Source organism: Anaerophaga thermohalophila DSM 12881 (genome assembly GCF_000191885.1).
GTDB lineage: Bacteria > Bacteroidota > Bacteroidia > Bacteroidales > Marinilabiliaceae > Anaerophaga > Anaerophaga thermohalophila.
Genome location: NZ_AEWI01000022.1, coordinates 57672 through 115342 on the forward strand (window position 1 = coordinate 57672; position 57671 = coordinate 115342).

Annotated in this window: 45 protein-coding genes and 1 tRNA gene (2 of these 46 cut by a window edge); 34 read left to right on the forward strand and 12 right to left on the reverse strand. The window is 40.9% G+C overall.

The window, feature by feature from the left end; translation table 11 throughout:
- The 19 genes from ATH1_RS0108085 to ATH1_RS0108185 form a co-directional block, all read left to right on the forward strand.
- Positions 1-464: the 3' portion of a hypothetical protein gene (locus ATH1_RS0108085; RefSeq protein ID WP_010420005.1), read on the forward strand. Its footprint begins 361 nt before the window's first position; only the last 464 of its 825 coding nucleotides appear in the window; the start codon falls outside the window, past its left edge; its stop codon occupies positions 462-464.
- Positions 465-594: 130 nt separating this feature from the next.
- Positions 595-1266, forward strand: a complete 672-nt coding sequence (locus ATH1_RS0108090) for a DUF4369 domain-containing protein (protein WP_010420008.1) — start codon at positions 595-597, stop codon at positions 1264-1266.
- A 21-nt stretch (positions 1267-1287) separates the two neighbouring features.
- On the forward strand, positions 1288-3075 hold the full coding sequence (locus ATH1_RS0108095) for a DUF6057 family protein (protein ID WP_010420011.1): 1788 nt from the start codon (positions 1288-1290) through the stop codon (positions 3073-3075).
- Positions 3076-3307: 232 nt separating this feature from the next.
- Positions 3308-4795 (forward strand): TolB family protein, encoded by a 1488-nt coding sequence (locus ATH1_RS19230; protein WP_010420013.1) that lies wholly within the window; start codon positions 3308-3310, stop codon positions 4793-4795.
- Positions 4796-6610, forward strand: a complete 1815-nt coding sequence (locus tag ATH1_RS0108110; RefSeq protein ID WP_010420014.1) for a DUF6057 family protein — start codon at positions 4796-4798, stop codon at positions 6608-6610.
- The gene (locus ATH1_RS0108115; RefSeq protein ID WP_044108025.1) at positions 6594-8108 is read left to right on the forward strand and encodes a TolB family protein; all 1515 of its coding nucleotides are present in this window, start codon (positions 6594-6596) and stop codon (positions 8106-8108) included. The genes ATH1_RS0108110 and ATH1_RS0108115 overlap by 17 nt, the downstream gene beginning before the upstream one ends.
- 210 nt (positions 8109-8318) lie before the next feature.
- Positions 8319-10124: a DUF6057 family protein gene (locus ATH1_RS0108120; RefSeq protein WP_010420019.1), complete on the forward strand. Its 1806-nt coding sequence runs from the start codon at positions 8319-8321 to the stop codon at positions 10122-10124.
- A gap of 178 nt (positions 10125-10302) precedes the next feature.
- On the forward strand, positions 10303-11604 hold the full coding sequence (locus ATH1_RS0108125; RefSeq protein ID WP_245531747.1) for a TolB family protein: 1302 nt from the start codon (positions 10303-10305) through the stop codon (positions 11602-11604).
- A 96-nt stretch (positions 11605-11700) separates the two neighbouring features.
- Positions 11701-12864, forward strand: coding sequence for a chorismate transformation FkbO/Hyg5 family protein (locus tag ATH1_RS0108130; RefSeq protein ID WP_010420025.1), 1164 nt, complete (start codon positions 11701-11703; stop codon positions 12862-12864).
- A gap of 685 nt (positions 12865-13549) precedes the next feature.
- Entirely contained in the window at positions 13550-16786 is a 3237-nt protein-coding gene (locus tag ATH1_RS0108135) for a SusC/RagA family TonB-linked outer membrane protein (protein WP_029164030.1), read from the forward strand.
- A 104-nt stretch (positions 16787-16890) separates the two neighbouring features.
- On the forward strand, positions 16891-18591 hold the full coding sequence (locus ATH1_RS0108140) for a RagB/SusD family nutrient uptake outer membrane protein (protein WP_026055363.1): 1701 nt from the start codon (positions 16891-16893) through the stop codon (positions 18589-18591).
- Positions 18592-18808: 217 nt separating this feature from the next.
- Positions 18809-20077 carry a glycan-binding surface protein gene (locus ATH1_RS0108145; RefSeq protein WP_010420032.1) on the forward strand — a complete coding sequence of 423 codons (1269 nt, stop codon included), beginning with the start codon at positions 18809-18811 and terminating at the stop codon, positions 20075-20077.
- A gap of 25 nt (positions 20078-20102) precedes the next feature.
- Positions 20103-22247: an IPT/TIG domain-containing protein gene (locus tag ATH1_RS0108150; protein WP_010420033.1), complete on the forward strand. Its 2145-nt coding sequence runs from the start codon at positions 20103-20105 to the stop codon at positions 22245-22247.
- A 205-nt stretch (positions 22248-22452) separates the two neighbouring features.
- The gene (locus tag ATH1_RS0108155) at positions 22453-23820 is read left to right on the forward strand and encodes a glycosyl hydrolase (RefSeq protein ID WP_010420035.1); all 1368 of its coding nucleotides are present in this window, start codon (positions 22453-22455) and stop codon (positions 23818-23820) included.
- A gap of 504 nt (positions 23821-24324) precedes the next feature.
- Entirely contained in the window at positions 24325-25542 is a 1218-nt protein-coding gene (locus tag ATH1_RS0108165) for a glycoside hydrolase family 27 protein (protein WP_010420039.1), read from the forward strand.
- A 143-nt stretch (positions 25543-25685) separates the two neighbouring features.
- On the forward strand, positions 25686-26018 hold the full coding sequence (locus tag ATH1_RS0108170; RefSeq protein WP_010420041.1) for a hypothetical protein: 333 nt from the start codon (positions 25686-25688) through the stop codon (positions 26016-26018).
- A gap of 119 nt (positions 26019-26137) precedes the next feature.
- Entirely contained in the window at positions 26138-27340 is a 1203-nt protein-coding gene (locus tag ATH1_RS0108175) for a glycoside hydrolase family 130 protein (protein WP_139035304.1), read from the forward strand.
- Positions 27337-28566, forward strand: a complete 1230-nt coding sequence (locus ATH1_RS19235) for an AGE family epimerase/isomerase (protein ID WP_010420044.1) — start codon at positions 27337-27339, stop codon at positions 28564-28566. The genes ATH1_RS0108175 and ATH1_RS19235 overlap by 4 nt, the downstream gene beginning before the upstream one ends.
- 96 nt (positions 28567-28662) lie before the next feature.
- Complete coding sequence (locus ATH1_RS0108185) at positions 28663-30066, forward strand: MFS transporter (RefSeq protein WP_010420046.1); 1404 nt, start codon at positions 28663-28665, stop codon at positions 30064-30066.
- Positions 30067-30147: 81 nt separating this feature from the next.
- Here ATH1_RS0108185 and ATH1_RS0108190 read toward each other — a convergent pair whose 3' ends face one another.
- Positions 30148-30483, reverse strand: a complete 336-nt coding sequence (locus ATH1_RS0108190) for a helix-turn-helix domain-containing protein (RefSeq protein ID WP_245531748.1) — start codon at positions 30481-30483, stop codon at positions 30148-30150.
- Between the two features lie 45 nt (positions 30484-30528).
- Here ATH1_RS0108190 and ATH1_RS0108195 point away from each other — a divergent pair, with 45 nt between their 5' ends.
- From ATH1_RS0108195 to ATH1_RS20125, 7 genes are all read left to right on the forward strand, one after another.
- Positions 30529-31086: a DUF4982 domain-containing protein gene (locus ATH1_RS0108195; RefSeq protein ID WP_010420050.1), complete on the forward strand. Its 558-nt coding sequence runs from the start codon at positions 30529-30531 to the stop codon at positions 31084-31086.
- Positions 31087-31234: 148 nt separating this feature from the next.
- On the forward strand, positions 31235-31651 hold the full coding sequence (locus ATH1_RS0108200) for a DoxX family protein (protein WP_010420052.1): 417 nt from the start codon (positions 31235-31237) through the stop codon (positions 31649-31651).
- Positions 31652-32259: 608 nt separating this feature from the next.
- Positions 32260-32334, forward strand: a tRNA-Val gene (locus ATH1_RS0108210).
- 300 nt (positions 32335-32634) lie between these two features.
- Positions 32635-32976, forward strand: coding sequence for a hypothetical protein (locus ATH1_RS0108215; RefSeq protein WP_010420058.1), 342 nt, complete (start codon positions 32635-32637; stop codon positions 32974-32976).
- 156 nt (positions 32977-33132) lie between these two features.
- Positions 33133-33966, forward strand: coding sequence for a peptidylprolyl isomerase (locus ATH1_RS0108220; RefSeq protein ID WP_010420060.1), 834 nt, complete (start codon positions 33133-33135; stop codon positions 33964-33966).
- A gap of 107 nt (positions 33967-34073) precedes the next feature.
- Complete coding sequence (locus ATH1_RS0108225) at positions 34074-34889, forward strand: peptidylprolyl isomerase (RefSeq protein ID WP_010420063.1); 816 nt, start codon at positions 34074-34076, stop codon at positions 34887-34889.
- Positions 34890-35218: 329 nt separating this feature from the next.
- On the forward strand, positions 35219-36541 hold the full coding sequence (locus ATH1_RS20125; protein ID WP_010420066.1) for a peptidylprolyl isomerase: 1323 nt from the start codon (positions 35219-35221) through the stop codon (positions 36539-36541).
- A gap of 28 nt (positions 36542-36569) precedes the next feature.
- On the opposite strand, the gene ATH1_RS0108235 is transcribed toward ATH1_RS20125, so the two are convergent.
- Positions 36570-37640, reverse strand: coding sequence for a class I fructose-bisphosphate aldolase (locus ATH1_RS0108235; protein ID WP_010420069.1), 1071 nt, complete (start codon positions 37638-37640; stop codon positions 36570-36572).
- Positions 37641-37719: 79 nt separating this feature from the next.
- Between ATH1_RS0108235 and ATH1_RS21415 the strand changes: the two genes are divergently transcribed.
- The 7 genes from ATH1_RS21415 (at position 37720) to ATH1_RS0108265 (ending at position 48438) form a co-directional block, all read left to right on the forward strand.
- Positions 37720-37887: a hypothetical protein gene (locus ATH1_RS21415; protein ID WP_156062757.1), complete on the forward strand. Its 168-nt coding sequence runs from the start codon at positions 37720-37722 to the stop codon at positions 37885-37887.
- A 525-nt stretch (positions 37888-38412) separates the two neighbouring features.
- Positions 38413-39432, forward strand: a complete 1020-nt coding sequence (pheS, locus tag ATH1_RS0108240) for a phenylalanine--tRNA ligase subunit alpha (protein WP_010420070.1) — start codon at positions 38413-38415, stop codon at positions 39430-39432.
- 675 nt (positions 39433-40107) lie between these two features.
- A complete protein-coding gene (locus tag ATH1_RS0108245) occupies positions 40108-43125 on the forward strand; it encodes a basic secretory protein-like protein (protein ID WP_010420071.1) in 3018 nt (1005 codons plus the stop codon).
- A 492-nt stretch (positions 43126-43617) separates the two neighbouring features.
- Positions 43618-45912, forward strand: coding sequence for a sodium-translocating pyrophosphatase (locus tag ATH1_RS0108250; protein WP_010420073.1), 2295 nt, complete (start codon positions 43618-43620; stop codon positions 45910-45912).
- Positions 45913-46230: 318 nt separating this feature from the next.
- On the forward strand, positions 46231-47184 hold the full coding sequence (locus tag ATH1_RS0108255) for a DNA-methyltransferase (RefSeq protein WP_010420074.1): 954 nt from the start codon (positions 46231-46233) through the stop codon (positions 47182-47184).
- A gap of 12 nt (positions 47185-47196) precedes the next feature.
- Positions 47197-47463, forward strand: coding sequence for a PDDEXK family nuclease (locus ATH1_RS0108260; protein WP_010420076.1), 267 nt, complete (start codon positions 47197-47199; stop codon positions 47461-47463).
- A 3-nt stretch (positions 47464-47466) separates the two neighbouring features.
- The gene (locus ATH1_RS0108265; RefSeq protein WP_029164034.1) at positions 47467-48438 is read left to right on the forward strand and encodes a threonine ammonia-lyase; all 972 of its coding nucleotides are present in this window, start codon (positions 47467-47469) and stop codon (positions 48436-48438) included.
- Here ATH1_RS0108265 and cls read toward each other — a convergent pair.
- Both cls and ribD read right to left on the reverse strand, forming a co-directional pair.
- Positions 48422-49891: a cardiolipin synthase gene (gene cls / locus ATH1_RS0108270; RefSeq protein ID WP_010420079.1), complete on the reverse strand. Its 1470-nt coding sequence runs from the start codon at positions 49889-49891 to the stop codon at positions 48422-48424. The genes ATH1_RS0108265 and cls overlap by 17 nt on opposite strands.
- A gap of 162 nt (positions 49892-50053) precedes the next feature.
- Positions 50054-51115, reverse strand: coding sequence for a bifunctional diaminohydroxyphosphoribosylaminopyrimidine deaminase/5-amino-6-(5-phosphoribosylamino)uracil reductase RibD (ribD, locus tag ATH1_RS0108275; protein ID WP_010420081.1), 1062 nt, complete (start codon positions 51113-51115; stop codon positions 50054-50056).
- A 160-nt stretch (positions 51116-51275) separates the two neighbouring features.
- Between ribD and prmC the strand changes: the two genes are divergently transcribed.
- Entirely contained in the window at positions 51276-52160 is an 885-nt protein-coding gene (gene prmC / locus ATH1_RS0108280) for a peptide chain release factor N(5)-glutamine methyltransferase (RefSeq protein ID WP_010420083.1), read from the forward strand.
- Here the strand turns inward: prmC and ATH1_RS0108285 are convergent.
- From ATH1_RS0108285 to ATH1_RS0108315, 8 genes are all read right to left on the reverse strand, one after another.
- On the reverse strand, positions 52095-52715 hold the full coding sequence (locus ATH1_RS0108285) for an acyl carrier protein phosphodiesterase (protein ID WP_010420086.1): 621 nt from the start codon (positions 52713-52715) through the stop codon (positions 52095-52097). The two genes, prmC and ATH1_RS0108285, sit on opposite strands and share 66 nt — an antisense overlap.
- A 46-nt stretch (positions 52716-52761) precedes the next feature.
- On the reverse strand, positions 52762-53742 hold the full coding sequence (gene pfkA / locus ATH1_RS0108290) for a 6-phosphofructokinase (protein WP_010420087.1): 981 nt from the start codon (positions 53740-53742) through the stop codon (positions 52762-52764).
- Between the two features lie 85 nt (positions 53743-53827).
- Positions 53828-54799 (reverse strand): 4-hydroxy-3-methylbut-2-enyl diphosphate reductase, encoded by a 972-nt coding sequence (locus tag ATH1_RS0108295; protein ID WP_010420090.1) that lies wholly within the window; start codon positions 54797-54799, stop codon positions 53828-53830.
- Entirely contained in the window at positions 54796-55506 is a 711-nt protein-coding gene (gene cmk, locus ATH1_RS0108300) for a (d)CMP kinase (protein ID WP_010420092.1), read from the reverse strand. Before cmk ends, ATH1_RS0108295 begins: the two co-directional genes overlap by 4 nt.
- 46 nt (positions 55507-55552) lie before the next feature.
- Complete coding sequence (porQ, locus tag ATH1_RS0108305) at positions 55553-56581, reverse strand: type IX secretion system protein PorQ (RefSeq protein ID WP_010420095.1); 1029 nt, start codon at positions 56579-56581, stop codon at positions 55553-55555.
- 340 nt (positions 56582-56921) lie between these two features.
- Positions 56922-57119 carry a hypothetical protein gene (locus ATH1_RS21110; RefSeq protein WP_139035306.1) on the reverse strand — a complete coding sequence of 66 codons (198 nt, stop codon included), beginning with the start codon at positions 57117-57119 and terminating at the stop codon, positions 56922-56924.
- A 163-nt stretch (positions 57120-57282) separates the two neighbouring features.
- Positions 57283-57432, reverse strand: a complete 150-nt coding sequence (locus tag ATH1_RS21420; protein ID WP_010420098.1) for a hypothetical protein — start codon at positions 57430-57432, stop codon at positions 57283-57285.
- Positions 57433-57528: 96 nt separating this feature from the next.
- Positions 57529-57671: the 3' portion of an IS4 family transposase gene (locus tag ATH1_RS0108315; protein WP_010420100.1), read on the reverse strand. The gene runs 1090 nt beyond the window's last position; only the last 143 of its 1233 coding nucleotides appear in the window; the start codon falls outside the window, past its right edge — the gene reads right to left on this strand; the stop codon is at positions 57529-57531.

The window sequence follows — 57671 nt, forward strand, 5'->3', positions numbered from 1 at the left end:
AGATGTTGACCAATATGGCTGAAGGTAAGTCCTGGGCCTGGGATTTGAGTTTACCTGGAGCTGCGGGGAATGGTGGATACGCCGGATGCTTTGCTCCTTGCTGGTGGGTGCTGGATGCAAGTGGCCTTGAAGAGCAGGGTGTACTTAATGATTACATGACTTTTGATCTTAACGGTGGTCGTAATTTGACGCGTGTTGCTGAAAGTTTGCCTGAACCAGGAGCTGTTGCCGGTTCTTTCGATCTGAATATGACTGAAAATGTGCCGGATTGGAGTGTTGGGACGCTCACTACAAAGAATGTTACAGTTCCTTTTGGATGGGATATTAACAACAATAATTCTCCCTTCTATACGTATCATATTTTGAAGATTACTGACACTGAATTACATCTGGCAGCAAGCCAGCCTGGTGTCGGTGCCTGGGGAGAAGCTTGGTTTTATATGTTTGCACCTAAAGAAGATTAGAGATGAATCTTTTCTTAGCTTTTTTTATTTAAGCCAAGTTTGAGGTGAGATAAATAAACAGCATTTCAATGAAAGAGGGTGTTATTTTGCATCCTCTTTCACTTTTTTGAGCCGATGCAAAATATACAGTATGTACAAATTGAAGATTACAATAAGGATTATTATTATTATTATGCTTGTTTTTGCATGTAATAGGGAAAAGCTCTTTGTAATAAAAGGGGAAGTACATAATGCAGCTTTTGAGGGAGAAAAGGTATATCTGGTTTCTTCTGATGCTCCGGTTACCAAAAATGTTGATTCAATAGAAGTAAAAGACGGCAGGTTTCAATTTATGATACCTTCCGATTCGCAAACTGCTAAGATTATCAGAATACCTCCGAAATATCCGGATATCGTTCAGGACTTAGTTGTAATACCCGAAGATGGTACAATTGAAGTTGAACTTGATCAAAGAAGCAGAGGAAAAGGGACGCCTTTAAATAATTGTATACAAGCATGGAAGCAGAAAAAAGAAATGTATGATTCTATTCAATGGTCATTATATCGACAAATAAAAACCGCGGGTTTATCTGACTCGGAGAAAGATAGTATTGAAAGTTATATTAATGAAACAAAGGACTTGTTTATTGATGAAGTAATGTGCACTATCGACAGTAATCTTCATAACGGCATCGGATTGTTTTTATTTAAAATTTATTTTCATTCTTTTCCGGCTGAATTTAAAAACAAAGTTCTTTCTGAAACCGGTGATTTATACTTTAAAAAAGACAAACAGTTGGAGAAAATAATAAGACCTAACTGAATTCAGTATAGAATGACGAAGATGGGTGTTTATTCTTATAAGGTTCAAGTATTTGTTGTGGCCGGTCTGTTTATTATTACAACCGGGCTATTATTTGCAATTTTTCATATTGAGCAACTTGTTTATCGAGAACAATTACAATTATTTCAGGATAACAATTTTTTAGAAAAGCTAATTGTCCCTGGAGGATTATCCATTTTTGCCGGGGAGTTTTTTCTTCAATTTTTTAAGCTTCACATAGGGGCACTCTTTGTTACGGTGCTTTTTGTTACGATAATTATTATCTTTTTGTTCAGAATCTTTTCATTTGTAACTAACAAAAATACAGCCATCTTCTTTTCCTTGCTCCCCGCTGCGGGCTATGCATTATTGTTATTAGATAGATTTTTTTATTTTTCCGGATTAGTTGCCTTTTTATTGAGTATAATAGGAATCGATATTTACATCAGAGAGAAAAGAGGTTGGAGAAAGTTTATACTTGGATTATTACTGGTTGTATTCACTTATTGGTTTGCGGGAGGTGCTGTTTTTACTTTTAGCTTTTCTGTATTTTTACTCGAAATAGTTTCAGCCGACAGCTGTTCATCATTCCGTGGAAAGCTGTTTTTTGGCGTCTCATACATAGTATTGTCTTTTTTGCTTCCTGCCTTGCTACGAAATATTTTGTTCTATGAAAATGTTTTGCAGAGTTTTGTTTCAGAAGCCTTTTACAGAATCCCTGTTTTTCTTCCCGTTGAATTAATCCTTGCACTGCTGTCTGTTCCTCTTCTTATTTTCATTGCAGCTTTTTTTGAGTCGGCTAATATATCTTTTCCCCAAAGGATGGTTTATTTTTTAAGCTTGTTTATGATTATTCTGTTTGGGGGAACTTTCTATTGTCTTAATAATACCAACGAGGAGAGAATACGCAAGTTAGATAATCTTGTTTTTAATAAAAAATGGAATGAAATTGCCATACATGCCAGGAAGCAAGGTGTTCCAGATAGCAAAGAAGCCTCTGTGGCTGTAAATCTTTCTCTTGCAAAAGAGGGACGATTAACAACAGATTTTTTTAAGATTCAAGGTCTCCAGCCGGTTTTTGTAATTCCTTATGAAAGGAAAGGGATGACACCATTCATGGCAAGTGAACCATACTATTACCTTGGATTAAACAATTTTGCCAGGATGATGGCTATGGAAACACTTGAATCTACTGTTGATGCAAAGTTGCCGGTAAGAGCTGTGAAACGAATCTCTGAGACGTTTCTGATTTCCGGAAATGATAAATTAGCCCAAAAGTATCTCGGATTGTTAAGTGAAACCATGTTTTATTCAACCTGGGCAAAAAGACATTTATCACAAATTAGAGGAAACGAAAGTAAAACAGAATTTTTATCTCAGGAATTAAATGAAATACGTTCTCGTTTACCGGACGAAGACTTCTACTATAATGAAAAGCACTTCGAAGTGGCACTTTTGTATTTATTGCGCGCAAACAAAGACAACAGAATGGCATATGAGTATTTAATGATGCATTATTTGTTAAATAAGAATTTTGACAGCTTTATTAATTTTTTGTCAATTTATTCCTTGTTTAAATATGAAGAAACCCCGCTTATTTTTCAGGAGGCAAAAGCTTATATTCAGACTTTAACTTCTGATGATGTTCCTTTACTGGATGTTGTAAATATCAGCAAAAATGTAGAGGAAAAGTTTAATATGTATATTAGTGAATTTAGAAAAGGTGGGAACAAAAGACCCGAAAGAATGAAAGATTTGTTTGGAGATACATATTGGTACTATCTTCATTTTGGCAGAAATGACAGCTGAGATGAAACAGGGGCCACAAAAGAGTGTATTAATGACGGTTATGGTGAATTTATGTTGGATTAATTAGTGTCTGTCCAGAAAGTACCATTTGCTGCATTACGCTCGTCGCCAAAATACTCATTTACTAAGGTAAACTCTGTTTTTGGCGGCTTCGCAAGCCTTGCAACCGGCACTTTCTGAACAGACACACATATTGTAAAAATTTATGCGAGTTTATAGACACGCACTAGTCATGAAGAGAGTTAATGGAACCATCGCTTTAAGTTTGGTTATTGCCATATCTTTTTTTGGCTGTAAAGAAGGAAAGCCTGATTTATCAAATGCTTTTGAAACTGGGATTCTTCCTAAAGTATTTCCTGAATATGATGGTGTCACGGTACCCTGGAATATTGCTCCGCTAAATTTTAAATATTTGGATAGCTGCCGATACTTGTATGTAAATGTTTCTTCTTCCTACAGCGAAATGGATTATTTTTTCGATAGTAATAAGGTAAAGTTTTCAGAAAAAGATTGGACTAATTTTTTGAGTAACAGCAGAGAAGATTCTGTTTTCATTACTGTTTATTCTCGAAATGGCAGCAAGTGGACAAAGCATAATCCAATTCGTTTTTATGTGTCTGAACACAGGATTGATAAATTGTTGGTATATCGACGGATTATGCCGGGCTATCAGACATGGAACACAATGGGGGTTTACCAGCGGGAGTTGAGCAGTTTTAAGGAAAAATTGATTTTGGATAGTGAGGTAATGCCGGGAACATGCATGAATTGCCATAATTTCAGGGACAATAAGGCCGATTCATGGATGTTGCATTTAAGAGAAAATTATGGTGGCACCATCATCTTTTCAGATGGAGATTTGAAAAAAATCCAAACTAAAACGGATCATACTTTTGGCAGTGCCGGATTTCCGGCCTGGCATCCATCCGGAAATTATATCGCATTTTCAGTCAATCAGGTAACCCAGATCTTTCATGCTATAGGAGATGTACGAGCACATGCATTAGACATGAAATCAGATATGGTAATATATAATGTGGACAGAAATGAGTTTTTTACTTCTTCTGTTTTGAGTTCTCCAAATGCGTATGAAGCTTTTCCTTGTTTTTCACCAGATGGTGAGAGGCTGTATTTTGTAAGTTCTCCTTCTGGAAAACTACCTGAAGACCAAGAGGAAATGAAATATAGTCTTTGTTCTGTTTCTTTCGATGAGTACAAAGGGATAATTGGAAACGACGTTGATACCATTATTTCAGCAAGAACTTTGGGTAAAAGTGTGTCTTTGCCTCGGGTATCACCTGATGGCAAGTACATAATGCTTACTACTTTGGACTATGGAAATTTCCCTGCATACAATCCTGAAGCTGATTTATATATCTATGATTTAACGAAGCGTGAATTAGTTGAACTGAAGGCTTTTAATAGTGATAATGTTGAAAGTTGGCACTCGTGGTCTTCTAACGGACATTGGGTTGTTTTTAGCAGCAGAAGACGTGATGGTCTTTTTATGGATGCCTGGATTGGATATGTTGATGAGAAGGGAGCTCCACAAAAGCCCTTTTTGTTACCACAGAAAGATCCGGATTTTTACGATTCTTTTTTGTTTTCATTTAATGTTCCGGAATTTCTAAATGAGCCTTTTGAAATATCTCCTTATCAGATAGCAAATGTTGCAACAAAATCTAAAGGACAACAAGCTGAATTTGAAAACAGTCATTAAATGAAGTTGAAGAAACACAGACAAGAGTTAAATGTTATTGATAAGATGTTTGAGAAAAACATCCCAGGGGTTATTGCGACATTAATCGTTTGGGCGTTCATTCATTTCTCATTTCAATATCATTTCTTTTTAAAAGAACAGATAGCTTTATTTGCCTTCGACTCTCATCATATAACAAGTTATTTCTGGAAACCGGCTTTTTTTGCACGATTTTTAGGAGATTTCTTCAGCCAGTTTTTTTATCTAAGGGGAATGGCAGCAATAATTGTGTCAGTAAGCTTTTTGCTGATTTTTTTACTGACAAAGAAGGTGATTCAAATATTCTCCGGGAAACCATTAAGTGGTTTTTATGCTGTTTTTCCCCCGGTTTTTGTTCTCCTCTTGATATTTAATGTAAATTCTGACCTTTCTTTTTTGATGTCTTATTTGTTGGCACTGCTTTTATTATGGGGATATTTTTTATTACCCTTAAAATGGTGGCGACCGGTATTGCCAATTATTCTTTATCCTGCATTGTATGTTACTTTGGGTGGAGTTGTTATTCTGATTGGTTTTTTGGTTTTACTTTATGAATGGAAGCCTTTATCGGAAGACAAAATTACTGGCTTCCAGCTTAATAAAGGAAGAAAGATTTTATCTTTTTTAGGGGTCATTTTTTCAGCAGTAGTTCCTCTGTTATTTCGGCAGTATTATACAATTTCTGTTTTTCAGGCATATTTCTTTCCTTTTCAGAACGAGCTTATTTCATTGTTTTGGATTATTATACCTTTCATTTCTTTGATTCTTTCTATCTTATTATTTGCGTTAAATAAAACATTTAAAAATAGGGCTGTACAACTGTTCATTGCCTCTGTGTTTATTGCAATTATTTCTTTTGGTTTTCATTCCAATGTGAATCTTAGGATTGAGAAGCTTCTTGCTCTTGACTCTGAATGGTATTTTGGGAATATTGACAAGATGTACGAGTTTGCAGAATATTATGATTACAAAAGTAGTGTAGGGGCTTATTATTGTAATTTGGCGCATTCAGCGAGGGGCGAACTTGCTGAAAAGTTCTTTAGCATCAATCAGACAGGTCCTAAAGGGTTGATTCTTCCTGTGAGTAATAAGGGCAGTTACTTGCCCATTATTTTTAGTAATGAGGTGTATTTTCATATCGGTGATGTCAATGCTTCTCAACATTCAGCACTACAGGGAATGATCTTTGCCCCAAATAATTATAGTTCAAGATTGTTAAGAAGATTAGTGCAAATCAATATAATTAACGGGGAATATAAAGTTGCAGAAAAATATTTAAGAATTCTTGAAACCACATTATTTCACAAGAAATGGGCAAAAAGATTGCTTGAAGTGCTCGATGACGAAAGCAGGATTTCTCGAATATCTTGGGTGAAAAAGAAAAGGCCGTTGATCCCCTCAAATGAAAATCTTCGTCGACCCAATGAACATATTAAGGCTTTAAAACTACTACTTGAGGAAAACCCAAAGAATCAGAAGGCATTACATTACAAATTGTGCTATCATCTCCTGAGTAAGGAGGTGAAAGAATTTGCTAATACCTTTTTCGAAAACAGGGATGTATTACTTCGAAGAAGAATACCGGAGGTTTATCAGGAAGCATTAGTAATCTATCATATTAATAATCCTGATCTTGAAGTATGGTCAGAAATTCCTGTTGAGCCTGAAACTATTAGTAAATTTGCCGATTATAATAAACAATTTGAACGATATGAGGGTGAAGGGTTAAAACTGAAAGCGAAATTTGAGGAAACTTATTGGTTTTATTATCATTATGCAGATGCAGAAGAAGATTAATGTGCATATTATTTCTATTTTGTTGAGTGGAATTGGACTGATTTTGAGCTTTGGTTGTTCAGAACCGGATTTATCCGATGTTTCATATGTCGATCAAAAGCCTTTGATATACCCCGATTATACAGATATTGTAATTCCTCCAAATATAGCTCCGCTTAATTTTATGGTTCCAGATAGTATCGATAGGGTTGTTGTGACAATGAGGGGTACTGAAGACAAAATGAAAATTGAAGGAAAGCATAAAATTTTTTTCAGGATCGACCGATTTAATAAATTTTTAGAGGCACATAAAGGAGACACTCTGTGGATTGAGGTATCTACTTTGAACAGGAAGAAGTGGTCTAAATATTTGCCATTTTTTTGGTATGTTGCCAACGAACCGATTGATCAGTGGCTTAGCTACCGGCTTATTGAGCCAGGGTATGAGGTATGGAACAAGATCAATTTAAGTTTAAGGAATGTCAGTAACTTTGAAGAAAAAGTGTTAGCAGACAATAATCAGCTGGATGGAGCATGCATGAATTGTCATATCGGTAATCAAAAATTACCCGGTAAATCATTCTTTCATTTGCGGCATCCGGAGAGAGGGGGCACTATTATCAACGAAAATGGGGATTTACGGAAGATAGACACTTCCACAGAGGGAACAATTTCCTCGGGAGTGTATGGAAATTGGCACCCTGGTGGACGCTTTATCGCTTTTTCAACAAACATTATAATCCCTGAATTCTATTCTACTAATGATATGAGAATGGAAGTTTATGATACTACCTCTGATTTAGTCGTGCTGGATATACGAAAAAATGAAATCTTTTCGGGCAATTCTATTAGCAAACCGGGTCAATTCGAGACTTTCCCTGAATTTTCTGCAGATGGAGAAAGATTGTTCTTTTGTGTTGCCGATTCTGTAGTGTTACCTGAAGGTTATAAGTCTTTGAAATACAGTCTTTGTTCTGTTGACTTTTTTGAGGAGACTCGTTCATTTGGCGATTGTGTTGACACACTTTTTTCGGCAAAAAAACATGATAAAACAGTAAGTGAACCTCGGGTTTCTCCGGATGGACAATATTTATTGTTTACAGTTTTTGATTATGGAACATTTCCAATATGGCATCCGGAAGCCAGATTAAATTTAATTGATTTGAAGAATGGAGAAATTAATGAACTTCCGGAAATTAATAATAATAAAAAGTATTCAAACTCTTATCATTGTTGGGCATCTAACAGTCGCTGGATCGTTTTTGCAAGTAAACGGGATGACGGTCTTTACGGGAAACCCTATTTTGCATATATAGATAAAGAAGGGCAGGGACATAAACCTTTTGTTCTTCCCCAAAAAGATCCGGAATTTTATGACTATTTTTATAAATCTTTTAATATCCCTGAGCTTTTTTCGATACAACCAGGTTTCGAAGCTGAAGATATTGAAGATATTTTTTCAATGTCATCGGAGAAGGTAACTCCTGTCGGCATTGAATACAATGGGTCTGTTCAATGATTTTTCAGTCTTATTAGTGACTGTCTATAAAGTGGGAAAAGTTTCCTACTTATCATGTGTCTGTTCAGAAAGTGTCATTTACTAGGCTTGCGAAGTCCGAAAATACGGAGTTTACTAATCGTAAATGAGTAATTTTCGGACGAGCGTAACACAGTAAATGGCACTTTATGGACAGACACTTATTAGGGAGGATATTAAAACTATTATGATATGACGGTTCGTTTAAAAATGTGGATTTCTTTTTTTAAAACATATCACCGACAATGGTTTCTTTTGTTTTTTAGTTTATTAGTGATTGTTTTTTGGCAATTTGGTTATCCTTATTCTCTTTTTTTTCAGGAGCCGCTTCAGTTGTTTCTTTTTAGCCGGGATTATTTTTTTAATTCTATATCTACGGCTGGTGGATTGTCGGGATATTTAGGAGAGTTTTTCACACAATTTTACATTATTCCTTTTGGAGGACCTGTTATTATACTATTCTGGCTTTTGAGTTTGCAGCAACTTTTTTGGAAAATCTTAAAAAGATCGGTTCCCGGAGCAAGTCATTTTTACATACTAAGCTTTTTGCCCTCTATATGGTATTGTACAATATTAAGTGAAGAGTTTTATCTTTTGAGCGGACTTATTTCCGTTGTAATTGCTTTGACCGGAGTTTTGCTGTATACGGCTATCAGGGATTTCAGGATACGCTCAATTGTGGGACTGCTGATTGTTCTTTTAGTTTATTTTACTGCCGGGGGTAGTTATATTCTATTTGTGTTATTTACATTGTCGTTTGAATTTGTTAAAAGGGGAAGTAGTATAGGAATAAAGGGATGGTTATGGAGTTGCTTAGTCCTGGAAATTTTGCTTGCTGTATTTTTACCGGTCATTTATAGGTTACATTACGATCCGGTGCCTGTGCTTCAGGCATATATAACAGAACATTTTCATAAAATATCCACGGTTTTCCCATTTCCTGTTGTCTTGATTTGGATTTTGATAGCAATTTCATTGCCAATAGTTCTTTATTTTGACAAAAAAATTATAAACAGGGGAAGAAGAAATACTCTTTATATTATTCAGGTTGCTTTTTTATTGTTGGTTTTTTTAGGCGGGCATAGTTTGTTCGCTAATCCCAAAGCAGAATATATTAAAAAACTTGATTATCATGTTCGCCATAATAATTGGGAAGAAATAATAAGTCTATGTGAAAATCGCCTCCCCAGGAACGCGTTTGCGGTGAATTATTTAAATTTGGCCCTTGCAAAAACCAACCAATTAGGCGAGCGGTTATTTCATTTTGAGCAAATTGGGCCGGTCGGACTATTTCTTCCATATGAGAGGGAACAATTAAGCGCGATGATCGGGAATGAAACTTATTATCATATTGGATTAGTCAACGTCTCGCAGCAATATATTTTTGAGGCAACCGAGGCGATGCCGGACTTGAGAAAGTCCACCAGGTCATTGCAAAGATTGACGGATGTTGCAATTATCAATGGTGATTATGAATTGGCTAACAAATACATTCAGTTGCTCAAGAAAACATTTTTCTATAAAGACTGGGCTGAGCAAGCCGAAGACTATCTCTACAACGAAAGCAAAATTAATAATCATCCCGACTGGGGTGAAAAAAGAAGACTAAGGCCTATACAGGACTATTTTTTCTCAGTGGAGAATATGGATCAGATATTACTTGCTCTTTTGCGAGATCATCCGGATCACAAGATGGCTTTTGAGTATCTTATGTCTTATTATCTTGTAAGAAAAGATATCGAATCGTTTATGAAATATGTACATCTTGGGCATGAGATGAATTACAAGTATCTTCCGGTAGCTTTTCAGGAAGCAGTTTTGTATGTATTGGGACTTAAATCACAAGAGGCTGTGGAACAAAGTAATTTTCCTATTGAAGAGAGGACAAAGAACCGATTGTACGAATATGTGGATATTTATACCCGTTATCCCAATGCTCAGAAATTATTAGAAAAGGAGTTTTCTGATTCATTTTGGTATTACTATCATTATCGATGATAATTGAAATCATGACAACAAGGAGGGAGTAATTATGAGACGATTTTTTATAACAGCAGGATTTATACTGTTGATAGTGGCCTGTAGCCAAAAGCCTGAAAATGCTTTTCAAACTTCTGAATATCCTTCAATATTCCCGGACTATGTTAATGTAACTATTCCTGTTAATATAGCTCCGTTGAATTTTAAACTTACTGATCATTTCTCTGAGATATATGTCGAGGTTAGAGGAAAAAATAAAGTATTGGTTTCAGAAAGTAATAAATATGCTGATTTCGATAAAATCGAATGGGAAACATTGTTAGAGAGTAATGTTGGTCGTGCGATTGGGGTTAACGTTTTTGCGAAGAGCGACAGTGGATGGATTGCATTCAACCCCTTTTCTGTCTTTGTTAAAAAAGAACCAATTGACCCATATCTTGTCTACCGATTGATTGCTCCCGGGTATCAGGTGTGGAGCAGTATGGGAATTTATCAACGTTCACTTGAGGATTTCAGGCAAACAGAGGTGGTTACTAACAGACTTTTTCCTGGTGCTTGCATGAATTGTCATTCCTTCCGTGAACGAGATCATGAACAAATGATGTTTCATCTGCGTGGAAAGAACGGAGGAACTTTTATTACCAATGATTCCGGGGTGATTAAAATTAACTCAAAACCAGACCAGTTATATTCCGGGTTTCAATATCCTTATTGGCATCCGGGAGGTCGATATATCGCATTCTCTATTAACAAAACAGCTCAGGCTTTTCATGCAACTAAAGAAAAGAGAATTGAAGTTTTTGATTCAAAGTCTGATGTTGTTATTTATGATACTCGGGACAATAAGGTTATTACAGATAAAAAATTGATATCGAAGGACTGGTTTGAGACCTTTCCAACCTTTTCTCCTGATGGGAAGTATTTGTATTTTTGCTCATCAAAAGCAACAAAAATGCCTGCTGACTATCAGGATGTAAAATATAATCTTTGCAGAATTGAATTTGATCCAGCAACAGGGGAGTTAGGAACAAAAGTTGACACCCTGGTTCGTGTTTCCGACACTGACCAGAGTGTTACATTTCCAAGGATATCACCTAATGGGAAATTTTTAATGTTCACTCTTGCAGACTACGGCAATTTTTCAATTTGGCATAAAGAAGCCGACCTTTATCTTCTCAATCTTGAGACAGGGAGGTATAGACCACTTGAGCAAGTTAATAGCAATGATACCGAGAGTTATCACTCATGGTCTTCTAATTCAAATTGGGCGGTGTTTAGCAGCCGTAGAGTAAATGGGCTATATACAATGCCTTATTTTGCCTGGATAGGAAATGATGGAAAAGCGGGCAAACCATTCTTGCTTCCTCAAAAAGATCCGAATTTTTATTTGAATTCATTTTATTCTTTTAATATTCCCGAATTTGTTGATGATAATATCTCTTTGTCAGTAAAAGAAATTGAAGAAGCCTACAACATGGAAGGAATAAAAGTTCAATGATTGAGATTTGTTGAATGTAGTGTCCACAAAAGGGAAAAGGAAAGGGGAAAATTTTTGTTATTTAGAAGTAAACTTATTAGAAAGAGATTTTTAAGAATGAATCGAACCTATCAAATAATTACCCCTGCAGAAGAGCAGGATATAGAAGGAGAATGGCAAAGCTGCCTCGCCCAGCTCAGGGAAATGGGCAGAAGCAATAAATTATTCAAACTGGTGGTTTTTATTGATGCCGAAGAGGAAGAAAAGTATCTGCGCTATCGGACTATCATTATCAATGACATTATTGAGCAATTTAAAGATGAAGTCCCGGCACATACAGTTTTGGCCCAAAAACCGGAAAATGGATTTCATGTCACCATAGAAGCGGGAACAATGTCCTCTGGTGAGGTTGAAATAACTTTTAAGGAAGTGAATGATTTGTTCTATACTGTTGTCAGAGATTCATTCCATAAAGAGATTTGGGCATGTGGTATGGGAAGTAAAAATTTTTCTTCAGGGGATGTCAAAGAGGATTCTTCCGGAGCTTTTACCGATATGCTTCAAGTTCTCGAGAATGAGGGCATGAACATGGACAACGTTGTCCGTCAATGGAATTATATCGGACACATACTTCATATAGAGCGCAGGGGAGGAAAAGCAATACAAAACTACCAGGTATTTAATGAGGTAAGAAGTCAGTATTATAAGAAGTACAGGAATGGGAAAGATTTTCCTGCTGCCACTGGTATTGGAACATCGGCTCAAGGAGTATCTATCGATTTTTATGCAGTTGAAGAATATAAAGAAGTTATAAATGTCCCTGTTGATAATGAGCATCAACAGAATCCTTACGCTTATGGACAGGATGTTCTTGTAGGAGTAGCCTTGTCAAATCGTAACAAAAAAGAACCTCCGCAGTTTGAACGGGCCCGTCTGCTTGCCTTCCCCGGTAATACAACATTGTTTGTCTCAGGTACGGCATCTATTGTCGGCGAGAAAACTGTAGGAGTTAATGATTTGAAGAGACAAATTGATACAACCGTTAGGCATATCAAAACCCTTACAGATTCAAACAATATAAAAAAGCATGTTCCCGATTTTGTAACTACTTCAGCTAACTATCTGTTGCTCCGCATCTATGTTAAGTATGAAAAAGACTTCGCACCGGTGCGCAATATGTGTGAACAGATATATCCGGGAACGCCCATGGTCTTTGTCAAAGCCGATGTTTGTCGTGATGATCTGCTGGTGGAAATTGAAGGAGAAGTAATGTTTGATTAAAAAAATTAGGCAATTGATATATTTTTGTCAGTACATGTTGTTATTGCATTATCATCTGTGGCATTTTGACCAAAATGGATAATTTAAATGTTAAAAAGCGTAAATATATTAAAATTACTTTTTCAATGTTTTCTACCTTATTTCACTTTATTTGCAACGTACTATGTCTGATATGAATTTGTCTACTCCTTTGTAAGTTCGGTAATAGAGGTAACAACACATATTTTGCTTTTGATAATTATTTTTTTCTGAAATATATTTTTATTTCATTAATAATATAAAAATTTAACTGGTGCTAAAGACACAGTCTATCCAGTATAGTTTGATTATTATCCAGCCTATAGTGCGGTTGTAATCTGTATTTTACATTGATTCACTATTTTTAATGATAAAATAGTATGTATCATTAAACCGAAATTTGTGTTTGGCTTCGTCTTGCTTTAATTTTTTTCTTTACAGATTGTATTTCTTATTTTCCTCATTTTGTTTTAAATGTTGCAATAACAGTTTGTAGGTCTATTCTCTTTTATATTCACGCTTTTTCTTTTCAGGAATACAATTTATTAAATTTTGATAGAAAGTGATAAAATAATATTAGCAATTAAGTATTTGTTAACATACATTTGTATTTATATAAAAGTGTATTTTTCACACCTAAACTCAGTTGAATTTTAATTTTTTACTTATGAGAAAAAATCTGCGGTTTTTTTTAGTGATGTTTTTTCTTGCCTTTCATTTTTTAACTTTTGGGCAGGAAAGAACCGTAACGGGTAACGTTACCGATGAAACCGGGGCGCCACTACCCGGTGTTTCCGTCCTTATTCAGGGGACTACATCCGGTACCATTACTGATATTGACGGAAATTACAGTATTACTCTTGAGGAAGGACAGGATGTGTTAAGATTTTCCTTCATCGGGTTTAAAAACCAGTCCATTGAGGTTGGAACCCGTTCGGTTGTTGATGTTCAGATGGTACCTGAAACAAGGGCCATAGATGAAGTTGTGGTTGTTGGTTACGGTACAATGAAAAAAAGCGATGTTTCCACAGCCAGTGTTTCTGTGAGTGGGGATGACCTTGAAGAAACCATGTCGGCCAATCTTGATCAGGCCCTTCAGGGACGCGCTGCCGGCGTAACGGCTATTACTACTTCCGGCCAGCCAGGTGCATCTGTTTCTATCCGGATACGGGGGCAAAGCACTTTGAGCTCAGGTGCGGCAGAACCTCTCTATGTAGTAGATGGAGTACCTATCCAAAATGTTATTCAGGGTGGTCATGACGTTGGAATTGGCGACCGGCTTGGGAATGGTCCGGTTAGTACTTTTGGCGGCGGATTGTCAAGCATCAACCCCTCTGATATTGAATCCATGGAAATTTTAAAGGATGCTTCCGCAACCGCCATTTACGGTTCAAGAGGTGCCAATGGTGTAGTACTCATCACAACAAGGAGAGGGAAAACCGGTGAACCGAGGTTTAACTACAATTTTGAGTACGGGATTCAGGAACAAGCCAAACGGATCGACGTATTGAATTTGCGTGAATATGCAGAATACAGTAACAATATTGCTGCCGAAACTGACGGAAGGGAATCCCGTGAGGAATTGTTGGACCCCGGCTTGTTAGGTGAGGGCACAGATTGGCAGGAAGCTGTTTTTCAATCCGCTCCTATGCAGAAACATCAAATTAGTGCCAGTGGCGGAACAGAAAAGAGCCGGTATTTTATTTCCGGTAGTTATTTTGACCAGGAAGGGATAGTGGTTGGTAGTGGATACGATCGTTTCACCGGGCGTGTTAATCTTGATGTTGAATTGAAGGATTGGTGGGATGTCGGAACAAATTTAACTTTCGCACAGTCGGAGGATGACCTGGGGCTGAACAACAGTGACGAAGGAATCATTAATGTCGCTTTAAAGACTTCGCCCGATGTTCCTGTCTATAACGTAGATGGATCGTGGTCTGGTGATGAAAGAGAAGGATCGCCAGGCAAAATTAATCCAATCGCTAAAGCGCTTGATGAAGAAATAAGACTTGAAAGGACCAATTTTATCGGTAATATTTATAGTGATATTACTTTCATCGAAGGCCTTGACTTACGTACCGAGGCTTCTCTTAATATTGGCAACACGGATGCATATACGTTTCTTCCAACCTATCAGTACGGAAATGTCAGTAATACACAAAACAGTTCGCGCTGGCAATATAACAAAAACAGATACTGGGAGTTGAAGAACTATTTAACTTATAGCAGATCGTTCGGCAATCACAATCCAACAGTTATGGTTGGACAGGAAGTATCTGAATCTTCATGGGAATACCTGAGTGGAACAAGTAATGCCCTGCCTAGTAATGAAGTCCACTCGCCAAGTCTCGGCGAGAATAACACCATGACTGTTGGTTCAGGTTTTGGAAGCGGTTCAATGGCATCCTTTTTTACCCGCGCCAATTACAATTACAACAGAAAATACTATTTAACTTATACCTTCCGGTATGACGGCTCTTCAAATTTTGGTCCTGAAAACAGATGGGCGCCATTTCATGCAACATCTGCTATGTGGAGAGTTTCGGATGAGCCATTCTGGGATGGTATCAGCCCTATTGTAAACAGCTTTAAGATACGTGCAGGCTGGGGGCAGACAGGAAACGCGGATATCGGCGGTTACCAGTGGGGAGCATCGATTACAAAAATGCCTACCGGACTTGGAATGGGGTATCGGCAGAGTAATATTGCAAACCCCTATATCCAGTGGGAAGAGCAGGAACAGTACAATCTCGGAATCGATTTTGGCCTGTTTAGAAACCGTATCGATGTTGTTATAGATCTTTATCACAAAACATCGACAGACATGTTGATGTCCATGCAGTTACCTTCCTATATGGGTACAAGGGGTAATGCTTCGTCACGCCTGAATCCTCCAATGGGAAACTTTGGAGAAATACGTAACAAAGGGGTTGAGATTACTTTTAACGCCGTTCCTGTTGCCCGGCCATTGTTCATGTGGGAGAGCAATATAACCTTTACAATGAATGATAACACATTGTTGGGCTTAACAGATTCTCCATCAGCCCATATTGAAGGATATGGACAATGGAGTGACGTTGTAACCCTTACCGAGATAGGGCAATCTCTTTATGGTTTTTATGGCTATAAGGTAGATGGTATTTTTACGAGTAAAGAAGACATTATTAACAGTCCACGTCAGGAAGCTTTTCCATCAGTTAACGAAGATACAGGCGAACTTATATGGGATCGCGCCACCACTACGTGGGTTGGCGATCTGAAATTTAAAGATATTTCAGGTCCCAATGGTAAACCTGACGGTGTCATTGATCAATACGACCGAACGTTTTTGGGGTCACCCTGGCCAACCTTTTCTTATGGCTGGAATAACACTTTCCGGTACAGGAATTTGGAGTTGACAGTTTTTATAAACGGAAATTATGGCAATAAGGTACTGAACTATATCGGAAGAAGTCTTACAAGTATGGACAATTTGTGGGACAACCAACTTTCAGAAGTTACCGAACGAACCATTCTTGGACCAATTGAGGATGTTGAAGGATGGTACAACGATATCGATAATGTTCAGATTGTTCAGATGGGGAAAGATAATATGCCAAGAGCCATCGCCGGAGATCCTAATGATAACACAAGAATTTCTGATCGGTACATTGAAGATGGTTCCTACCTGAGATTTAGAAACGTGTCGCTTTCTTATTCTGTCCCTAAAAGAATTATTAACCGATATGGTGTAGACAATCTGAAAGTCACTGCCGGGGTTCAGAACTTGTATACTATTACAAATTATTCCGGGTTTGATCCCGAAATTGGCGCCAGCCAGACAAGTGCGAACGTTTACGGACTTGACAACGGCCGTTACCCGGCACCTCGCATTTTTATGTTTGGATTGGACGTTGCGTTTTAGAAGATTTCTGAATAGGATCCCGATATTTTAAAAGTTACCCAAAAAACTACGGGTTATTGTTGATGAAGGTTCCTGTTGGATTAAAACAACAAAAATTGATTCGTATGAAGAATGTATTAAAATATAAAACAATTGGAGTCCTGGCAGTTTTACTTCTTACTGCTACATCCTGTGAAGATTTTTTGCACCGACCTACAGAGGACTCCTACACAATTGATAATTTTTATCAAACGGAAGAACAGTGCTTTCAGGCGGCCAACGTTCTGTATAACTCGCCATGGTATGATTTTCAAAGAGGTTTTCTATGGATCGGAGATCAGTTGGCCGGAAATATTTATACCGGAACTGAAACCATTTATCAGAATTTTAACCTGAACTCAACCAATGAGGATTTGGTGAATGCATCCAATTCTTTATGGCTGGTTAACGGACACTGCAATGCTGTTATAGAAAATATTGCTTCCAAATCTGGTTCCGGTGTCAGTCCGGAAGTAAAAAATACGGTTACTGGAGAAGCGATGACTTTTAAAGCGTTAGCTTACTTTTACCTGGCAAGAATATGGGGTGCAGTTCCGATAATTCACAGTAATACTGAAATAATTGGTGCCGGAACAGCGACAGACCTTCGAAGAAACAATCTTGAAGATGTATATGAGTACATTGAACGAACCCTTTTGAGGGCCATTGAGTTGTTGCCTGCCGATAACCGGGAAGGACGAATTAATAAGTATTCTGCAATGGGCCTGCTGGCTAAAGTCTATCTGACCAGATCCGGGCTCGGAATGAACGGAAGCAGGGACCAGCAGTATCTTGACCTTGCTAAACAATATGCTAAAACTGTAATTGATGAATATCCCGGGACGCTTGAGCCTGTATACAGTAACCTTTTCCGTATTAGTACCGGTAATTATAACTCTGAAAATCTGATTTCGTGGCGGTGGACTATTTCTAATACATGGACCTCTCAAAACTCCATTCAATCCGATGTAGCGCTTAACAATTTTACCGGTATTGCCGGTGATACATGGGGCTCATGGCGAGGTGTTACAATTGATTTGCAAAACCTGTTTGGAGAAGATGCTCTTAGTCCAACGCGCCAAAATGATGATACAAGACGAAAAGCAACCATGATGATGTGGAACGATCATTATGATTATTTCTGGCGGCATGTTGGTGGATTCACTGCAACGATGGATAATGACAATAATGTTGCAGGTGCTACTTTTGGTGTCCCGACAGGTGCGTTCATGGTAAAGCACATTGTAGGACATTATGAGGGCGATCATGCTGCTGAAAACGGCAACCTCGGACAACGTATGGCAACCGACCTGGCAACGCATATATTGCGATTAGCGGATGTTTATCTCATTTATGCTGAAGCTATTTTGGGGAATAACGAGTCGACTACTGATACTGAAGCGTTGAAATATTTTAATGCTGTGAGGCAAAGAGCTATACCAGATGCCGATCCTGTTACGAGTCTTACATTTGAAACAATATTCAATGAAAGGAGAAAAGAATTTGCAATAGAGGGCGACAACTGGTACGACTATGTCAGACTCTCATACTATAAGCCTGAATTAGCGCGCCAATGGATTAATCAACAGGAAAGGGGAAGTTACGAAGGAGATATTTATGGATATTACAAAGGTGAAGTCGATGCTTCAGAAATTGCCGTAAACTCATTTAAGGTCAATATTACACGCGATGACTTTACTTTGCCGTTCCCTGATATTGATTTGTCTATGAACCCCAATTTGAGTAAGGAGCCGGTACCGTTCGATTTTAGTACCATTCCTTATTAGAAAAACTCACAGGCTATTAGACCAAAGACATAGGTTATTCATGAATTGAGCATGTCGCAATATGAATATGTATAAAACCTTGTATGGGAGTTCCATTAGACCTTAAAAATCAATTTTTATTCTGATATAATTATTAGTGAATCAAATTAATGATTGGATACAGTGTGAAATTGAGTTATAAAATAAATAAAGACAACAACTTAGATAATATTGTGTTATGAATAATATAAAAGAGCCTTTAAAAAGAAGTACTGCATTTAAGCTTTTACTCCTTTTAATAGCCGTAATGTTGACCGGGACTGTTTTTCAGTCCTGCGAAGACAATTCGGACAACGGAACCGGTGATATGCCGGAGATTAAATATGTCCGGGTTACAGACCCGCTGGCCTCAGATTCCTTGTTGGTCAGTGCATATTTGGGAAGTACGATCGCCCTGGTTGGCGAAGACCTTGGTAATGTGGTAGAGATATGGTTTAATGACCAGAAAGCTGTACTCAATGTCAATTATATAACCAATGATGCCATTATTGTAACTATTCCGAATACCATTCCGGAAGAGGTTACGGATCAAATCAAACTCGTAACACGGGGAGGGTTGGAATATACATACGATTTCCAGGTTCAGGTGCCGGAGCCTCTTCTTACTTCTATGAAGTGTGAATATGTGCCTGCAGGCGGCGTGGCTATTATCCGTGGCAACTATTTTCTGGGTAGCGAAGAGAAGCCGTTGCAGGTATTTTTCCCGGGAAATATTGAGGCAGAAGTAGAAAGTTATACGCTTAAGGAGATTCGTGTTATTGTCCCCGAAGGAGTTGGTTCGGGTCCTGTTACCGTTAAATCGATGTATGGCTCAACGCGTTCTTCGTTTTACTTCCGCGACGATAGAAACGTCTTTCTTGATTTCGACACAATGTTTGGTGCCGGGTGGCGTTCGGGAAACACGCAAGGTAGTAATCCCGAAGGTGTTTCAGGTGATTATCTGGCACTTTCAGGCACTCTTACAGACTGGGGCTGGGTGGAAGACAATCTGGCCATGAACCTTTGGGGAACCTGGATTAATAATCCGCTTCAGAAGAACCCCTTATTTGAACTGGGGGATAATAGTCTTTCCGATATGGCATTAAAGTTTGAAGTTAACGTGGTTAATCCCTGGGCAGTGGGTTATCTGCAATGTATTTTTACACCACAGGATGTTCCTGACGTTAACGGAGGTAACAGCTATTACAGTGATGCCGGTCTTGGACGTGCTTTGTGGCGACCATGGTTCGAACAGCAGGATAATTTTCAGACTGAGGGATGGATAACCGTTTCTATCCCAATGACTGAATTTAGGTTTTCTCATGATGCTTCTGTCAATGACCTCTCATTGACATATCCAGATGATTTTGGCGGCTTTACCTTCTTTGTATGGGGCCCTGCATTAGAAGCTGACCTGGAACAAGATTTGTTCTTTGCCATTGATAATGTAAGAGTAGTGCCAAAATAGTTCATAATTTATTAATCTGATCGTTATGCAAACAAAATTCAATAAATATATACGGTATTCATTCAGTGCACTGATGCTTATTGTACTGGGTGCCGGTATGCTTTTCATATCATGTGAAGACGATGATGATGAAGGCAATGATAAAGTTGAACTCTTCAGCTATGGGCCAATGCCTATAGCCAGAGGAGCAGAACTAAGGTTCATCGGTGACAATCTTGATAAAGTAACGGCTATAATTATTCCTGACGGCATTGAAATTGATGCCTCGGAATTTACAACCCGCACAACCGAGTTAATAACACTTACCGTGCCACAAAATGCCGAAGAGGGATTGGTTGTATTGAAAACACCCCAGGGTGATATAACAACTAAAACACCTATAGGCTATTCAGAACCCATCTCTATTGATGAATTCACTCCGGCAACCATTCGGCCTGGCGAAGTTCTCACCATAAATGGAGATTACCTTAATCTGGTGAAAGAGGTGATCTTCACCGACCGTGTAGTGGCCGATACGTCATTTTTCGAATCACAGAGCCGTAAAGAGCTGAAAGTAACGGTTCCTGAAGCCGCTCAAACCGGTATTATTGGTGTTTCTAACGGGGAAGAGGAGCCGGTAATTGTTTATTCCGAAAGTGAGTTGAACATTACTTTGCCTGTATTTGATGAGATTTCGCCTAATCCGGTTAAGGCTGGCAGTGAACTCACTATTTCCGGTTCCGATCTTGATCTTGTTGTATCTTTGAAGCTTGGAGGAGATATCGAGATCGGCTCTGATGATTTTGTTAGCCAGAGTGCTGACCAAATAGTTATTTCTGTTCCTTTAAATACCCGGGATGGAAATATTGTGTTACTTCCTCTCTCCGGCGTTGAAGTAATTTCCGGAACAGAACTTCAAATGCTTCTTCCGACCATCAATTCGATTGTGCCGCTAACATTAAAAAACGGTGAAGATATAACGGTTACCGGTGAAAATCTTGATCTTATTTCTTCTGTCGTATTTGAAGGAGGTTTTGAAGGAGTCATTGCTGAAGGAGGGACACCTGCCGAAATTACTGTTACTACTCCCGATGGGGCTCTTTCAGGTGCAGTTGTTTTCAATACTCTTGCACAGAAATCAGTAACAGGCGATGAGCTTAACTTTCTTGCCCCTTCTCTGACATCGTTTAGTCCTTCAGAAATAAAACCAAATAATTTGCTAACCATTACCGGCGAAAATCTGGATTTGGTAGATAAGGTGATTTTTTCGGGCGGTGTTGAAGGAGAAATTACCAGTCAAACAGAAACCGAAATAATCGTTACTGTGAAAGTAGGTTCTGAAACAGGTGTCATTACTCTTGTCGCTATTAACGGCGTTGAGGTTGAATCTTCCGGACCGGTTACAATCCTTTCCAATCTTCCGGACGTGACCGGTTACGAGGAAAGCAAGGCAACACCTGGTCAGATTCTGACTATTCTGGGCTCGAATCTTGATTTAATAAAGGAACTTGTTTTTCCGGGCGAAATTAAGGCAACTGCCTATGGTGAGAAAACCGACACCCGCGTCGAGGTTTATGTGCCCGAAGATGTCCCCACAGGGAACGGCCAGATTCGCGTTATTACTTATGAAGGGGAAGAAGGTCTTTTACCCGAAATTTTCTTTGGAGGTGTCGATCCGGTTCTTTATCCCGATCTTGTATTTAATGATTTTGACGAGGAAGGACATAGTCTGGATTGGGACAATTGGGGTGGTATCAGTGCATTGATGGATGATGGTAATGGCGTATCTGGTAAATACCTGAAAGGCAATGCACAGCTTGGTGAATGGGACTGGAAATGGGTATGGGGATGTAATCATCATGATGCCTTTCCAAAGCCCGAAGTGGATGCTGATAATCATGTTGTCAAGATTGATGTAAAGATCGAAGGGGCTATTAGTGATGATTCAAATAATTTCCAGTTAAAACTTGCTGGCAAGGATTCCCAATGGTTTAAACTCGGCATCCAAAATGATGACGGAACCTGGGGTACCGGAGACGGTTGGGTTACTGTAACCTATAATCTTAATGATATAGGAATCACTGGTGATATCACCAACAGCGGTGATTGGGGACTCATTACTCAACCTCCCGCCGGTTTGGATTTCACCAGGATTAGTCTGGATAATTTCAGATTTGAGCCGGTTCCGTAAAGAATGATTCTTGTGTATTTCAAGAAGGTTTCTAAAAAGACTAATTTTTACTCTGTGGGACTCTGTGCCAACTCCGTGTATCTCTGTGAAACAATGAATTGCACAGAGTATCACAAAGTACGCACAGAGTATCACAAAGTACGCACAGAGTATCACAGAGTTTTTACACAGTCGCTATTCTTTAACTAACTCAAATAATGGAAGTATGATAAAAAGAATATGCATACTTTTTTGGGCATTTCCTCTTTTTGTGTATTGTTCGAATGATTCGGAAGAAAAGAAACCTCCACCTGTTGTAGAGTCAACATCGCCTGTCGACGGGGCCGTGGATGTAAATGTTTCGGCAGAAGTTTCTGTTACTTTTGACGAGGTTGTGGAATTGGTCGAGAATCACGGTATTTCTGTAAATAGTAAACAGGTTGCGGCAGATGCTTCCTTCAAAAAAATATTGATAGATGCAGCTCTCGAATATGGAACTCAATACGAGGTGACAGTTCCGGCAGGGGCCGTCGTCAACACTTTTGGGGTGCCTTCAGAGCATGATGTAACATTCTCTTTTACTACCAGGCCTCCTGTCGAAATCACCTCCGACCTCACTGTTTCAAACCCATCTTCCGAAGTCCAAAATGTGTACAACTTCCTGAAAGAGAATTATGGTTCAAAAATTATTTCAGGAGCTATTGCCAATGTGAGCTGGAACATCAATGAAGCCGAATGGGTATATCAGCATACCGGGAAATATCCGGCCATGAATACATTTGATTATATTCATCTGAATGCTGCGCCTGCCAATTGGATCGATTATTCCGATACGCAGGTTGTTGAAGACTGGTGGGCCAATAATGGTCTTGTTAGTGCCTGCTGGCACTGGAATGTCCCGGTTTCAGAGGGATCGACTGAATATACCTATAAGCCCTCCGAAACGACTTTCAGCGCTGCTAACGCGACTGTTGAAGGAACCTGGGAAAACGATATAGTAAATGCCGACCTCGAAGAGATAGCAGGGTATCTGAATTTATTGAAGAACAAGAATATCCCTGTAATCTGGCGTCCGTTGCATGAAGCAGCCGGTAATATCTATGAATACGACGGAGGCAAAGCCTGGTTTTGGTGGGGTGCCGATGGTGCTCAGGCCTTTAAAAATTTATGGGCATATATGTTTGAGTATTTTCAACAGCAGGGATTGAACAATCTCATCTGGGTTTGGACTACACAGACAAAAGATGATGAATTTTATCCCGGTGATGAGTATGTCGACATTATCGGCAGAGATATTTATAATAATAATGATGCTGCTGATATTGCGTCACAATTTGATGCAATACAAGACGCTTACCCGACAAAAATGGTCACTTTAAGTGAAATGGGAAGCATTGCAAACATTACCGAGCAGTGGAACAGTGGTGCATTGTGGTCCTGGTTTATGCCATGGTACGACTACGAACGTACCAATGATCCCGGAGATGCGGATTTCAGTGAAACCAACCATACGCATGCCGACATAACCTGGTGGGAAGACGCGTTTTCTCATGATGCTGTGATTACCAGAGATGAAATGCCCGATTTGAAATAATGAGTGCGGTATAAAAGGCATATTTTTTTGAAAATCAATGAGCCTGGTATAAAAATCATCTTTGTTGCCAAACTCGTTGTTGTTTTGAATTTTTACATCCTCATTAACAACAAGCTAATTCTGGTACAAAAATTTAAAACGCCTGGATTTTGACAAAAATATGCTTTTTATACTACACTCATCAATGAATTTGGCTTAAGGCAGGGCCCGATAATGTTAAAGGTATAAAATAGTATAGATTGAATTAATAGCCCCGAACCGGATATTCTTTTGTTTGGTTTGGGGTTTTTATTGCTAAATCATAATGATATATAGCATCTTAGAACGCAAAATGCTTTTCCTGATAATGCTTCTTTAATTTGTGACAAGTTGTTCTGCAACGATTACAAATGGGCGAATTATACAAACAACTGAAAGGATTGTACTTGTAACAAAGCTTTAAAATCCGGTATTTTGTTGAAAATTAATTCGCAATAAGATTGTATTACTACAAATATCCGCGATATGATTATTAAAAAGGGTTTACTTGTTTTTTTTGTTCTTCTTTTCGGGTTTCGCATTCAAGCCCAAAAATTTGAAGAATTGGCACTTACTCCGCCATTGGGTTGGAACAGCTGGAATAAATTTGCCTGCAATATTAATGAAGAAATAATTCGTGATATAGCGGATGCCATGGTGGAAAGTGGTATGAAAGACGCGGGTTATGAATATATCGTCATTGACGACTGCTGGCATGGCGGACGTGACAGTCTCGGTTTTATCTATCCCGATTTCACACGTTTTCCCAACGGGATGAAAGCGCTCGCCGATTACGTTCATTCTAAGGGACTGAAGCTGGGCATTTATTCTGATGCCGGTACTAAAACCTGTGGAGGGTACCCGGGCAGCCGTGGCTACGAGTATCAGGATGCGCTTCAATATGCAAAATGGGGAATCGACTATTTGAAATATGACTGGTGCAATACTGAAAATATAAATCCTGTCGGGGCTTATACCACAATGCGTGATGCGTTGTATAAAGCAGGCCGTCCTGTTTTGTTCAGCATGTGCGAATGGGGCAACAATGAACCCTGGAAGTGGGCCGCAGACATTGCCCACATGTGGCGCACCACTGGCGACATCTTTATTTGCTGGGACTGTAAACACCAACATGAAGGGGGCTGGTACTCCTGGGGTGTAATGAAAATTCTGGATATGCAGGAGGGATTGCGCAAATATGCCGGTCCCGGACATTGGAACGACCCTGATATGCTGGAAGTGGGTAACGGATTGACTGTTAACGAAGATCGTGCACATTTTTCGATGTGGGCTATGCTCGCAGCTCCCCTTATTGCCGGAAATGATCTGAGAAATATGTCCGAAGAAACCATTGAAATTCTTACCAATGAAGAAGTCATTGCTATTGACCAGGATTCTTTGGGCGTTCAGGGCTTTAAATACAGCAGTAAAGACAGCCTGGAAACCTGGTTTAAGCCATTGAAAAACGGAGAGTGGGCAGTTTGTTTTCTTAACAGGCGTGCAGAACCGGCAGTGGTAGAATTTGACTGGAAAAATGAGAATGTGATGGATGAGATTTTTGGTTACGTGACCAAATTTGATGAGGTTACATATTCAATACGCAATCTCTGGAACAGGAAGAATATTGGTAAAACCAAAAAGGCTTTTATTGCAACTGTACCTTCACATGATGTTGTTATGTTGCGACTGAAACCATTAAAATAGCCGAAAAGGCAGTTATTTCCCCAATATCTCAGACTGATTTTATACAGATGAATCGAGCATGGCAAAGTTTCCCACAACAGAACATGTATAAGTTCTTGCATGCGAGTTCCATCAGACCAATAACTTAGATTAATTTTATACCGATGAAAAAATTGGTTTTCTTATTCCTTTTAGGGAATGTTTTGTCCTCATGTGTGACCAAGCCTTCTGAAAATTTATCGCATAATCCTGCCGATAAGCTTTTTGAACAGCTTAGCGGGATAAAAATAAAGGGATACTTTTCGGACACCAGGACGACCTGGCTTCTGGTGTTAATTGCCTATGTAATGCTTTGGAGGAATGCCGATACAACCCATTTTTTCAGTACTTACCCAGGACATTCCCCGGCTGCTGATTTTAAGAAATTCGTCAGCCGTGAAAAAGTCTGGTTACTGGAAGACTGGAACCGATTTAAGAAGGAGAATAAGCTTGAATAATTTACGGGGTTACAAAAAGAGTCACGAACTCACAACTTCCCGGTTCACGATGCTGTTGACTAATTGTATAGATATCGGATAATCTCTGAATCTTATGTGATCTAAGATTAAATATGGCTATGAAGAATGAATTATTTAAAGAACGTCTTGAAAGAGTGTCGAGGGAGCATGAAAAATTGCTGACAAGGCCGAATGAACCGTTGTTTAGCACAAATGGAATTTACAATCGTTACAGATATCCCATCCTGACACGCGAATATGTTCCCCTTCACTGGCGGTTTGATATGAATCCCGAAACCAATCCGCATTTTATGGAGCGCATTGGTTTTAATGCAACTTTTAATGCCGGAGCCATTAAGTGGAACGGGAAATATGTACTGGCAGTCAGGGTTGAAGGCAACGACCGGAAATCGTTTTTTGCAATTGCCGAAAGCTCAAACGGCGTTGATAATTTTCGTTTTTGGGACAGGCCCGTTACTTTGCCACAGAACGAATTACCCGATACAAATGTCTATGATATGCGGCTTACCAGGCATGATGACGGGTATGTTTACGGGGTGTTTTGCGCCGAACGTAAAGACCCTGATGCCCCTGATGGGGATACAAGTAGTGCCGTTGCTGCTGCCGGAATTGCCAGAACCAAAGACCTGATAAACTGGGAGCGCCTTCCCGATCTTGTTTCAACAACAGGTCAACAGCGTAACGTGGTTTTATTTCCACACAAAATTGATGGTAAATATGCCTTTTATACGCGTCCACAGGACGGGTTTATTGATACCGGGAAAGGCGGTGGCATCGGATTTGGCCTGGCTGACGATATTGAACATGCAACAATAAAAGAGGAAGTAATTGTTGATGCCAAACGGTATCATACTGTTTATGAAGTAAAAAACGGACTCGGTCCGGCACCGCTTCGTACCGGGAAGGGATGGTTACATCTGGCGCATGGTGTCAGAAATACAGCTGCCGGATTGCGGTATACGCTTTATATGTTTATGACCGACCTTGAAAAACCATGGATTGTCACTCACAAACCTGCCGGTCATTTTATGGGGCCGCTTGGAGAAGAACGCGTGGGTGATGTTTCCAACGTACTTTTTTCAAACGGCTGGATTGCCGATGACGATGGTACCGTATATATTTATTATGCTTCCTCAGACACCCGCCTGCATGTCGCTACTTCAACGATCGATCAACTGATTGATTATTGTATCAATACGCCTCAGGATAAGTTTTACAGTGCTCGCTCGGTAGAGACAATTAACAGTTTGATAGACAAAAACAAAACTTTCGAAGAAACTCAAAAGAAAAAATTAGAATGAACGGAAAAGACGAATTGCTGAACGATCTTCACAAAGAATTGGAAGACATACTTCATTTTTGGCGTTTTCATACCATCGATCATGAGCATGGAGGTTTTGCCGGAGAAGTAGATGCAGAAGGGAAAATGGTACCAGGGGCAGACAAAGGTGTTGTTTTGAATGCCAGAATTTTATGGACTTTTTCCGCAGCTTACAATTTTTTCAAAGATGAACAATACCTGAAGCTGGCTCACCGGGCTTTTGATTATTTGGTTAACCATTTTTGGGACAACCAATATGACGGTCTTTTTTGGGCCGTTGATTTCAAGGGTGATGTGATAAATCCAAGGAAACAAATATACGGGCAGGGATTTGGGATTTATGCCTTTTCCGAGTATTTTAAAGCATCGGGGAAACGCGAAAGTCTTGAACTTTCAGTAAAACTGTTTGACTTGATAGAAACACACAGCTTTGACCCTGTAAATGGAGGCTATCTGGAAGCATTGTCGCGGGAATGGAAGCAAATGGAAGATGTGCGATTGAGTCCCAGAGATGCCAATTCACCCAAGAGCATGAATACTCACCTTCATATTTTGGAGCCCTATTCCAATCTGTTTCGTATATGGCCTACAGATGAACTTCGGAATAAAATAAAAGGCCTGGTAAGAGTCTTTCTTGATAATATTTTGAATCAGGAATCCTGGCATTTTCATTTGTTTTTCGACATGGATTGGACGGTGCAATCTGACATTGTTTCCTTTGGGCACGATATCGAAGGGGCATGGCTCATTAATGAAGCGGTCAGATTGATCGGAGATGATCACCTCGAAAAAGAAACACGTCGTAAAACATTGCAAATGGTGAATGTAGTAATTAAAGACGGGTGGGCTCCCGACAATTCTCTCTATTATGAAAAAGATATTAAAAAAGAAGTGTTGCACAAAGACCGTCATTGGTGGGTGCAGGCTGAGGCTCTTGTGGGGTTAATGGATGCTTATGAGCATACCGGTGAACCGGTGTATTGCGAAATGTTCGGAAAAATCTGGAATTACATTAAAAATCATGTAATAGACCATGAAAAAGGCGAATGGTTCGGGATTGTTTACGATAACGGGCAGCCTGATCGCAACGGCCTGAAAGCCGGTTTTTGGAAATGTCCGTATCACAATACCAGGGCACTGATTGAAAGCATTCAACGTTTGCAATATGTTGCCGCACAAAACCATGTGACCTCAAAACTATCCTGAGGAATCTGCCGCTATCTACTTGTTGATGGCATTGAGGCACTAAGAATTTTCAAACCTGCGTCAGTTAATTGTTAATGAGGATTTAAATCTATTTTCATGAGTAATACTGCCATAAAATTAAAGGAAAAAATTGCTTATGGTTTCGGGGATGCCGCGTCATCGATGTATTGGAAGATTTTCACCGCTTACCTGGCTATTTTTTACACCGATGTATTTGGTATCCCGGCAGCCGCTGTAGGTACCATGTTTTTGGTCACACGCATTTGGGATACTGCAAATGACCCCATCATGGGAATTATAGGAGACCGCACTAACACCAGGTGGGGCAAGTTCCGTCCTTATCTGCTTTGGGTCGCGGTACCTTTTGCTATTATAGGGGTCCTTTTGTTTACTACACCCAACCTCAGCGTGAACGGGAAGATCGTTTATGCTTATGTCACCTACACGCTTATGATGATGGCCTATACTGCTATCAATGTGCCTTATGCCAGCTTGCTGGGTGTAATGACAGCCGATCCTAACGAGCGAACCAGCTTTGCTTCTTATCGTATGGTTTTTGCTTTTGCAGGTAGTTTGCTGGTGTTCGCCATTTTTCAGCCTACTGCCGATTTTTTTGAAAATGTTATCAATTTTAGCAAAGAGACTGCCTACCAGCTTACAATGACAATCATCGGGATAATTGCAGTCGGCTTTTTTCTGATGACTTTTTCATGGACACGCGAACGTATTCACCCCCCGAAAAATCAGCAAAGCAGCCTGAAAGAGGATTTTAAGAACCTTCTCGGCAATGTTCCGTGGTTTGTTATTCTGGGAGCAGGAGTCATGACATTAATTTTTAATTCTGTTCGTGATAGTGTGGCATTGTACTATTTTAAATACTACGTTATTGACGAAACCGCATTGGCCATTTCTTCTGCAACTTTTACATACAGCACCCTTTATTTATTCCTCGGGCAGGCTACCAATATGATTGGTGTTATGATGGCCAAGCCTGTTTCTGCCAGAATCGGGAAAAGACGGACTTTCATTTATGCCATGTTCATGGCGGCTGTTTTGAGTGGCATATTCTATTTCTGTAACCGCGAAAATTACTTTTTTATATACCTGCTTCAGGCATTGATTAGCTTTTGCGCGGGGATTATTTTCCCGTTGATGTGGTCGATGTATGCCGATGCTGCCGATTATTCTCAGTATAAAACAGGCCGCCGGGCAACAGGGTTGGTGTTTTCGGCTTCCAGTATGTCGCAAAAGCTCGGATGGACACTGGGCGGTTCCATCACCATGTGGCTTCTTGCCTTGTTTGGGTTTCAGGCTAATGTGGAACAAACACCGGATACCATCGAAGGGATCAAATACATGATGAGTTTCATCCCGGGTATTGCAGCCTTGATCTCCGGTGCTGTTATGATATTTTACAAGTTGAGTGATAGTAAAATGAATGAAATTATTGCCGAACTCGAAAGAAGAAGGGCAGCAGAAGAAAGTAATATAAAGGAATAAAGCCGGGAAGAGGTCATTAAGTATATCTTGTTCAGAGGGTTTTATTGATGGGTACGATATAAAAGCATATTTTTGTCAAACTCATTTATACCCCTTCGGCGACACACCGAACTTGGCCTTAAAACTTTTGGAGAAACTTGATAAACTGGTATAACCGACGGCATACATTATTTCGGTAATGTTTCCATCTTTGTTTTTGAGCATGTTGGCAGCCTTTTGCATGCGGTAGTTGTTGATGATATCGCGAGTGGATTGCCCGGTTATGGCTTTGAGTTTCCGGTAAAGGTGGGTACTGCTCATTCCCAGGGTCTCACTGATCATATCTACTGAGAAGTCGGGATTTTCAACATTTCTTTCAACAAGCGACATTACTTTTTTCAGGAAGAGGCACAGGCCCTCAATTATCAGGAAGCGCACAACAGCAATCTGCAGGGGCCGGCCTGCGGTGATGCCAACTGGCTCATGTTTGACTACAACCGGGGGTATGCTTCTGATATAGAGGCCTCGGGAATTATGGATATTTTCAGACTTCCGAAGTTTGCCTGTTATTTCTATAAAAGCCAGGCCGATATTAAGCCTGAAGTAAATGAAGAATTCTACAGCCCTTTTATTGAAATAGCCAACTTTTATAATGATCCCTCTTTTACTGATGTTAAAGTTTACAGCAACTGCGATGAGGTTGAATTGCTGGTTAACGGGAAATCTCTTGGCAGACAAAAGCCGGACAGCGATCGCATCAGTACACATCTGAAACATCCGCCGTTTACTTTTAAACTTCTGTCTTTTGAACCTGGCGAAATTACGGCCAAAGGCTATGTAAACAATGAGGTAGTTACATCTGCTGCGCGTAAAACGCCCGGGGAGGCAGACAAATTGAAAGTTTGGGTCGATGAAAGCGGGAAGCCCTTACAAAAGGGTGTCAACGATGTGGTATTCCTTTATGCGGCCATAACAGATCTCTTTCCCCTCCTTTTTGCCATTTTATGCAGATACAGACACTTCCCTTCATTTCAGCATTGATGCCATTGAATCTATTCAGGTTTCGTTACTGAACAGATCGTACAGAGAAGTGAACTTTCGATTGGATAAAGTATGGATTGAATAGTTTTTGAACAAATTCTCTTTTTTCAGGTTTTTAGAAAAACATTTCTAACAAAACAAGAATATTATGAGAACATTATTCAAAAACGAAAAAGACCTTGCGGCATTGATATTACGTCTTGGTTTTGGATTTTTTATTGTATTTGGTCATGGACTGGGCAAGTTACAAATGCTCCTGTCCGGAAACGTTCAATTCCCGGCTCTTTTCGGGATCAGCCCGGCAATTAACCTGACACTGGCAATGCTGGCCGAATTTATTGCCGGAATCATGATACTGATTGGACTGAGAACCAGATTGGCATCTATTCCTTTAATGATTACCATGGCAGTTGCAGTCTTAACCGTTCATTTGGCGGATCCGTTATTTGCAGCAAGCGGTGGAGCAAGTAAAGAGTTCGCCTTATTGTATTTTTTGGGTTTTGCCGGACTATTCTTTTTAGGATCGGGTAAGTACTCTGTTGATGCTTACTTCGGTCGCGGATGATATTATAAAAAGGATCATAATGCTCGCCCGTTAAATTTCAGGAATTTCTTTGCGCAACGGCATTTTTTTCGGATAATATTGATTCAGAATATTATTGCCCAAGTTCTTGCAGGCATGCGGCATAGCCGGACGGCCGCTTGCTTGAAAGAACTTGGTTTTTTTTAATGATTTATGAGTGCGGCATAAGAAGCATATTTTTGTCAAAATCAAGGCGTTTTAAATTTTTGTACACGAGTTATCGCCTTGTTAATGAGAATCCAAAAATTTAAAACCACAATGAGTTTGGCAACATAGATGCTTTTTAGACCGGGCTCATTTATCTGATACCTGAAATTTTACAGGTCGATATCATTTAAAACCGGTTGTTAAAGTTTATTAACAGCCCTTTTGTCCGGCCTTAAAGTTATTTTCCTGATAAAAAAGTACAAATATTTATCATTTTCTGTAAAAATATTTCCACTTAAAACTTGCGTCTGTTAAAAAATGTCTATATTTGCAACCAGAAAGTTCAGCCTTTCCCTTAAATCAGAAAATCCAAAAAAGAAGGTTCGGTTCCCATCGGGCCTTTTTTTGTTTTAAAATTTTATATTTTTGCAGAACCAAATCAGGGGTTGTTAGCTCAGTTGGTTTAGAGCATTACCTTGACAGGGTAGGGGTCACTGGTTCGAATCCAGTACAACCCACAAGGCCGGCAGAATTGATCTGACCGGCTTTTTTTCTGCGTGGTTCATCAGTATTCGTCTAAGTTATTGGTCTGATGGAACTCGCATGCAAGAACTTATACATGTTCTGTTGTGGGAAACTTTGCCATGCTCGTTTCCTTTACTTTTATTAATTTTGAATCCACTTCTAAAAGTCTTTTTTTGCTTCGATCTTTACAAAGATAGCTTTTTTAGGAGAAGACTCATTTTTGAAGTTTTACAACTGAAACGATCACGAATTTTGTGAGGCTTATTTCGCAAAATTCACAAAAGGGCCTGAAAATGACATACAATGAAGATAACTGGGACCTGCTGGTGCTTGAAGTAAGTAAGCGTTTTAAAGTGACCGCCGATTTTGATTTCATGCTGTTCCTGATTGGGGTTCAGGAACTGGGAGAAGGTATGCGCTCTTATTCAAGACAAGAAAAGATGGATTTGATTAATCTTGGGAAATGTACACTTCTCTGCGGCAGCGGGTATCTTGAACCTGATGGCACCGATGATGAAGGCTGGCCTAAATTCAGGGAAATAAAATCCTTAAAATCCCTGACGCCTTCATTCCTGAATTATACTTTGAAAAAATCGGCGTTTGAATACCTGAAAGAAAAACTGAGTGCAGTATAAAAAGCATATTTTTGTCAAAATCAAGGCGTTTTAAATTTTTGTACCGGAGTTAACTTGTTGTTAATGAGGATGCAAAAATTTAAAACAACAACGAGTTTGGCAACAAAGATGCTTTTTAGACCGGGCTCAAAACTTAATCTGTAAAATTATATAATCATGACTTCACTCTTAAATCACAGCAAGGCAGTTGTTTCGATATTAATTATCGCTTTAGGATTCGTTTTTGTAACATGTGAAGAGCCTGAAAAGAAAGTGCTCATCAAAACGCCTTACGGGAATATGAAAGTCAGGCTTTATGAAGATACACCTAAACATAGGGCTAACTTTTTGAAACTTGTAGAAGAGGGGTATTATGACCAACTTCTTTTCCATCGCGTCATTGATGGTTTCATGATTCAGGGAGGCGATCCGGAATCAAAAGAAGCAACGGAAAGAACACGGCTGGGAAGTGGCGGCCCTGGTTATACATTGCCGGCAGAAATCAATTACCCCAAACATTTTCATAAAAAGGGTGCTCTGGCCGCTGCACGGCAGGGTGATCAGGTCAATCCCGAACGCGAATCTTCCGGGTCACAGTTTTATATTGTTCAGGGCATGACATATACATCAGAGGAACTCGACAATATTGAAGAGGAACACTCGAGGCGCCGTATTCAGTCAAAGATGTTTGATATGCTCAATCCTTATCAGGACTCGCTGATGGCTATGCGCCAACGAGGTGACAGAGAAGGATTTGAATCCCTCATAGATGAGATTGAACAAAAGGCAAGAGAAGAACTCGGCGACTCCGCCAGCTTCTCTTTCCCTGAAAATATTCGTGTAGCATATTCTACCATAGGAGGAACTCCTCAACTTGACGGGGCTTATACTGTTTTTGGGGAAGTGGAGGAAGGACTTAACGTAATCGACTCTATAGCTGCAGTGGCTACCGACCAAAATGACCGGCCTCTTAAAGATATAAAAATGACCATGGCGATCATTGAGGAATAGTTTTTGTGAACTTTTCCTGTAACCCGATGAAGAGGGTCTGCTTTTGACGGCCTGACCTGTAACACCGGCAACGAATAAACCGATGATCTTTTGACTTTTTTAAAACCATGCGAAAATTATCAATACTACTGACGGCGACAGTTGTTTTTCTTACGATAGGAACGCTTTCTGCTCAGGAATACACACATTATGTCCTCATCAATACCAACATGGGGAACATGAAAGTGAAACTTTACAACGATACCCCCAATCACAGGAATGAATTTTTGAAACTGGTCAACAAAGGGCATTTCGACGGAACCCTGTTTTACAGAGTAATCAAAAACTTTGTTATTCAGGGTGGTTCCTCAGATTCGCGAAATGCGCCACCAGGCAAACACATCGGCTATGGTACCGGGGCAGTAAACATTGATGCCGAATTCCGTGACAACCATTTTCATAAAAAAGGAGCGATTTGTGCGCCCCGTCAACCCGAAGATGCGAACCATTTCAAGATGTCCGATATATCCCAGTTTTATATCGTAGAGGGAAAAGTATGGACCAATGAGCAACTCGATATTCTCGAAAAGAACACCAATATTCCCATCAAAAACGATTTGAAGAGAAAGTATTATCTTCCGCGTAAAGAAGAACTGGCAAAACTCAAAAAAGAAGACCCGAGAGCCTTTAATAAGCTTTTGCGTGAGATAAAAGAGAAGATCAATTTCGAATATTCCTTGTCAGATTATCTCGAGTTTTCCGAAGAGCAACGAAAGGCTTATACGACCATTGGCGGATTGCCCGACCTGGACGGAGAATATACGGTTTTCGGCGAAGTTGTTGAGGGGTTTGATGTTATTGACAAGATTGCAGCGTTAAAGACCGATAAGAACGACCGTCCGTTTACCGATGTGGTTATTGAGATAAAAGAAATTTCGCAATGACAATGGTTACCTGAAAAGGCCTGAACACGAAGACGCACTGACGCTGAGTTACTATTTCCGGGTGTTATAGTGAATTTTTCCCTTTGAAGTGCAAGGTTGAGTGCAGTATAAAAAGCATATTTTTGTCAAAATCAAAGCGTTTTAAACTTTTGTACAGGAGTTAACTTATTGTTAATGAGGATGCAAAAATTTAAAACAACAACGAGTTTGGCAGCAAAGATGCTTTTTAGACTGAGCTCAAGGTTTTTTAAGTAAACCTTAAATTAAGTCTGTTGTTCCTGGAAGTGACTTTTAAGAGTGGAGTCAGGGATCTAAAGTTCTATATTATTATGCAGTTTAAATACCTCAACTTTGTATTGAAGAATCCGATCATATTGATCCTTCTGATCTCTTTTTTGTCGGGTTGCAAGTCCCCTCAGAAAAGGAGTGAACAAACACAACAACCCAAAGGCTCTTATCAGGCCAATATAAAGGGTATGGTTGAGATTCACACTTTCGATCATTATAACCGGGTAGAGAAAAAAGGGTTTGGGTTTTTTATTGATCGCGACCTGGTGGTAACCAATCTGGAGTGGATTAAAGGAGCATATAAGGCAAAAATAGCACCTCCCGGAACAAAAGACTACAAGGACGTGAGGGGATACACTGCTTACGATCATAATCTTGACCTGGTTATTCTGAAAGTTAAAAGGAATAATCCCAACTATATTAAACTGACAGAGAATCAGCAAGAAACCGATTCTCTTTATACGCTGAGAAGGCCCTCACGAAAACTCTATGTTCGGAAAGGTGTTGCGGGTGCTTTTCACGACATGGATTCAATCAGTTTCCTGGAGGCACCGGCTATTCTAAGGGCTGGTAAACCTGCATTCAGATTGAATCACGAATTACTTGGAATAGTGCAGGAAAGGGAGGTGAACGATTCTCTGCGAAAGGTGGTTCTAAGTCAGGAACACATCGCCGCATTGCTGAAGAAACAAACCGACCGGCCGGTGTCTGTCTGGGATTTGCGCACTAAAACCGATAAGGTTTATATTTCTCATGAAAAGGTCGCCGGCTTCAGGATAAAAACCACAATGGGAAATATCGTCATCAGCCTTTATGATGAGACCCCCAGGTTTCGGGACAATTTTATTAAACTGGTGAGCGATCATTTCTATGACAGTCTTTTGGTGCACCGGGTTCTTAAAGATTTTTTGATACAAACCGGGGCTGCCGATTCCAAATATGCCGGTAAAGACGATATAGTAGGCTGGCAGGGACCCGGATATAATCTGCCTACAAAAATAGTTCCTTCGCGGTTTCACAAAAGAGGCGCCGTGGCTGCTTCAAAACTACCACCGGACAGAAATCCCGGAAACCGTTCGGACGGATCGCAGTTTTACATTATCTCGGGGCGTGTTTTTACTCATGAGGAGCTTGATGAGATAGAAGAAGAAAAGGGATTCCGGTTTACACCTTCTCAACGCGAAATTTATACAACGGTTGGCGGGGCCCCTTATCTTGATGGCGATTATACGGTTTTTGGAGAAGTGACCGATGGTATGGATGTGGTAGACAGGATTGCTGCCGTTGAGACTTATGGCGAAAACAGGCCGGTAAATGATATCCGTATTAAGACGATAGATATCATACAAAAGATCGATCGATAATTCAATCGATCTTTTGTATGTAGCTATATCACGCTATCGAAATTTCATTATTCAGATACACATCCTGTATCAGATTCAATAATTCAACACCTTCTTTCATTGGCCTTTGAAATGCTTTCCTGCCCGAAATCAAACCTGAGCCGCCTGCCCGTTTGTTAATGACAGCCGTGCGTACGGCTTCACCAAAATCACTGGCTCCGGAAGATGCTCCGCCCGAATTGATCAGTCCGATCTTTCCCATGTAGCAGTTAGCCACCTGGTAACGGCATAAATCGATGGGATGATCAGAGGTCAGTTTCTTATACATGTCGGGATGCGTTTTGCCAAATTTTAACTCTGTGAAACCGCCATTACAGGTTGGTAATTTTTGCTTAATAAGATCGGCTTTTATCGTTACCCCCAAATGGTTGGCCTGACCCGTGAGGTCTGCAGCAGTGTGGTAATCGTCTTTTGCAGTTTTGAAGCTGCTGTTTCGTGTATAACACCATAATACCGTTGCCATACCAAGCTCATGGGCCTGCTCAAATGCTTCGGCTACTTCTACCAGCTGCCGGTTCGATTCTTCCGAACCAAAATAGATGGTGGCACCAACAGCAGCAGCCCCCAGATTCCATGCTTCCGAAACGCTTCCAAACATGATCTGGTCATATTTATTGGGGTAGGTCATCAACTCGTTGTGATTGATTTTTACAAGAAACGGGATTTTATGGGCATACTTGCGCGCATGCAGAGCAAGTCCGCCAAATGTTGTTGCAACAGCATTGCATCCCCCTTCAATGGCGAGTTTTATGATGTTCTCCGGATCGAAATAATCGGGATTGGGGGCGAATGATGCGCCTCCTGTGTGCTCAATGCCTTGATCGACAGGTAAGATAGAAAGATAACCTGTTCCTCCCAGTCGCCCATGGTCGTATATGCGCGAGAGGTTAATGAGTGTCCGCGGGTTGCGGTCACTTTGCCCGAACACTTTATCCAATGTATCCGGACCCGGCTGCGTTAGTCGCTCTTTGGAAATTTTTGGTTGGTCAAAAGTGAGCAATGAGTCATCATTCCCGAGATATTCGATGATCTTTTGTGTGTTATTTTTTATTGTGTCCATAACTGTATTGGTTTTTTGGTTATACATATTTAAGTGTGCTTCTATAAAAGAAAACTAAATATAACCAATTGATGGCACAATGGCTAATTTATTAAAAGGTTTAACACTGATGGCTTCCATTAACCTGGTCTATTATGTACTGATAAAAAGTATTCTCTTCATGCTTTCTATTAGAACAACATCTTTCGGGAAGATAAGAATAAGTGAAGAGCTGGTCAAATTTATGCGGTGTCATTTCCCGGCTTAATTGTTAGACAATATTCCGCTTGATTTTTAGAATAAATTGCAAATCAATTGTTTGAGATTAATGTTTTTTTCTGCTAAGGTGTAGTATATCAATGCCATAAGAATTATCTGACGTCTTATATCTAACAATCTAAAAATCTAAAAATCTAAAAATCTAATAATTACAGCCTCACTGGAAAAATTTATTACTTTTGCGATTTACTTGTGGTTTAGCACATTTTGTGTTTTTCAATTTTGAGCAGGCTCCGAAAAGAGCTACTTTTGTAAATCATTTTGTAATCTAAAAATCTAACAGTCTGGTGATTAGTATTACAGGCAGAAAATTATCCGTTTGCCAAAAGACCATGACGAATTAAATTGTTGAGTGCAGTATAAAAGGCATATTTTTGTCAAAATCCAGGCGTTTTAAATTTTTGTACCGGAGTTAACTTATTGTTAATGAGGATGCAAAAATTTAAAACAACAACGAGTTTGGCAACAAAGATGCTCTTTAGACCGGGCTCATTGTTCCAAAAAAATAATGACTATGCTTGATAAGATTAACAAATTACTGGAAGAAATAAAAGGGCTTTCTGCCTCGTCTGCTGAGGAAGCCGAACAATTGCGTATCAAATATCTCAGTAAAAAGGGCATTATACCTCAACTTTTTCAGGAATTTAAGGATGTTCCGAATGATCAGAAGAAATCTGTTGGTCAGGCAATCAACCAGTTGAAGGCTGCGGCCCAGGAAACCATCAATAATCTGAAGGAACAATTTGAAGAATCTCAACTGACATCGGGAGCTACCGACCTGACACTTCCGGGAACATTTATGCCCGTGGGAAGCCGTCATCCGTTGTCCATTATTCGAAAACAGATAGTGGATATTTTCGGGCGCATCGGGTTTACCGTTGCTGAAGGGCCGGAGATAGAAGATGACTGGCATGTGTTTGAGGCTTTGAATTTTCCTCCCGAGCACCCGGCAAGAGATATGCAGGACACATTTTTTATTACACAGGATCCCGACATTTTGCTCAGAACGCATACTTCGTCTGTGCAGATTCGTGTTATGGAACAGCAGAAACCACCCGTCAGGGCTATTTTCCCCGGCAGGGTATTTCGCAACGAAGCCATATCGGCGAGGGCACATTGCATCTTCCATCAGGTTGAAGGTCTTTACATTGACGAAGATGTATCGTTTGCCGATTTGCGTCAAACACTTCTCTATTTTGCCAAGGAAATGTTTGGACAGGAAACACGCATTCGACTCCGCCCATCTTACTTTCCCTTTACTGAACCATCTGCCGAGATGGACATCTCCTGTACACTTTGTGGCGGTGAGGGATGTAACATCTGCAAACACACCGGTTGGGTTGAGATACTGGGTTGTGGAATGGTTGATCCGGCCGTTCTTTCCAACTGCGAAATTGATCCGGACAAATACACAGGATTCGCATTTGGTATGGGCATTGAACGTATTGCTATGCTGAAATATCAGATCAACGACATCCGCCTGTTCTTCGAGAACGATGTTCGGTTTCTTGAACAATTCAGGGCAGAATCATAAATTCCTGTTTTTTGGCAAAATATTTATAAAAATGGCTGCGCCATTTGTTGTTTGGATCACCGAATTTACGCGAATTAACGCGAAATTAGTCGCATCTTTGATGCGACAGTAATTCGGTGTCATTCGTGCCATTGACAACATCATAATTGATTTTTTAAGGCTCCTTTCAGTCGTTTCATCCGTATAAAATTTATTTATTAAGGTCGGATGGAACTCGCATGCAAGAACTTATACATATTCTGATTGTGACAAACTTTGCCATGCTCGTTTCATCTTACATCTTACCATCTTACATCTAAAAATCTATTAAAACAAACTTTGCCATGCTCGTTTCGTAAATGAGTATTTTGGTTTTAAGCGTAACGCAATAAATGGCACTTTATCGACAAACACTGGGAAAAGTATCGATTCTTTTGAAGAAAAGTATGGATTCTTTTGAAGAAAAGTATGGATTCTTTTGAAGAAAAGTATGGATACTTTTGGTGCAAAGTATGGATACTTTTGGTGCAAAGTATGGATACTTTTGGTTCAAAGTATGGATACTTTTGAAGAAAAGTACAGATACTTTTAGAGTGGTCTGTTATTGTTTTCCCCTTCAAATTGTTTTTCCGCTTATAAATTGAACCCTGTTTCCAATTTCTGCGTAATTTAAACGGACAACTTTAAACTGATGCCATGGGCAAAGTTACTTCAATAGCGTTGTTGGTTTTATTTCTGGGTATTTTTTCAGAGTTCAGTTTCGCTCAGTATTTTGGGAAGAATAAGCCCTCTTACCGTACCTTTGATTTCAAACTTGCCTGCACCGAACATTTCGATATATATCACTATCTGGATGACACTAACAGACTTAATAAGTTTGGTAGTCTGGCAGAACAATGGTATCGCTATCATCGCAAATTACTGGTTGACACGTTTAGTACCCGTAATCCTGTTATCCTTTACCGGAATCACGCCGAATTTCAACAGACCTCTGCCATTTTGGGTGATATCGGGATTGGCACCGGTGGCGTAACCGAAAGTTTAAAAAGACGGATAGTGATGCCGTTTGCCTTTTCGGATTACCAGACATCGCATGTATTGGGACACGAGATGGTGCATGCTTTTCAATATCACATTCTTGAACAATATAAAGATTTGAGTCCGGCCTCAATGACAAGGGTGCCGCTTTGGATGATCGAAGGAATGGCCGAGTATCTGTCTGTTGGTAATTCGGATGCTTATACTGCTGTTTGGATGAGGGATGCATTGCTCAGTAATGACTTTCCGACACTGGAGGAGTTAAGCCGCAGCGGGCGGTACTCTCCTTACAGGTTTGGGCAGGCTTTCTGGTCTTACATTGCCTCACGATACGGAGAGCAATACATACGCCGTCTTTTTGTCGCCTCAGCCATGTCGGGTTATCATACGGCTGTGAACGATTTGCTTGGAATTACCCCCGACTCACTGTCGAAAGAGTGGCGTGAAACGCTGGGCAATCACCTACTGACAAGGCAGGATTCGTCTTATACTTTGCTTGGACAAAAACTATTTTCAAAAAAGAATGCCGGGAGGTATAATTTATATCCCTCGGTGAGTCCTGATGGCAGACATATTGTTTTTTTATCGGAGCGGGATATTTATTCACTGGATCTCTTTCTTGCCAGTGCTCACGACGGGGAGATTATTGATAAACTCTATACCAGTTCACGTAGCAGCGATATTGATGCCCTGGAATATATTGAAACCTGCGGGACATGGTCGCCTGATAACCGTCATTTTGCATTTACCGGTTACCGGAAAGGCCAATCGGTCATTCTTATTTTTGACATTAAGAGAAACAAACTGGTGCGAACAATTTCACCGCCGGAGATAGATGCAGTCTCTTCACCGGTCTGGTCGCCCGATGGACGGAGTATCGCTTTTAGTGGAATGGTCAATGGTGTGAGCAATATATATTTATTTGATTTGGGAGAAAAGCAGGTCAAAGCTGTTACAACATCTTCTTTTGCCTCAATCCAGCCTTCCTGGACATCCGACGGAAAATATATATGGTTTTCAACCGATGAGCCTGCATCTGACCAGACACGGCATTTCCCCGGTTTTTTTAACCTGGCCAGAGTGAACCTGATCAGTGGAAAGACTGAGGTGTTTTGTCCTTTTGACGGAGCAAAGAATCTTAATCCTGTTGCAATCCCGGGTCAGGAGCTTGTTTTTTTTCTTTCGAATGTGAACGGGCGACGTGATTTGTATGTATTCGATACTACCGATGAAACAATCCGGCGTGCAACAAACTATGCAACGGGAATTATGGGGATCACCGAAATGTCTCCGGCCCTGAGTCTTGCTTCTGAAAACATTTATTATTCAATGCTTTGGCATGGAGAGTTTCAGATTGTGAAGGTGCCTTATGAGTTGCTTCTTCAACATGCCGAAGTTGTGCCACGTCAGGGGTTCGATTACCGTGCTGCCCGTCTGGCGCCGTTTTCCAGACAATTTTCTGTTGTTGATCAAAACCTTATCTATAACGGTGTATTGGATGCCCCCGAAGTAGAAACCCGGCCAAAACCGCTCAAAAAGGATTTTCGACTTGATTATCTTGGCAATATGGCCGCCGGTGTTATGACAAGTCGCTTTGGAACAGGAATGGGAGGGAGTATTGAAGCCCTTTTCAGTGATGTTCTGGGACATCAACTTCTCTATACAGCCGCCAGCATTTACGGAGAGATTTATGATTTCGCGGGTCAGGTTGCTCTACTCAACCAGAAGCGCAGAATTAAGACAGGAATCAGTTTCTCGCATGTCCCTTACCGGATGGGATATTTTACTTACGAGGGTGCAGGAGATGAACAAAGTCTTGTCTATTACAGCCGAAGAATTTTCGAAGATAAAACATCTTTGTTTGCATATATGCCGTTAACCCGGATGGTGCGAATTGAATCAGGAACTTCGCTTGCACATTATGGTTACAGGTACGAAAAGATAGAAGATATCCGCAATTATTATCCTACTTATTATGAATCCGGTACAAAGACCGATGCGCCTGACGGTTTTTGGGTAGGTCAGGCCGATGTTGCCCTTGTTTTTGATAATGCAAAAAACGGGATGACTTCGCCGGTGGATGGCACAAGAACAAGGGTTCAGGTCGAAAAATTTTACAACGGCGTTAATGCCCATGCCGTTTTATTCGACTACAGGAAATATAAATTTATTCGTCCGTTCAGTATTGCTTTCAGACTTTATCATTACGGGCGATACGGGGCCGACAGTGAAACCAACAGAATGACACGGCTTTTTGCGGGATATCCATGGCTGGTGAGAGGGTACGATACCGGCAGCTTTTATGCCGATTCCACTCATAATAGCTCATCGATTGGCATTAAGCATCTTATTGGTAGCAGAATGTTGGTTGCCAACGTTGAATGGCGGATGCCTCTGTCAGGCCCTGTCGACCTGGCTCTGCTTCGTTCGTCCACTTTCTTTTCAGAGTTTACTTTTTTTATCGATGCAGGTCTGACCTGGGACGATGAAAGCAGGCCGTATCTATCTCTGACTACAACTTCCGATAAAGAAAGGATACCCGTTTTTAGTACAGGTACTTCCGTGAGATTCAGTTTCTTTGGCGTTATTATCATAGAACCCTATCTTGCTTTTCCTTTTCATCAGGGCAGGTTTTATACCGGACAATTTGGATTTAACATTTTTCCCGGGTGGTAAGTGTCGCTTCGAACATAACTCTGTTCTTAAAAATTTTAACGTTCATCCCAAGAGTACAAACCGATAAATTTTTTATCTTGTGCCTGTTTTGGCTTTTTTTGAAAAGCGGTTAAAAACACGCTTGTCGTGGCTGAAATTGGGGGAAGGCAGGGATCCGTTGTGTTTTATGTAGCGTTGGTACTATAAAGGATTTACAGACTATTGTATTTAGAAAGTTGATGGTAGGTTTATCAGGATAAAATCACTAAGAGCCAGCTGAAGATGAGATGGGGGATCGAAGTTTGTTACATCTTCTGCCTGTCAAACTTCTGCCTTTTGGGTGATTTTATCTGAAGAAACGAGCATGGCAAAGATTTCCACATAAGAACATGTATAAAACTCAATCATGCGAGTTCCATCCGACCAATGACTTAGATTTATTTTATACGGATGAAACGATCAGTTAATAAGATAATAATCAGTATTAAATAATAACCAATAAATCTTAGAACTATGCTAAATCCTGTATTTTGGTTTGTTCCTGTCGCTTCATTGATAGCGCTGTTTTTTGCCAGGTTTTTCTTCAAGCAAATGATGAAGAACTCTGAAGGCAACGATACCATGAAAGAGATTGCCCGCCATGTACGTGAGGGGGCGAATGCCTATTTGCGCAGCCAGTATAGAGTGGTCGCCAGGGTTTTTGTGGTATTGGTTATTTTGCTTGGCGTTCTTGCCTTTTTCAAAGTACAAAACCCGTTTGTTCCTTTGGCCTTCCTGACCGGTGGTTTTTTCTCCGGCTTGTGCGGTTATCTGGGTATGAAAACGGCCACCTATGCTTCGGCCCGTACCGCCCAGGGAGCTTCCCAGTCACTGAATCAGGGACTGAAAATTGCCTTCCGTAGCGGTGCAGTAATGGGGCTTGTTGTGGTTGGTTTCGGACTTCTCGACATCGCTATGTGGTTCTATGTTCTCAATGAGCTGATATTTACCCCGGAGAACATGAAGACCGGTCTGGAATTTGCCGGGCTAACATTTGTTAATCCCGGGATTACTGAAACAGAAAAGTTGGTAGAAATTACTGTAACCATGCTGACTTTCGGGATGGGTGCATCCACTCAGGCACTTTTTGCCCGCGTTGGTGGAGGTATTTTTACTAAGGCTGCTGATGTCGGAGCCGACCTGGTTGGTAAAATAGAAGCCGGTATTCCTGAGGATGATCCGCGTAACCCCGCAACCATTGCTGACAATGTTGGTGACAACGTTGGAGATGTTGCCGGTATGGGTGCGGATTTATATGAATCATACTGTGGGTCAATTCTTGCAACCGCAGCTCTTGGCGCATCACTGCCGGCGCTGACCGGGGCCGAACAGATGCAGGTAGTGTTGGCCCCCATGCTCGTGGCCGCCGTTGGGATAATTCTCTCCATCGCGGGAATCTTTTTTGTCCGGGCAAAGGAGTCGGCTACCCAGAAGAACCTTCTTACTTCGTTGCTTTTAGGAACCGGTGGAAGTTCATTCTTAATCCTGATAGCTCTTGCTGTGTTGGTGTTTGCAGGTTGGATTACCTGGGGAATTTTTGGTTCTGTGGTTGTTGGTCTTCTGGCCGGGGTTATTATTGGTCAGGGAACCGAATATTTTACTTCGGATGAGTATAAACCCACCAAAGGTATTGCAAAGCAGGCTCTTCAGGGACCCGCAACAACTATAATAGAAGGAATTTCAGTCGGAATGTTTTCTACCTGGATTCCTGTCGTGACAATAGTAGTCGGGATTGTAGGATCATTTGGTTTTGCCGGAGGCTTTTCCAATTTTGCAATGGGCGTATACGGAATCGGCTTTGCCGCCGTCGGGATGCTTTCTACTCTTGGTATTACATTGGCAACCGATGCTTTTGGGCCAATTGCCGATAATGCAGGTGGTAATGCCGAAATGTCGGAACTTCCGCCCGAAGTGCGTGAACGTACCGATGCCCTTGATATGCTTGGTAATACCACTGCTGCCACCGGAAAAGGTTTTGCCATTGGATCGGCAGCATTAACAGCCATGGCCCTTTTGGCAGCGTATATGGAAGAAGTTCGCTTATGGCTTGGAAAATTGGCCACGGCTTCTGTTGAGGGCATTCAGCAGGTGGGCGATTATATTTTCTATTTGGCTGGTAACCCTGAACCCGCAGTAGCTAAAGGACAAAAAGCCGTTGAAATTTCGGAGGCAGGTATTCGTGATTTTTCATCAGCCTACGACCTTTCTTTGTTTAATCCGATGTTGCTGGCAGGTTTGTTTATCGGAGCGATGATGGCTTTCGTCTTTAGTTCAATGACCATGAAAGCTGTTGGTCGTGCTGCCGGCAAAATGGTGGATGAAGTTCGTCGTCAGTTTAAAGAAATTCCCGGAATTATGGAACGAACAAGTAAGCCTGATTATGCCCGTTGTGTGGAGATTTCCACGAAAGGAGCCCAGCGTGAAATGGTTCTGCCTTCGCTTCTTGCCATTGCTGTTCCTGTGATTGTTGGCGTGGTATTTGGCGTTCCGGGAGTTGTAGGACTTCTGGCCGGTGGTCTGACTGCAGGGTTTACCCTCGCCATCATGTTGAACAACTCTGGTGGTGCCTGGGATAACGCTAAAAAATTCATCGAAAAGGGGAATTATGGCGGAAAAAACAGTGAAGCACACCATGCAGGTGTTGTCGGCGACACCGTGGGAGATCCATTTAAGGATACCTCAGGCCCGTCGTTGAACATTCTTATTAAACTTATGTCAATGGTTTCGGTTGTAATGGCCGGACTGACCGTGGCTTTTTCATTGTTTTAGGAAACAATGGTTTTTAACCTGACGGAAAGGGTACATCCCGGGGGTGTACCCTTCCTTATTTTATAATGTGTTATGAAACGAGTCCCGATTACTCGGGACGAGTTCCATTCTGCCAATAACTCAAACAAATTTTATACTGATGAGAGTTGAGGGCAGTATAAAAAGCATATTTTTGTCAAAATCCAGGCGTTTTAAATTTTTGTACAGGAGTTAACTTGTTGTTAATGAGGATGCAAAAATTTAAAACAACAAAGATGCTTTTTAGACCTGGCTCAGAGTTATTTTTTTAACTTTGTATATATCTTCAACGCATCTGTTATGGAAGCTAAAGAACCATTATTTGATTATATTTCATCTCAGGTTAGTCCTCAGGTAATTAATGGAGACTCTCTTGAAGTTTTGAAGAATTTTGAAGACGAGAAATTTGATCTGATTATTACTTCACCGCCGTATAATATCGGGAAGTCTTATGAAACTAAAACAACCATAGAAGAGTACCTGGAGACTCAGGAAACAATTATTGCCGAATTAATCCGAGTGCTTTCAGGAAAAGGAAGTTTGTGCTGGCAGGTGGGTAATTATGTGAACAGGGGTGAAGTATTTCCTTTGGATATTTATTATTATCAGATATTTAAAAAATTTGGTCTTAAGCTAAGAAATCGTATAATATGGCATTTTGGACACGGCCTTCATGCATCAAAAAGATTCTCAGGAAGATATGAAACTATTCTCTGGTTTACAAAAAATGATGATTATATCTTCAATCTGGATGATGTTTGTGTCCCCTCCAAGTATCCCGGGAAAAGACATTTTAAAGGCGATAAGAAAGGACAGTTATCCGGGAACCCAAAAGGGAAAAATCCATCGGATATATGGGAGATTGTGGTTAATGATTGGGACAGGGAATTATGGGACATTCCCAATGTAAAATCAAATCATCCCGAAAAAACTGAACATCCCTGCCAATTCCCTATAGAACTTGTTGAACGTTGCGTTTTGGCATTAACCAACGAGCATGGCTGGGTGCTTGATCCATTTGCCGGAGTAGGTTCTACAGCTGTTGCAGCGTTAAAAAATAACAGAAATACTATCGCAATTGAAAAAGAAACTGAGTATTGTAATACGGCAAAAGAAAGAATTGAAAAATTAAAAGAGGGTAAACTTAAAGTGAGACCTATAAACAAACCTATTCATACTCCTTCACCGAAGGATAAAATTGCCCAAGTACCTGAGGAATGGCGTCAATTATCGCTTAATTCATTTGGGAAATAAATTTTTATTCGAATGGAAATTGCTCAAAAATATTCTCATCTAAATGGCGAAGAGTTTCTTATTGTTCATCACCCTGAACTTTATTCTGAAATAAAGGAAGTAATTACAGCTATAAATGCCAATGGGCTGAAAAGTAAAATTAGCAACGAAAAAACAAAAAAGATGCAGTCTGAAATGTCTTCAGGAATTGCATATTTCGCAGGAGAGGTTTATAAAGTGATGCGGCAGGGAAGAAATCATCCGGCTGTGCCATTGCTGATTTTAGGAGTTGAACGATAAAATATGCGCATACAACCAACAATGACTTTCAGCGACATAAAAAGAGCTCACGAACGAATTTTACCGTTCATCACACGTACGCCCGTCGTATTCAGTGAGGCCCTTAACAATATGTTTGACGCTCAGCTTTATTTCAAATGCGAAAATCAACAAAAGGCCGGGGCATTCAAATTCAGGGGGGCCACCAATGCTGTGCAAAACCTGAACGATGAAGAGGCGGCAAAAGGTGTTGCTACTCACTCATCCGGCAATCATGCTGCAGCTTTGTCACTTGCTGCACGGAACAGAAACATACCGGCCTACATTGTGATGCCACGAAACGCACCCCAAACGAAGATTGATAATGTCAGAAGTTTTGATGGTAAGATTACCTTTTGCGAACCCACACTTGAGGCAAGGGAAGAAGGATTAAAGGAAATTGTTGACGAAACGGGAGCTACATTCATCCATCCTTATGACTGTTTCGATGTCATTTGTGGTCAGGGTACCGCAGCTCTGGAAATGATAGAAGACTACGGCCCGTTCGATATCGTTATGGCTCCGGTAGGGGGCGGTGGACTTTTGAGCGGAACAGCAATTGTTGCCAGGCATCTGATTCCTGATGTTAAAGTGATTGCCGGAGAACCTGCCAATGCTGATGATGCGTATCGCTCGTTGAAAGCAGGGTATATAGTCCCGTCTGAAAACCCCGATACCATTGCTGACGGACTTAAGACGTCGTTGGGAAAGCTCAATTTTCATATCATTAGCCGATATGTGGATGAGATTAAAACAGCTTCAGAACAATCTATTCGTGCTGCAATGACAATATTAAAAAAGCATGCCGGCATTTTCGCAGAGCCGTCATCCGCTGTTCCACTTGCTGCCATGATCGAAAACAGGGATTTGTTCAGAGATAAAAAGATAGGAATGATTATCAGCGGTGGGAATATTTCGGAAGAGACATTCGCACAATTGACTAAAGAAGCGGACTAAACAAGCGGGCAAACGATTCTTTGACTTTTTCGATATAGGGACGGTCAATCCATTCGGGCAAAAGAATAATTTCACTGTCACTTTGGTCCTTAAAAAAAGTGGCTTTCATTTCTTGTGCTGCGCCTTTGTCGTAGATAAAAGCTGTCGCCTCAAAGTTTTGTTCAAAGCTTCTGAAGTCCATGTTGGCCGATCCTACGATGCTGATCTTGTCGTCGGCCACAACGGTTTTCGCGTGCAAAAATCCTTTCTGATAGAAATAAATCTGAACCCCGGCTTCCAGCATTTCGCGGATATAGGAGCGGGAGCAAAGAAGTGTGATGAAGGCATCGCTTTTTTCAGGAATTATAATGCGGACATCCACGCCACTCAGCGCTGCCGTTTTTAAGGCAAAAAGAACGCTTTCGCTTGGCAGGAAATAGGGCGTGGCAATATACAAATAGTCACGAGCGCTGGTAATTGTATGGAAGATTCCCATCATGATGGCCGGCCAGTCGGAATCGGGTCCACTGGGAACAATTTGCATCACTTTATTACTGACAGGCTGGCTTGCAGGAAAATATTTGGGATCGGTCAATTCGGTCCGGCTTACAAAATACCAGTCGGTCAGGAAGATGGATTGGAGCGAATTTACCGCATCTCCCTGAATCATTATATGAGTATCGCGCCAGATGCCATAGGTTTTTGCATCACCCTCTTTGTAACGATCGGCAATGTTGTATCCGCCGATAAAACCAATGTGGCCGTCTATGACGACAATTTTACGGTGATTCCGGTAATTTACTTTACTGGTAAGCAGTGGAAAACGAACCTGAAGAAAAGAATAGACTTCGACGCCGGCATTCCTCATTTCCTCAAAAAAGGACCTCTTCAGTTCCCAGCTTCCTACATCATCAACAATCAGGCGTACTTCCACGCCTCTGGATGCTTTCTCTTTAAGAATTTTTTTTACCTCATTCCCTATCCTGTCTTCGGCAAAAATGTAATATTCAAGATGTATGAAGTGCCGGGCGTTTTTAAGTTCACGCAGGAGAGCTTCAAATTTATCCTTTCCGTTATTCAGAAATGTTACTTCATTCCCTGTTGTTACCAGGGAACTGCTGTTGTTGAGTAATAACCGTACAATACCGGTAGGTTGCCGGGCTGTTTCATTGTCTCCCAGGCTCCCATGGGTTAATTGGCTGATTTGTGAATATGCCAGATTATTCAACCGGTGATGATTGCGTAATCCTTTACGGGCAATGATTTTTTCTTTTCGAAAATTCTGTCCGAAAAAAATATATAGAATAAAACCAAGGCCGGGTAAAAGAAGTAATACCAGCACCCACGAAATAGTTTTGAGGGGGTTGCGGTTCTCCAGTACAATCATTATAACCACAACGAGGATGCTTATGGCATAGCCAAGTAAAACATAGGGAAGGATGTTGCTGGACAAAATTTCGTTAATTATATCCATACCGACTTTTATGAGAATAAGTTAGTCATTCATGCCAGTCATTCACAACGAGTTAACTCCGGTACAAAAATTTAAAACGCCTTGATTTTGACAAAAAATGCTTTTTATACCACACTCATCTGGTAAATAACTCTTTTTAGCAAGTGTTACCGTATGGTTTTTCTAAGATAATGATTTGTTTCGATAAATGAATAACCGACTGTTTCCAAATTTTTCCCAGGACAGGGGTTTCTGTTTTATTACTGGTGCTTCAATACCTGATACGAACCATTTTTCGCCGGTAAAAACTCTTGCTTCGTCCCATAATCCGGCTTCCAGAAATGTTTTAAGCAGAATGCTGCCACCCTCAACCATCACCGACTGGATGTCGCGGCGATAAAGCTCATCCAAAACGGATGTCAGCGGATTGGCCTGTGGGGGCAGGAATATGGTTTCCACATTCTCTGAGGCGGTTGTTCCTTCTTCCGAAAAGACCAAAGTTGGCGTTTCCCCGTTGAAGAGCGTAAGCGTATGGGGGAGCTTGCCAAAGCGGTCAAGTACAACTCTTAAAGGATTTTTCCCCGACCAGTCGCGCACAGTAAGCGAAGGGTTGTCTTTTAAAGCCGTTATACTTCCAACCATGATCGACGGTTCCATACTGCGCCATTTGTGTACCATTCTTCTGGCCCAGTCGTCAGTGATCCAGGTGGGGCGGGCTTCTTCCAAAACCGTGCGGTCAATATCCATGTAACCATCACGGGTCTGGGCCCATTTTAACAAGATGTATGGCCGTTTTTGTTCGTGGAAAACGAAAAAACGCCGGTTAAGCTCCCGGCTCTCATCTTTCAGAACATCCGTTTTTACTTCGATACCGGTGGAGCGAAGCATCGTTATTCCTTTGCCTGCAACTTTCGAAAAGGTATCTTTGCAACCGATAACCACACGCGGAATTTTCTTTTGCCTGATCAAAAGTGAACAGGGAGGTGTTTTTCCGTAATGAGCACAAGGTTCAAGGTTTACATACAGGGTGGATTCTTTTAGCAATCCCTGATCCTTGACGGAATTTATGGCATTTACTTCGGCATGAGGTTCTCCGGCTTTTCTATGATAACCTTCGCCGATAATCCGTTCATCGTGCACAATAACGCATCCGACCATTGGGTTGGGGAACGTGTTGCCTTCGGCCTTTCTGGCCAGCTGGAGGCACCGACGCATATATAATTCATCCTGGTGTTGTAGGTTCATCCGTGTTAAATTACTCTAAGTTATCGGTTTAATATCGCGCTCCTGTTCATCGGGAGAATTCGCATATTTGATTTTACCCGGGTACTGGTTTGAAAATTGTTGCGATGCTTTTTATGCCGCACTCATCTATTGTATTTTTACACTTTATAAAAATTTGCTTATGCAGCCAACAGTAAAAGAATTTGTCCAAAAAATACGTAAGGAACTTTCTGATGTATATTCTCCACATGAGGCCTTTCAGTTGGCATGGCTTATTTTTGAGCATCTGTTTGGTTGGTCCAAGACAGAAATGATGCTTAATGATCACACAAAATTAAACGATTCGGAACACTTATTCGTACAAAAGGCTCTTGAAAGATTAAAAAACCATGAACCTATACAATATATCCTGGGTGAAACGGAGTTTTTTGGCCTTCCTATAAAAGTAAATTCTTCTGTACTGGTTCCACGCCCCGAAACTGAGGAATTGGTCGAATGGATCATTCAAAGTGTCCCGCCGGGCAAACCTGTTGATGTTTTGGATATTGGCACCGGAAGTGGCTGTATTGCCATTGCCCTTGCTAAAATGCTGCCAACGGCTGGTGTCCGGGCCTGGGATATTTCTCAGGAAGCACTAAATACGGCTGCTGAGAATGCACATATAAACGAAGTGGACATCTGCTTCGAACAGAAGGATGTTTTGAATCTGTCGTCCTCTGACGTCAAACCTTTTGATGTCATTGTTAGCAATCCTCCCTACGTGAGGGAGGCTGAAAAAGAATTGATGCCATCCAATGTTCTGAATTATGAACCTCATGTTGCTCTCTTTGTCAGCGATTCCGATCCGCTGCTCTTTTTCAGGGCCATCGCTGAATATGCTGAGGCGGCACTTAAAGAAAACGGGAAACTTTTTTTTGAAATAAATCGTGATTTTGGAGAGCCGGTTAAAAAACTTCTTGCCGGCTACGGCTTCAAAAACATTGAGTTACGCGAAGACCTGTCAGGAAATTGCAGGATGGTTAAAGCTGATAAACCGGTCCGGGGCAACCATGAAGGCTCTGACTGAAGCTGCTATTTCCGGCATAAACTCCGAAAATTGTTGTTGAAGCTCGTCATAATGTGATTGAAGCTGTTTCAGGGCAAATGATGTTTTATCGGGAAGAGACGAGTTGGCCGACATAATGTTCAGTGTTTTTTCGACTCCTTCGATGTGTTGATAATTCTCCATTCTACGGCTTTTGATTAAAAACGGAAGAAATTGCTTGACTTTTGATGGCAAACTAAAATAATGCTGCATTAAAATCCGGTGCGTCTTCATTACAAAGCTGTGCAGATCAATTTCTGAATACTCCTTCCAGTTGGCGGCCAGAAAATGGTCGTAAATTATATCACAAACCACGCCGGCATAACGTCTGTATCCGTCTTTGAAAACCGAGGTGCTTTGCTGAAACACAGGGTGATTATCGGTAAAGGAATCGATGTGCCTGTGTAGGAGAATCCCTGTCTGCATGGTACCCGAGTATCGGGTAAAGCTTCGGCCCTTTACATAGTCGCCAATGAAATTTCCCACGAGCAGCTTCTCGTCATCACCTGATAAATAGAGATGTGCCAGATAATTCATGCTGTTCCTTTCCAATAACGAACATCCGTCTGGATTGGTATGTTCATTAGATTGAAAGAATATTTGTTAACTCCAGCAATTGAGGATTCAGCGCCTTCTTATTCTTCACTGCCTGACTAAACGGCGTGTGAATGATATCTTTATTGGAAAGACCAATCATAACACCTCTATTTCCGGTCAGTAGCGCTTCAACAGCTGATACCCCAAGCCGGCTGGCGATTACCCGGTCGAAAGCCGAAGGAGAGCCACCTCGCTGGATATGTCCTAAAATAGTTACTCTGACATCGTATTCGGGATGAGTCTTCACTACCTGTTCTGCGGTTTTGATGGCTCCTCCTATTTCGTCTCCCTCAGCAACCAGTACAATGCTGCTGGTCTTTGATTTCTTAAAGCCGTTTTCCAGAAAATGGTTCAATTGGGCATAGTCTGTTTTTATTTCGGGTACCAATATGCCTTCTGCTCCGGAAGCAATACCACTTCGCAATGCCAGAAATCCGGCATCGCGTCCCATGACTTCAATAAAGAACAGACGGTTGTGGGCAGTGGCAGTGTCCCGGATTTTATCTACTGCCTCTACCACGGTATTTAAAGCGGTATCGTAACCAATGGTATAATCGGTTCCGTAAAGATCGTTGTCGATGGTGCCGGGAATACCAACAACAGGAAAATCAAATTCCTCGCCGAAAATTCGCGCGCCTGTGAATGTCCCATCGCCACCGATAACAACCAGCGCATCAATTCCCCTGTTACGGAGGTTTTCAAAAGCTTTCTTTCGACCCTCAGCCGTTTTGAACTCCATGCTGCGGGCTGTTTTTAAAATAGTTCCCCCGGTTTGAATGATATTACTCACCGACTTTGATTGCATTTCTTCTATGTCATCGTCAATCATTCCCTGGTATCCGCGTCTGATTCCGAAAATTCTTAGATTGTGATAAATGCATCCCCGGACTACTGCCCGGATGGCGGCATTCATCCCGGAAGCATCTCCTCCCGATGTAAGTAAACCTACACTTTTTATGGTGCTCATATTTTTTATTTTTTTAAAATATTCTAATGAGTGCAGTATAAAAAGCCTTCAAACTGCTGATTTTTACCATTTTTACCCCTGACCCCTAAAGGGAACTGCTAAAAATCAGCAGTTTGAAAAAGTCCCCTTTAGGGGATTTAGGGGTCAAAAGTCTTTTTAGTACTGTAATCATTCTGATTTTTTCAGCCACTTTTTCCATCAGCCACAGGGGCGTTGAAGTGGCTCCACAAACACCGGTACTTTTGGGCCTTGCTGTAAACCAAAGGGGTTGCAGGTCGTCGGGACTGCTGATAAAATGGGTTTGCGGATTCACTGAAAAACAGGCTTCATAGAGTGCCTGGGCATTACTGCTTTTTACCCCGCCAACAAAGATTACCACATCGTGCTTCGATGCGAAATCCCGAAGATGAGGCGTTCGGTTCGAAACCTGCCGGCAAATGGTGTCATGAATCCGGACTTCCACTCCGGGCATGGCATGTCTTTTTAAAGCATCTGCTATATTGTTGAATATTACGGGGTTTTTTGTGGTTTGTGAAAACAAGATTACCGGCCGGGCGGGGTCTATCAGACGAACATCTTCTTCTTTTTCCAGGATGATGGCTTCATGGTTGGTCTGCCCCGAAAGCCCCTTAACTTCGGCATGACCTATTTTACCGAAAATGGCAACTTGTCCGCGCTTTTCCTGCATCTCTTCCCATGCAGCCTGAACTTTCTTTTGAAGCCGAAGCACTACAGGACAAGTGGCATCAATCAATTTAAGGTTCTTCTCTTTTACGGTTTTGTATGATTCGGGCGGTTCTCCATGGGCCCGGAAAAAGACGGTGCCATCTTCCAATTGTTCCAAGTCATGGTGATTAATGGTTTTCATTCCCTTTTTTTGCAGCCGTTCCACTTCCATGTCATTGTGAACTATGTCTCCCAGTGAAAATATGGTTTCGTTTTTTTCAAGTTTCTCTTCAGCCTTGCTGATAGCGCGTACCACTCCAAAGCAGAAACCCGACTGATCGTCGATTTCCACATGTAAAGTCTGCCTGTTTTTGTTGTCAGAAGGACTCATTTATCAAAGTGTATCCCTTTTTCGGCAAGCTTGTCCAGTATCCAGTCAAGTTGCTCTGTTCTGGTCATGTTACTGTTATCAAGCACAATTGCATCAGGGGCCTTTTTCAACGGGCTTTCTGAGCGTGTGCTGTCTATTTCATCCCTTTCTTTCACGTTTTTCAGAATTTCATCAAAAGAGGGACTTTCTCCTTTGGCAACCATTTCGTCGTAACGCCGACGGGCTCTGACTTCCGGAGAGGCGGTCATGAATATTTTCAGATCGGCATCGGGAAAAACAACCGTGCCGATATCACGTCCGTCAAGAACGACACCTCCTTTTTCACCCATCAGTCGCTGAAGTTCGACCAGGCGTTTTCGAACGAAACCTAATGCACTAACCTGGCTCACATTGTTACTTACTTCCAGACTTCGTATCGCATCTTCAACATTTTCACCGTTGAGGAAAGTTTCGCTTTTCCCTTTGCTGAGGTTTGACCGGAAACGTATGTCAATGTCTTCAATTACTTTTTTCAGAGCTTTCTCATCTATTTTACGGTCCTTAATGATGTTGTTTTTCAGCGCAAACAGGGTGACGGCCCGGTACATGGCACCTGTGTCGATATAAGCGATGTTGAGGACCTTTGCTAAATCACGTGCAACAGTGCTTTTCCCGCACGATGAATGTCCGTCAATGGCAATAATTATGGAATCAATATCTTTTTGCATAGTTGACAAAGATAATGAAACGTTCTTTTATCCATATTTTCCCGGCCTAAAAAGCGGAAATATTGGTGGTGATGGAAAAATAATTGGACGAGGAAGACAGGTGGTACCTGGCAGAACTGTAAGCAAAGTGGAATTTATAAATGCGAAATCCAAATCCCCAGGAATATCCCACGGTTGATATTTTTGAATCGACTTTAAGCTCCTGCCGCCTTCGGGGGTTCAATCCTCCGGCAACATAGAAATTATCCGAAGGCACAAATTCCACCCCCAAAACCAGATGTCTTAAAACCAGGTCGCCAAAACCGGCATCAGCACTTTCGGGCTGTGGGACAGTAATGCCATATTCGTTATCAGGAATCTCATAATCCAATGACCCGGATAAAAGGTCGCGGGCGGTCAACGAGAACCGGAATGGCGCATGTTCCAGTTTCAGAGAGGCTCCAATTTGAAGGTCGGGTTGCAGTGTTTCTGCTGAACTTTCACTGTAAGAACTGATTTGACGTCCGGCATTTCGTAATAAAAGACCGGCATGGAATCTTTCGTTATGGCTACGATAATGAAGCCCGGCATCAATTGCAATTCCCCACGAATGATAGGTTTCTATAGAACTGAAGACAGGTTTGAATGCGATACCGGCAGACAGAAGCGGTGATAATTTTTTTGAATAACCGAGGAAAACAACCGTTTCGGCAGCACTGAATGTTCCGCTGATCTCACCGTTTTGGTCGGCCATGATCATATTTCCGTATCCCAGGTGATTCAGACCGCCAAAAAAAGTGCCTGTTTTGGGCACGTGCCATGCAAATCCGGCATAACCATAATTAATGTCAGCAATATAAGGAGAAAATCCGATGGTGGCATTTTTATGAAACGAAGAATCGGCCATGGCCGGATTAAACAAAGCCGTGCCCGGATCATTGTCGTAAAGCGCTGCCTGATGGCCGCCCAGGGCATTCATCCTGGCCGACGGGGTGAGATTCAGAATGCTGAACAGGGCCTCGCCCCCCTGCTGGGCAAAAACTGATAAAGGCATCAGTAAAATAAAACAAATATAGATAACTCTTCTAACTCGCATCGCACGGTTTAATGTGATATTTTAAACGTTCAGGTCTTTGGTTTTATTGCCGGCAAAGTTAGTATAAAACGGTGAATGGAAGGTGTTTTATGAAGGAGTCTTAATGCAAGTCCGTTAAAATAAAGCTAAATAAAGGTTTCTGATATTATAAGGCATTTATTTAGAGAGAGTTACACCCTGTTTTTTAGGTCTTTCAAATATTAGTATCTGTCTATAACCTGTCAGGTTACCATTTTGGCAGGGAGCGTATCGGTCTTGGTTTTCGCTCTTACGCCTTTACGACAGTTTCGGAATGTTCAAATGTTTTAGCCATGCTCACGCATCCATGCCCTTAATCGGTCTAAGACCCCGATGACAGTCCGCCTTGCGGTTTCGTGGCACGCCGTGGGATACGAAATCCCTGCGATTGGTACACTTCTCCCGGGAGCTTCAACCGATAATGGTTCACCCTGTGAAAATTATATTTAACAGGGCAAGCCATACATCCGTTGTCCCGGTAGGATACTATTGGAAGAACAATAGGTTTTATCAGGGCCATTGCCCTGTAAAACAATTATATAGAGCGACTTGGTGTCGCAACAACAGTAAATTGTATGTTTAGCTGTGGTTTTCGGGGCGATATCCAGTTCACATACACACCGAAATGAGGCGGGTAGGGAAGATGAAACTACCACTGCACCCACAGTTAAATATACAAAATGTTAACGCCTGGCTTTATTTTTAATCATGCTTTCAATCAGCAAAATAAAATCACTAACTGGCTCGAAATAAGGAATTACTTTGTCTTTATCGAAATCGAATAAATCATCGTAGTCTCCTTTTTGTCTCCATGTGAACAATTGAGAATACATTTTTCCATATTTTGAATCATTGTTGTCCGGTAAACCCGGAATTTTATTTATTTTCTATTTTAACTCATTGACAATGAGATTTCATATTTTCATTTTTCAAAAGTAAGCCCCCTCCCAATCTGGGAATAAAGAATTTTGATATTTCAATTTATTTTCCTTTATAACCTCCCTCCAGCTTCCTTCGGGGTCTTCTATGAAATAATAAATGTTGATATAATTCATCAATTGCTGCCTGACAA

Coding starts and splice junctions, on each gene's coding strand:
- ATH1_RS0108090 (WP_010420008.1), top strand. CDS start 595: ATGTACAAATTGAAGATTACAATAAGGATTATTATTATTATTATGCTT.
- ATH1_RS0108095 (WP_010420011.1), top strand. CDS start 1,288: ATGGGTGTTTATTCTTATAAGGTTCAAGTATTTGTTGTGGCCGGTCTG.
- ATH1_RS19230 (WP_010420013.1), top strand. CDS start 3,308: ATGAAGAGAGTTAATGGAACCATCGCTTTAAGTTTGGTTATTGCCATA.
- ATH1_RS0108110 (WP_010420014.1), top strand. CDS start 4,796: ATGAAGTTGAAGAAACACAGACAAGAGTTAAATGTTATTGATAAGATG.
- ATH1_RS0108115 (WP_044108025.1), top strand. CDS start 6,594: ATGCAGAAGAAGATTAATGTGCATATTATTTCTATTTTGTTGAGTGGA.
- ATH1_RS0108120 (WP_010420019.1), top strand. CDS start 8,319: ATGACGGTTCGTTTAAAAATGTGGATTTCTTTTTTTAAAACATATCAC.
- ATH1_RS0108130 (WP_010420025.1), top strand. CDS start 11,701: ATGAATCGAACCTATCAAATAATTACCCCTGCAGAAGAGCAGGATATA.
- ATH1_RS0108135 (WP_029164030.1), top strand. CDS start 13,550: ATGAGAAAAAATCTGCGGTTTTTTTTAGTGATGTTTTTTCTTGCCTTT.
- ATH1_RS0108140 (WP_026055363.1), top strand. CDS start 16,891: ATGAAGAATGTATTAAAATATAAAACAATTGGAGTCCTGGCAGTTTTA.
- ATH1_RS0108145 (WP_010420032.1), top strand. CDS start 18,809: ATGAATAATATAAAAGAGCCTTTAAAAAGAAGTACTGCATTTAAGCTT.
- ATH1_RS0108150 (WP_010420033.1), top strand. CDS start 20,103: ATGCAAACAAAATTCAATAAATATATACGGTATTCATTCAGTGCACTG.
- ATH1_RS0108155 (WP_010420035.1), top strand. CDS start 22,453: ATGATAAAAAGAATATGCATACTTTTTTGGGCATTTCCTCTTTTTGTG.
- ATH1_RS0108165 (WP_010420039.1), top strand. CDS start 24,325: ATGATTATTAAAAAGGGTTTACTTGTTTTTTTTGTTCTTCTTTTCGGG.
- ATH1_RS0108170 (WP_010420041.1), top strand. CDS start 25,686: ATGAAAAAATTGGTTTTCTTATTCCTTTTAGGGAATGTTTTGTCCTCA.
- ATH1_RS0108175 (WP_139035304.1), top strand. CDS start 26,138: ATGAAGAATGAATTATTTAAAGAACGTCTTGAAAGAGTGTCGAGGGAG.
- ATH1_RS19235 (WP_010420044.1), top strand. CDS start 27,337: ATGAACGGAAAAGACGAATTGCTGAACGATCTTCACAAAGAATTGGAA.
- ATH1_RS0108185 (WP_010420046.1), top strand. CDS start 28,663: ATGAGTAATACTGCCATAAAATTAAAGGAAAAAATTGCTTATGGTTTC.
- ATH1_RS0108195 (WP_010420050.1), top strand. CDS start 30,529: ATGTTTGACTACAACCGGGGGTATGCTTCTGATATAGAGGCCTCGGGA.
- ATH1_RS0108200 (WP_010420052.1), top strand. CDS start 31,235: ATGAGAACATTATTCAAAAACGAAAAAGACCTTGCGGCATTGATATTA.
- ATH1_RS0108215 (WP_010420058.1), top strand. CDS start 32,635: ATGACATACAATGAAGATAACTGGGACCTGCTGGTGCTTGAAGTAAGT.
- ATH1_RS0108220 (WP_010420060.1), top strand. CDS start 33,133: ATGACTTCACTCTTAAATCACAGCAAGGCAGTTGTTTCGATATTAATT.
- ATH1_RS0108225 (WP_010420063.1), top strand. CDS start 34,074: ATGCGAAAATTATCAATACTACTGACGGCGACAGTTGTTTTTCTTACG.
- ATH1_RS20125 (WP_010420066.1), top strand. CDS start 35,219: ATGCAGTTTAAATACCTCAACTTTGTATTGAAGAATCCGATCATATTG.
- ATH1_RS0108235 (WP_010420069.1), bottom strand. CDS start 37,640: ATGGACACAATAAAAAATAACACACAAAAGATCATCGAATATCTCGGG.
- ATH1_RS21415 (WP_156062757.1), top strand. CDS start 37,720: ATGGCTAATTTATTAAAAGGTTTAACACTGATGGCTTCCATTAACCTG.
- pheS (WP_010420070.1), top strand. CDS start 38,413: ATGCTTGATAAGATTAACAAATTACTGGAAGAAATAAAAGGGCTTTCT.
- ATH1_RS0108245 (WP_010420071.1), top strand. CDS start 40,108: ATGGGCAAAGTTACTTCAATAGCGTTGTTGGTTTTATTTCTGGGTATT.
- ATH1_RS0108250 (WP_010420073.1), top strand. CDS start 43,618: ATGCTAAATCCTGTATTTTGGTTTGTTCCTGTCGCTTCATTGATAGCG.
- ATH1_RS0108255 (WP_010420074.1), top strand. CDS start 46,231: ATGGAAGCTAAAGAACCATTATTTGATTATATTTCATCTCAGGTTAGT.
- ATH1_RS0108260 (WP_010420076.1), top strand. CDS start 47,197: ATGGAAATTGCTCAAAAATATTCTCATCTAAATGGCGAAGAGTTTCTT.
- ATH1_RS0108265 (WP_029164034.1), top strand. CDS start 47,467: ATGCGCATACAACCAACAATGACTTTCAGCGACATAAAAAGAGCTCAC.
- cls (WP_010420079.1), bottom strand. CDS start 49,891: ATGGATATAATTAACGAAATTTTGTCCAGCAACATCCTTCCCTATGTT.
- ribD (WP_010420081.1), bottom strand. CDS start 51,115: ATGAACCTACAACACCAGGATGAATTATATATGCGTCGGTGCCTCCAG.
- prmC (WP_010420083.1), top strand. CDS start 51,276: ATGCAGCCAACAGTAAAAGAATTTGTCCAAAAAATACGTAAGGAACTT.
- ATH1_RS0108285 (WP_010420086.1), bottom strand. CDS start 52,715: ATGAATTATCTGGCACATCTCTATTTATCAGGTGATGACGAGAAGCTG.
- pfkA (WP_010420087.1), bottom strand. CDS start 53,742: ATGAGCACCATAAAAAGTGTAGGTTTACTTACATCGGGAGGAGATGCT.
- ATH1_RS0108295 (WP_010420090.1), bottom strand. CDS start 54,799: ATGAGTCCTTCTGACAACAAAAACAGGCAGACTTTACATGTGGAAATC.
- cmk (WP_010420092.1), bottom strand. CDS start 55,506: ATGCAAAAAGATATTGATTCCATAATTATTGCCATTGACGGACATTCA.
- porQ (WP_010420095.1), bottom strand. CDS start 56,581: ATGCGAGTTAGAAGAGTTATCTATATTTGTTTTATTTTACTGATGCCT.
- ATH1_RS21110 (WP_139035306.1), bottom strand. CDS start 57,119: ATGGCCCTGATAAAACCTATTGTTCTTCCAATAGTATCCTACCGGGAC.
- ATH1_RS21420 (WP_010420098.1), bottom strand. CDS start 57,432: ATGTATTCTCAATTGTTCACATGGAGACAAAAAGGAGACTACGATGAT.